The sequence below is a fragment of the Phenylobacterium sp. genome, from assembly GCF_035569475.1.
GTDB lineage: Bacteria > Pseudomonadota > Alphaproteobacteria > Caulobacterales > Caulobacteraceae > Phenylobacterium.
Genome location: NZ_DATMNA010000095.1, coordinates 1 through 54,348 on the forward strand (window position 1 = coordinate 1; position 54,348 = coordinate 54,348).

57 protein-coding genes and 1 tRNA gene (1 of these 58 only partly in view) are annotated in these 54,348 nt (G+C 70.3%); 30 read left to right on the forward strand and 28 right to left on the reverse strand.

What is annotated here, in order from left to right; genetic code table 11:
* The 7 genes from VNW53_RS15265 to VNW53_RS15295 all read left to right on the forward strand — a co-directional run.
* Positions 1-877, forward strand: an 877-nt coding sequence (locus VNW53_RS15265) for an acyl-CoA dehydrogenase family protein (protein ID WP_325556627.1), incomplete at its 5' end; no start/stop codon positions are given.
* Between the two features lie 150 nt (positions 878-1,027).
* Complete coding sequence (locus tag VNW53_RS15270) at positions 1,028-2,536, forward strand: tannase/feruloyl esterase family alpha/beta hydrolase (RefSeq protein WP_325556629.1); 1,509 nt, start codon at positions 1,028-1,030, stop codon at positions 2,534-2,536.
* 2 nt (positions 2,537-2,538) lie between these two features.
* On the forward strand, positions 2,539-3,999 hold the full coding sequence (locus VNW53_RS15275) for a tannase/feruloyl esterase family alpha/beta hydrolase (protein ID WP_325556630.1): 1,461 nt from the start codon (positions 2,539-2,541) through the stop codon (positions 3,997-3,999).
* Between the two features lie 63 nt (positions 4,000-4,062).
* Complete coding sequence (locus VNW53_RS15280; RefSeq protein ID WP_325556631.1) at positions 4,063-4,587, forward strand: GNAT family N-acetyltransferase; 525 nt, start codon at positions 4,063-4,065, stop codon at positions 4,585-4,587.
* Positions 4,588-4,707: 120 nt separating this feature from the next.
* Positions 4,708-5,457, forward strand: coding sequence for a TSUP family transporter (locus VNW53_RS15285; RefSeq protein WP_325556633.1), 750 nt, complete (start codon positions 4,708-4,710; stop codon positions 5,455-5,457).
* Positions 5,458-5,600: 143 nt separating this feature from the next.
* A complete protein-coding gene (locus VNW53_RS15290) occupies positions 5,601-6,185 on the forward strand; it encodes a GNAT family protein (RefSeq protein WP_325556635.1) in 585 nt (194 codons plus the stop codon).
* A gap of 95 nt (positions 6,186-6,280) precedes the next feature.
* Entirely contained in the window at positions 6,281-6,616 is a 336-nt protein-coding gene (locus VNW53_RS15295; protein WP_325556636.1) for a hypothetical protein, read from the forward strand.
* Positions 6,617-6,625: 9 nt separating this feature from the next.
* Here VNW53_RS15295 and VNW53_RS15300 read toward each other — a convergent pair whose 3' ends face one another.
* The 6 genes from VNW53_RS15300 to tadA form a co-directional block, all read right to left on the reverse strand.
* The gene (locus VNW53_RS15300; RefSeq protein WP_325556638.1) at positions 6,626-7,402 is read right to left on the reverse strand and encodes an ABC transporter permease; all 777 of its coding nucleotides are present in this window, start codon (positions 7,400-7,402) and stop codon (positions 6,626-6,628) included.
* Positions 7,399-8,316 (reverse strand): ABC transporter ATP-binding protein, encoded by a 918-nt coding sequence (locus VNW53_RS15305; RefSeq protein WP_325556639.1) that lies wholly within the window; start codon positions 8,314-8,316, stop codon positions 7,399-7,401. Before VNW53_RS15305 ends, VNW53_RS15300 begins: the two co-directional genes overlap by 4 nt.
* Positions 8,317-8,409: 93 nt before the next feature.
* On the reverse strand, positions 8,410-9,288 hold the full coding sequence (locus VNW53_RS15310) for an SDR family NAD(P)-dependent oxidoreductase (RefSeq protein WP_325556640.1): 879 nt from the start codon (positions 9,286-9,288) through the stop codon (positions 8,410-8,412).
* A gap of 73 nt (positions 9,289-9,361) precedes the next feature.
* Positions 9,362-9,775, reverse strand: coding sequence for a type II toxin-antitoxin system VapC family toxin (locus VNW53_RS15315; RefSeq protein WP_325556642.1), 414 nt, complete (start codon positions 9,773-9,775; stop codon positions 9,362-9,364).
* Between the two features lies 1 nt (position 9,776).
* The gene (locus tag VNW53_RS15320; protein WP_325556644.1) at positions 9,777-10,289 is read right to left on the reverse strand and encodes a DUF7662 domain-containing protein; all 513 of its coding nucleotides are present in this window, start codon (positions 10,287-10,289) and stop codon (positions 9,777-9,779) included.
* Positions 10,290-10,400: 111 nt separating this feature from the next.
* Complete coding sequence (tadA, locus tag VNW53_RS15325; protein WP_414693285.1) at positions 10,401-10,868, reverse strand: tRNA adenosine(34) deaminase TadA; 468 nt, start codon at positions 10,866-10,868, stop codon at positions 10,401-10,403.
* Positions 10,869-10,949: 81 nt separating this feature from the next.
* Here tadA and VNW53_RS15330 point away from each other — a divergent pair, with 81 nt between their 5' ends.
* The 4 genes from VNW53_RS15330 to VNW53_RS15345 all read left to right on the forward strand — a co-directional run bounded on the left by VNW53_RS15330 (position 10,950) and on the right by VNW53_RS15345 (position 15,066).
* Positions 10,950-11,954 (forward strand): pseudouridine synthase, encoded by a 1,005-nt coding sequence (locus VNW53_RS15330; RefSeq protein ID WP_325556715.1) that lies wholly within the window; start codon positions 10,950-10,952, stop codon positions 11,952-11,954.
* Positions 11,955-11,957: 3 nt separating this feature from the next.
* Positions 11,958-12,533, forward strand: a complete 576-nt coding sequence (gene rsmD, locus VNW53_RS15335) for a 16S rRNA (guanine(966)-N(2))-methyltransferase RsmD (RefSeq protein WP_325556645.1) — start codon at positions 11,958-11,960, stop codon at positions 12,531-12,533.
* 107 nt (positions 12,534-12,640) lie between these two features.
* Complete coding sequence (locus VNW53_RS15340) at positions 12,641-14,242, forward strand: ATP-binding protein (RefSeq protein WP_325556646.1); 1,602 nt, start codon at positions 12,641-12,643, stop codon at positions 14,240-14,242.
* A 53-nt stretch (positions 14,243-14,295) separates the two neighbouring features.
* Positions 14,296-15,066 carry a MerR family transcriptional regulator gene (locus VNW53_RS15345; protein ID WP_325556648.1) on the forward strand — a complete coding sequence of 257 codons (771 nt, stop codon included), beginning with the start codon at positions 14,296-14,298 and terminating at the stop codon, positions 15,064-15,066.
* 165 nt (positions 15,067-15,231) lie between these two features.
* Here VNW53_RS15345 and mutL read toward each other — a convergent pair whose 3' ends face one another.
* Positions 15,232-17,079, reverse strand: a complete 1,848-nt coding sequence (gene mutL / locus VNW53_RS15350; protein WP_325556649.1) for a DNA mismatch repair endonuclease MutL — start codon at positions 17,077-17,079, stop codon at positions 15,232-15,234.
* A gap of 61 nt (positions 17,080-17,140) precedes the next feature.
* On the opposite strand from mutL, the gene VNW53_RS15355 reads away from it, so the two are divergent.
* Positions 17,141-18,106, forward strand: coding sequence for a TraB/GumN family protein (locus tag VNW53_RS15355; RefSeq protein WP_325556650.1), 966 nt, complete (start codon positions 17,141-17,143; stop codon positions 18,104-18,106).
* Here the strand turns inward: VNW53_RS15355 and VNW53_RS15360 are convergent.
* On the reverse strand, positions 18,103-18,516 hold the full coding sequence (locus VNW53_RS15360) for a hypothetical protein (RefSeq protein ID WP_325556651.1): 414 nt from the start codon (positions 18,514-18,516) through the stop codon (positions 18,103-18,105). The genes VNW53_RS15355 and VNW53_RS15360 overlap by 4 nt on opposite strands.
* A gap of 150 nt (positions 18,517-18,666) precedes the next feature.
* On the opposite strand from VNW53_RS15360, the gene VNW53_RS15365 reads away from it, so the two are divergent.
* Both VNW53_RS15365 and VNW53_RS15370 read left to right on the forward strand, forming a co-directional pair.
* Entirely contained in the window at positions 18,667-19,083 is a 417-nt protein-coding gene (locus tag VNW53_RS15365) for a hypothetical protein (RefSeq protein ID WP_325556652.1), read from the forward strand.
* A 2-nt stretch (positions 19,084-19,085) separates the two neighbouring features.
* On the forward strand, positions 19,086-19,313 hold the full coding sequence (locus VNW53_RS15370) for a helix-turn-helix transcriptional regulator (protein ID WP_325556654.1): 228 nt from the start codon (positions 19,086-19,088) through the stop codon (positions 19,311-19,313).
* A gap of 168 nt (positions 19,314-19,481) precedes the next feature.
* Here VNW53_RS15370 and VNW53_RS15375 read toward each other — a convergent pair whose 3' ends face one another.
* From VNW53_RS15375 to ileS, 3 genes are all read right to left on the reverse strand, one after another.
* On the reverse strand, positions 19,482-20,036 hold the full coding sequence (locus tag VNW53_RS15375) for a DUF3035 domain-containing protein (RefSeq protein ID WP_325556656.1): 555 nt from the start codon (positions 20,034-20,036) through the stop codon (positions 19,482-19,484).
* A gap of 79 nt (positions 20,037-20,115) precedes the next feature.
* A complete protein-coding gene (gene lspA / locus VNW53_RS15380; protein WP_325556658.1) occupies positions 20,116-20,640 on the reverse strand; it encodes a signal peptidase II in 525 nt (174 codons plus the stop codon).
* 1 nt (position 20,641) lies between these two features.
* Positions 20,642-23,557: an isoleucine--tRNA ligase gene (gene ileS / locus VNW53_RS15385; protein WP_325556660.1), complete on the reverse strand. Its 2,916-nt coding sequence runs from the start codon at positions 23,555-23,557 to the stop codon at positions 20,642-20,644.
* A 279-nt stretch (positions 23,558-23,836) separates the two neighbouring features.
* Here ileS and VNW53_RS15390 point away from each other — a divergent pair, with 279 nt between their 5' ends.
* Complete coding sequence (locus tag VNW53_RS15390) at positions 23,837-24,670, forward strand: cyanophycinase (RefSeq protein WP_325556662.1); 834 nt, start codon at positions 23,837-23,839, stop codon at positions 24,668-24,670.
* Positions 24,671-24,897: 227 nt separating this feature from the next.
* On the opposite strand, the gene VNW53_RS15395 is transcribed toward VNW53_RS15390, so the two are convergent.
* From VNW53_RS15395 to VNW53_RS15415, 5 genes are all read right to left on the reverse strand, one after another.
* Positions 24,898-25,848, reverse strand: a complete 951-nt coding sequence (locus VNW53_RS15395) for a bifunctional riboflavin kinase/FAD synthetase (protein WP_325556663.1) — start codon at positions 25,846-25,848, stop codon at positions 24,898-24,900.
* On the reverse strand, positions 25,848-26,282 hold the full coding sequence (locus VNW53_RS15400) for a MaoC family dehydratase (protein ID WP_325556665.1): 435 nt from the start codon (positions 26,280-26,282) through the stop codon (positions 25,848-25,850). The genes VNW53_RS15395 and VNW53_RS15400 overlap by 1 nt, the downstream gene beginning before the upstream one ends.
* Before the next feature lie 58 nt (positions 26,283-26,340).
* Positions 26,341-27,204 carry a TIGR01459 family HAD-type hydrolase gene (locus VNW53_RS15405; protein WP_325556666.1) on the reverse strand — a complete coding sequence of 288 codons (864 nt, stop codon included), beginning with the start codon at positions 27,202-27,204 and terminating at the stop codon, positions 26,341-26,343.
* 85 nt (positions 27,205-27,289) lie between these two features.
* Positions 27,290-28,162 (reverse strand): undecaprenyl-diphosphatase UppP, encoded by an 873-nt coding sequence (gene uppP, locus VNW53_RS15410; protein WP_325556667.1) that lies wholly within the window; start codon positions 28,160-28,162, stop codon positions 27,290-27,292.
* A gap of 16 nt (positions 28,163-28,178) precedes the next feature.
* Positions 28,179-29,432 carry an EAL domain-containing protein gene (locus VNW53_RS15415; protein WP_325556668.1) on the reverse strand — a complete coding sequence of 418 codons (1,254 nt, stop codon included), beginning with the start codon at positions 29,430-29,432 and terminating at the stop codon, positions 28,179-28,181.
* A 188-nt stretch (positions 29,433-29,620) separates the two neighbouring features.
* Between VNW53_RS15415 and VNW53_RS15420 the strand changes: the two genes are divergently transcribed.
* The 4 genes from VNW53_RS15420 (at position 29,621) to VNW53_RS15435 (ending at position 34,268) form a co-directional block, all read left to right on the forward strand.
* On the forward strand, positions 29,621-30,355 hold the full coding sequence (locus tag VNW53_RS15420) for a hypothetical protein (RefSeq protein WP_325556669.1): 735 nt from the start codon (positions 29,621-29,623) through the stop codon (positions 30,353-30,355).
* 91 nt (positions 30,356-30,446) lie between these two features.
* Positions 30,447-31,964 carry an NAD(P)/FAD-dependent oxidoreductase gene (locus VNW53_RS15425; RefSeq protein WP_325556670.1) on the forward strand — a complete coding sequence of 506 codons (1,518 nt, stop codon included), beginning with the start codon at positions 30,447-30,449 and terminating at the stop codon, positions 31,962-31,964.
* A gap of 331 nt (positions 31,965-32,295) precedes the next feature.
* Positions 32,296-32,721 carry a hypothetical protein gene (locus tag VNW53_RS15430; RefSeq protein WP_325556671.1) on the forward strand — a complete coding sequence of 142 codons (426 nt, stop codon included), beginning with the start codon at positions 32,296-32,298 and terminating at the stop codon, positions 32,719-32,721.
* 584 nt (positions 32,722-33,305) lie between these two features.
* Positions 33,306-34,268: a hypothetical protein gene (locus tag VNW53_RS15435; RefSeq protein WP_325556673.1), complete on the forward strand. Its 963-nt coding sequence runs from the start codon at positions 33,306-33,308 to the stop codon at positions 34,266-34,268.
* 330 nt (positions 34,269-34,598) lie between these two features.
* Here VNW53_RS15435 and VNW53_RS15440 read toward each other — a convergent pair whose 3' ends face one another.
* Together VNW53_RS15440 and ykgO are read right to left on the reverse strand one after the other, a co-directional pair.
* Entirely contained in the window at positions 34,599-35,225 is a 627-nt protein-coding gene (locus VNW53_RS15440; protein WP_325556674.1) for an HAD family phosphatase, read from the reverse strand.
* Between the two features lie 10 nt (positions 35,226-35,235).
* A complete protein-coding gene (gene ykgO, locus VNW53_RS15445) occupies positions 35,236-35,361 on the reverse strand; it encodes a type B 50S ribosomal protein L36 (RefSeq protein ID WP_293379178.1) in 126 nt (41 codons plus the stop codon).
* 154 nt (positions 35,362-35,515) lie between these two features.
* Here ykgO and VNW53_RS15450 point away from each other — a divergent pair, with 154 nt between their 5' ends.
* Positions 35,516-36,877 carry a lytic murein transglycosylase gene (locus tag VNW53_RS15450; RefSeq protein WP_325556675.1) on the forward strand — a complete coding sequence of 454 codons (1,362 nt, stop codon included), beginning with the start codon at positions 35,516-35,518 and terminating at the stop codon, positions 36,875-36,877.
* An 11-nt stretch (positions 36,878-36,888) separates the two neighbouring features.
* Here the strand turns inward: VNW53_RS15450 and VNW53_RS15455 are convergent, their stop codons facing one another.
* On the reverse strand, positions 36,889-38,214 hold the full coding sequence (locus VNW53_RS15455; protein ID WP_325556676.1) for an MFS transporter: 1,326 nt from the start codon (positions 38,212-38,214) through the stop codon (positions 36,889-36,891).
* A 100-nt stretch (positions 38,215-38,314) separates the two neighbouring features.
* Between VNW53_RS15455 and motA the strand changes: the two genes are divergently transcribed.
* From motA to VNW53_RS15475, 4 genes are all read left to right on the forward strand, one after another.
* Positions 38,315-39,190, forward strand: coding sequence for a flagellar motor stator protein MotA (gene motA / locus VNW53_RS15460; protein ID WP_325556677.1), 876 nt, complete (start codon positions 38,315-38,317; stop codon positions 39,188-39,190).
* 161 nt (positions 39,191-39,351) lie between these two features.
* Positions 39,352-39,627, forward strand: coding sequence for a hypothetical protein (locus VNW53_RS15465; protein ID WP_325556678.1), 276 nt, complete (start codon positions 39,352-39,354; stop codon positions 39,625-39,627).
* A gap of 78 nt (positions 39,628-39,705) precedes the next feature.
* Positions 39,706-41,502, forward strand: coding sequence for a tRNA (5-methylaminomethyl-2-thiouridine)(34)-methyltransferase MnmD (mnmD, locus tag VNW53_RS15470; RefSeq protein WP_325556679.1), 1,797 nt, complete (start codon positions 39,706-39,708; stop codon positions 41,500-41,502).
* A 61-nt stretch (positions 41,503-41,563) separates the two neighbouring features.
* Positions 41,564-41,947 (forward strand): DUF6491 family protein, encoded by a 384-nt coding sequence (locus VNW53_RS15475; RefSeq protein ID WP_325556680.1) that lies wholly within the window; start codon positions 41,564-41,566, stop codon positions 41,945-41,947.
* Between the two features lie 7 nt (positions 41,948-41,954).
* Here VNW53_RS15475 and VNW53_RS15480 read toward each other — a convergent pair whose 3' ends face one another.
* The 3 genes from VNW53_RS15480 to cpdR all read right to left on the reverse strand — a co-directional run bounded on the left by VNW53_RS15480 (position 41,955) and on the right by cpdR (position 43,305).
* Entirely contained in the window at positions 41,955-42,701 is a 747-nt protein-coding gene (locus VNW53_RS15480; RefSeq protein ID WP_325556681.1) for a sterol desaturase family protein, read from the reverse strand.
* A 99-nt stretch (positions 42,702-42,800) separates the two neighbouring features.
* Positions 42,801-42,875: transfer RNA gene (locus VNW53_RS15485), tRNA-Val, on the reverse strand.
* A 73-nt stretch (positions 42,876-42,948) separates the two neighbouring features.
* Positions 42,949-43,305: a cell cycle two-component system response regulator CpdR gene (gene cpdR, locus VNW53_RS15490; RefSeq protein WP_325556682.1), complete on the reverse strand. Its 357-nt coding sequence runs from the start codon at positions 43,303-43,305 to the stop codon at positions 42,949-42,951.
* Between the two features lie 121 nt (positions 43,306-43,426).
* On the opposite strand from cpdR, the gene VNW53_RS15495 reads away from it, so the two are divergent.
* The 3 genes from VNW53_RS15495 (at position 43,427) to trhA (ending at position 47,361) form a co-directional block, all read left to right on the forward strand.
* Positions 43,427-44,329 carry an N-formylglutamate amidohydrolase gene (locus VNW53_RS15495; RefSeq protein ID WP_325556683.1) on the forward strand — a complete coding sequence of 301 codons (903 nt, stop codon included), beginning with the start codon at positions 43,427-43,429 and terminating at the stop codon, positions 44,327-44,329.
* Between the two features lie 383 nt (positions 44,330-44,712).
* The gene (gene typA, locus VNW53_RS15500; protein ID WP_325556684.1) at positions 44,713-46,545 is read left to right on the forward strand and encodes a translational GTPase TypA; all 1,833 of its coding nucleotides are present in this window, start codon (positions 44,713-44,715) and stop codon (positions 46,543-46,545) included.
* Positions 46,546-46,689: 144 nt separating this feature from the next.
* Positions 46,690-47,361: a PAQR family membrane homeostasis protein TrhA gene (gene trhA / locus VNW53_RS15505; protein WP_325556685.1), complete on the forward strand. Its 672-nt coding sequence runs from the start codon at positions 46,690-46,692 to the stop codon at positions 47,359-47,361.
* 2 nt (positions 47,362-47,363) lie between these two features.
* Here the strand turns inward: trhA and VNW53_RS15510 are convergent, their stop codons facing one another.
* Positions 47,364-47,825, reverse strand: a complete 462-nt coding sequence (locus VNW53_RS15510) for a GNAT family N-acetyltransferase (RefSeq protein WP_325556686.1) — start codon at positions 47,823-47,825, stop codon at positions 47,364-47,366.
* A gap of 61 nt (positions 47,826-47,886) precedes the next feature.
* Between VNW53_RS15510 and VNW53_RS15515 the strand changes: the two genes are divergently transcribed.
* Positions 47,887-49,053: an aminotransferase gene (locus VNW53_RS15515; RefSeq protein WP_325556687.1), complete on the forward strand. Its 1,167-nt coding sequence runs from the start codon at positions 47,887-47,889 to the stop codon at positions 49,051-49,053.
* 35 nt (positions 49,054-49,088) lie between these two features.
* Positions 49,089-49,466, forward strand: a complete 378-nt coding sequence (locus tag VNW53_RS15520; RefSeq protein ID WP_325556689.1) for a VOC family protein — start codon at positions 49,089-49,091, stop codon at positions 49,464-49,466.
* Positions 49,467-49,589: 123 nt separating this feature from the next.
* On the opposite strand, the gene VNW53_RS15525 is transcribed toward VNW53_RS15520, so the two are convergent.
* Entirely contained in the window at positions 49,590-50,375 is a 786-nt protein-coding gene (locus VNW53_RS15525; RefSeq protein ID WP_325556716.1) for an SDR family oxidoreductase, read from the reverse strand.
* A 75-nt stretch (positions 50,376-50,450) separates the two neighbouring features.
* Positions 50,451-50,969, reverse strand: a complete 519-nt coding sequence (locus tag VNW53_RS15530; RefSeq protein ID WP_325556690.1) for a GNAT family N-acetyltransferase — start codon at positions 50,967-50,969, stop codon at positions 50,451-50,453.
* A gap of 103 nt (positions 50,970-51,072) precedes the next feature.
* On the opposite strand from VNW53_RS15530, the gene VNW53_RS15535 reads away from it, so the two are divergent.
* Complete coding sequence (locus VNW53_RS15535; protein WP_325556692.1) at positions 51,073-52,548, forward strand: M20 family peptidase; 1,476 nt, start codon at positions 51,073-51,075, stop codon at positions 52,546-52,548.
* A gap of 42 nt (positions 52,549-52,590) precedes the next feature.
* Here the strand turns inward: VNW53_RS15535 and VNW53_RS15540 are convergent, their stop codons facing one another.
* From VNW53_RS15540 to VNW53_RS15550, 3 genes are all read right to left on the reverse strand, one after another.
* A complete protein-coding gene (locus VNW53_RS15540; RefSeq protein WP_325556693.1) occupies positions 52,591-53,115 on the reverse strand; it encodes a DUF1993 domain-containing protein in 525 nt (174 codons plus the stop codon).
* Positions 53,116-53,176: 61 nt separating this feature from the next.
* Entirely contained in the window at positions 53,177-54,196 is a 1,020-nt protein-coding gene (locus VNW53_RS15545) for a GlxA family transcriptional regulator (RefSeq protein ID WP_325556694.1), read from the reverse strand.
* 43 nt (positions 54,197-54,239) lie between these two features.
* Positions 54,240-54,348 carry the final stretch of a DUF4242 domain-containing protein gene (locus tag VNW53_RS15550; protein ID WP_325556695.1) on the reverse strand. The gene runs 164 nt beyond the window's last position, so the window shows 109 of its 273 coding nt (coding positions 165-273); its start codon lies off the right edge, out of view; the stop codon is at positions 54,240-54,242.

Below are 54,348 nucleotides of genomic sequence, written 5' to 3' on the forward strand. Positions count from 1 at the left end.
GCTGCTGCGCGGCGAAATCCGCTCGGCCTTCGCCATGACCGAGCCGGCGCATCCCTCCTCGGACGCCAAGAACATCAACATGCGCGCGACCCTGGTGGGCGATGAGTATGTTATCAACGGCGAGAAATACTACATCTCCGGCGCCGGCGACCCGCGCTGCAAGATCATGATCACCATGGTCCAGACCAGCCCCGACGGCCCGCCGCACCTGCGCCAATCGCAGATCCTGGTGCCCACCGACGCGCCCGGCGTGAAGATCGTCGGCCCCATGTGCGTGTTCGGCGATCCCGACGCGCCGCACGGCCATATGCACATCATCTTCGACAACGTCCGCGTGCCGAAGGAGAACATGTTGCTGGGCGAGGGCCGCGGCTTCGAGATCAGCCAGCTTCGTCTGGGCCCGGGCCGCATCCACCACTGCATGCGCGCCATCGGCTCGGCGGAGAAGGCGCTGGACCTGATGGTCACCCGCGGCCTGACCCGCGAGGCCTTCGGCAAGCCGATCATCCAGCTCGGCGGCAATATCGAGATCGTCAGCCGCGCGCGCATCGAGATCGAGGCCATGCGCCTGATGGTGCTGAAGGCCGCCAAGGCGATGGACGTCCTGGGCAACCAGGAAGCCCGCGTCTGGATCCACATGGTCAAGGCCATGGTGCCGGAGCGCGTCTGCCAGATCATCGACCAGGCGATCCAGATGCACGGCGCGACCGGCGTCAGCCAAAAGACCCCGCTGGCCCGCATGTACACCTCGACCCGCACCCTGCGGATCGCCGATGGCCCGGACGAGGTCCATCACATGGTGGTCGGCCGCAACGAGCTGCGCCAATACCGCGAAATGCCCCAGGACCCGTCCTCCGCGGCGGTGTTCCGGAACTAGCTGAAAGCCTGTCGCCGCCGCCTTCTCTCCCGTTGGCGGCCCTCACCCTACCCTCTCCCCTCGCGCTACGCGTCGGGGGAGAGGAGGTGGCGCCCGCAGTCAGTCGTGCCTACACTCGGGCCAAACATAGGCTTGGGAGGGCTGCTTAAGATGAAACCCGCGACCTTGGGGCTATCGGTGTTCGCGCTGACGCTCGCAGGCTTGGCCGCGCCGGCGATGGCGCATGCCGAGACCGCCTGTGCGGACCTGGCCAGGACCGCCCTGCCCCACGCGACCGTGACCAAGGCGGTGGAGGAAACCGTCGGCGACAAGCCGGTGTGCAAACTGTCGGTGACGGCCAGGCCCACCGCCGACAGCGACATCCGCCTGGAGCTCTGGATCCCCCAGGGCGGCGCCTGGAACGGCAAGTACCTGCAGCTCGGCAACGGCGGCTTCGCGGGCTCGATTCCCGTCATCCAGTTCGGCCGGCTGGTGCGGGCCGGCTATGCGGTGTCGGGCACCGACGACGGCCACCAGGATCCGGTCGCCACCAACGCCTCCTGGGCGCTGGGCCACCCTGAGAAGGTCATCGACTTCGGCTGGCGCGCGCTAAAGGAGACCACCGACCTCTCCAAGGCGCTGATCGTCGCCAACAAGGGCGGCCGGATCGCCAAGTCCTACTTCTTCGGCTGCTCGGACGGCGGCCGCGAGGCGTTGATGGAGGCGCAGCGCTATCCCACCGATTTCGACGGCATCGTCGCCGGCGCGCCCGCCAACTACATGAGCCAACTGTTCGGGCTGTCGGCGATCCAGCAGCAGACCATGGCCAGGCCCGGCGGCTATCTGGCCGCGCCGCAGCGCGAGCTGCTGCAGAAGACCGTGCTCGCCGAATGCGGCGGCGAGGCCTTCATCCGCGACCCGATGAGCTGCCACTTCGATCCGGGCAAGCTCGCCTGCAAGGCCGGCCAGACCCCAAATGCTGACGGGGGCGGCTGCCTCACCGCACCGCAGGTGGCCTCGGCCAGGGCCTTCTACGACGGGCGCAGGGACCGGTCGGGCAAGGTCGTCTTCCCCGGCTACAGCCCCGGCGCCGAGGCGTTGAACGGCAGTTGGAACGCCTGGATCACCGGCCCGACCTCGGAGACCAACCAGAGGGCCGCGGGGCCGTCCTTCTCGTCCAACGCCTTCAAGTACTTCGGCTTTTCGGATCCCAACTTCGACTATCTGAAGATGGACATGGGCGCCCAGTTCGAGGGTGCGCGCAAGAAGATGGCCGCGGTGCTGGACGCGCCCGACCCCAACCTCGCGGCCTTCAAGAAGCATGGCGGCAAGCTGATCCAGTACCACGGCTGGAACGACCCTGCGATCCCGCCCCGGTCGTCGGTCGTCTATTACGAGGACGTCCGCAAGACGATGGGCGACACCTCGGATTTCTACCGGATGTACCTGGTGCCGGGCATGCTCCACTGCGGCGGCGGGGTCGGCCCGTCCAACGTCGACTGGGTGGGCGCGCTCGACGCCTGGGTCACCGCCGGCAAGGCGCCCGCGGACCTCACCGCCGTCGCCGGCCAGGGCCAGGCCCCCGGCGGGCCGCCCAGCCAGGTGCTCTGCCCCTATCCGGGCGTCGCCAGGAAGACCGGCGAAACCTGGGCCTGCGCCACTCCCAAGACGAAGGGCTGACCATGAAGCTGTATCTGTTCGCCGCGGGCGCCGCCCTGGCGCTGGCCGCGCCGCTGGCCGCGCACGCCGAGACCTCCTGCGCCGACCTGGCCCGCGCGAGCCTGCCGCACGCCGAGGTGACCGCCGCCAAGACGGTGGCGATCAAGGCCGGCCAGGCCTGCGACCTCTCCGTCACCAGCCGCCCGACCGCCGACAGTGAGATCAAGATCGAGGTGATGATCCCGGTGGGCTCGGCCTGGAACGGCAAGTTCGTCCAGGTCGGCAACGGCGGCCTGGCGGGGTCGATCCCCGCCGCCCAGGTCCGGCAGCGCGCCGAGGAGGGCTATGCGGCGGCCGGCACCGACGACGGCCACGGCGGCAATGGCCGCACGGCCACCTGGGCCCTGGGCCACCCGGAGAAGATCAAGGACTTCGCCACCCGCTCGCTGAAGGAGACCACCGAAGCCGCCAAACTTCTGGTCAAGGCCCAGAAGGGCGAGGCGCCCAAGCGCAGCTATTTCGTCGGCTGCTCGGCCGGCGGGCGCGAGGCCCTGATGGAGGCCCAGCGCTTCCCCGACGACTTCGACGGCATCGTCGCCGGCGCCACGGCCAACTACAACACCCTCTCCACCGGCGGGCGCGCCTACATGCAGCAGGCGCTCGCCAAGCCCGGCGGCTACCTCGGCCTGCCGCAATTGCAGCTCCTGCAGGACGCCGCGCTGAAGCAGTGCGCCGACGGCGGGCCCTTCATCCGCGACCCGATGGCCTGCCACTTCGATCCGGCGGCGCTGAAGTGCAAGCCGGGTCAGGCGGAGGGTTGCCTGACGGCCCCGCAGATCGCGTCGGCCAAGGCGATCTACGGCGGACGCGTGGTCGGGGGCAAGTCGACCTTCCCCGGCTATATGCCGGGCGCCGAGGCGATGCGGGGCGGCTGGCAGGCCTGGAACACCGGGACCTCGCAGGCGGCCTGGACGGAATCCGCCGGCCACGCGATCTCGTCGCAGTTCCTGAAGTACTTCGTCTACGACGACCCGTCGTTCGACTTCCTGAAGATGGACCTGGGCCCCAGGTACGACCGCGACCGGAAGAAGACCGCCGCGATCCTCGACGCGACGAACGCCGACCTGACACCCTTCAAGAGCCATGGCGGCAAGCTGATCCAGTACCATGGCTGGAACGACCCCGCGATCCCGCCGCTGGGCAGCATCAAGTACCACGACGCGGTGAACGCCAGAATGGGCGACACCACGGGCTTCTACCGGCTCTACATGATCCCCGGCATGCTGCACTGCCAGGGCGGCGCGGGGCCCGGAACCGTCGACTGGCTGTCCATCCTCGACCGCTGGGTGGAGGCCAAGGCCGCGCCGAACGAGGTGACCGCCACCGGCGCCGGCGGGGCCAGCCAGCTTCTCTGCCCCTATCCGGGCGTGGCCCGGAAGGCCGGCGACGGCTGGGCCTGTTCGATGGGCAAGACGAAGGGCTGAGCGGCAAGCTCTGCTTTTGGGCTGGCGAAGCGGCGTTCGCGGGGGTAAGCGAACGCCGTTCAGATGACCAAGGCCTTCCGCATACGCAGCCTGTCCCCCGAGGAGGCGCAGGCCGCGGCGCCCGCCCTCGCCGCGGTCCTGGCCGACTGCGTCTGGGGCGGCGCCTCGGTCAGCTTCATGGCCGACCTGACCCTGGACGAGGCCGAGGCGTTCTGGCGCCGGCAGGCGACCGCCGGCGACGGCCGCGCCATCCTGGCCGCCGAGGATGACGAGGGCGTCTTCGGCGTCGTTCAAGTCATTCCCGCCTGGCCGCCCAACCAGCCGCACCGGTCCGATATCTCCAAGCTTCTGGTCCATCGGCGCGGCCGCCGGCGCGGCGCGGCCGAGGCCTTGATGCGCGCCGCCGAGGACGCGGCGCGGGCCATGGGACGGCCCTTGATGACCCTCGACACGGTGACCGGCGGAGCCGCCGATCGCCTCTATGGCAAGCTCGGCTGGACCCGGGTGGGCGTGATCCCCGACTTCGCCCTGATGCCCGATGGCGCGCTCTCCGCGACCACGGTCTTCTACAAGGCGCTCCGTCCGTGAGGACGTCGAGCCCCAGCCGGACGGCCGGCCCCTCCTGGCGCACGTCGCGCCGCGGATCCGCGGACGAAGGGGCCTGTGCCCCCTTCGCGAGGCGGGTCGCAACTCCGAAGGAAGACATCCATGGCCCTCTCGATCGGCGCGTTCGTCGTCGCCATGTCGTTCCTGACGGCGGCGATCTCCGGCGTCTTCGGCATGGCCGGCGGCCTGATGCTCAAAGGCGCGCTCGCCCTGGTGTTGCCGGTCTCGGCCACCTTTGTGGTCCACGGCCTCCTGCAACTGGTGGCCAACGGCTGGCGCGCGATCCTGCATCGCCGGCATGTGAGCTGGCGGATCGTGGCCGTCTATGCGCTGGGAGCCTTCACCGCCGGGGGCCTGATCGGCCTGGTGGCCTATGAGCCGACGCGGGCCACGCTCTACCTGCTGATGGGCCTGACGCCCGCCCTGGTCTGGCTGCCGCAGGGCTGGGTGAAGGTCGACGCCTCGCGGCCCAGCCAGGCCTATGTCTGCGGCCTTTCGGTCACCGGCATGAACCTGAGCGCCGGCGTCGCAGGCCCCCTGCTCGACGTCTTCTTCGTGCGCACCGCGCTCACCCGCCACCAGATCGTCGCCACCAAGGCCGCGACCCAGGTGTTCAGCCACCTGATGAAGATCGTGGTCTACGGCGCCCCACTGATCGCGACCGGCGGCAAGGGCATTCCGCCCTGGTGGGTCTTCGCGCTCGCCGTCCCGCTGTCGATGCTGGGCACGGCGGCCGGCGGGCTTCTGTTGAACCGGTTGAGCGATGTGGACTTCAAGCGCTACCTGCGCCTGATCCTGACGGTGATCGGTGCGGTCTATCTGGCGCAGGCCGCGCGCCTCTACCTCGGCTAGGAGCCAAAAAAAGAGCCGGGCCTTTTGGGCCCGGCTTTTGAAGTCTAGGGAGGAAACGCCCAGGAATGGGCATGGCTGAAGTATGTGCTCAATCCGGCGTTGCAAGGCGCCCGACGAACTTTTTTGGCGACGGACCACGAAAAATGCAGTTGCTGCCGATTGTGCTGGAAGATCGCCACGTCCGGCTGGAGCCGATGACCGACGCGCATCGCGAGGACCTGAGGGCGGCCTGCAACGCCGACCCCGCCACCTGGAAGGAGCTCTATCCCTACTCCATGGAAGGCAAGCATTTCGACCCGCGGTGGGCGCAGATGGTCAACGACGTGGCGGCCGGCCGGACCATCGCCTTCGCCGTGGTCGTCGGCGGCCGTTGCCAGGGGATCACCTGCTATTCCGCGATCGACGCGGCCAACGGGGTCGTCGAGGTGGGCGGCACCTACTACCACCCCGACCAGCGGGGCGGGCCGGTGAACCCGGCCGCCAAACGCCTGATGCTGGAGCACGCTTTCGACAGTGGCGCCCGGCGGCTGGTCCTCCGGGTCGACGCCATCAACGCGCGATCCCGCGCCGCGGTGTTGAAGCTGGGCGCGACCCAGGAAGGGATCCTGCGCCAGGACCGCGTGGTCTGGACCGGGCGTGTGCGCGACACGGTGGTGTTCTCGGTGCTGGCCGATGAGTGGCCGACGGTGCGCGAGGGGTTGGACGCGCGGCTGGCGAGGTTCGGCTAGGGCGGCGTCCGCGCGACCAAGGTTGCGCCGGGCGGCCCTGCTCAAGTCCGCTCGCAGGTTCCGGTCTGCCGCCGTATGGGTTAAGGCCCTGCGGCATGAGCTTTCGGATCCCCATGGCCGCTGCGGCTGCGACAGCGCTCTGCCTGGGCGTGGTCGGCCCCGTCCTGGCTCAGGCGCCCGACGACCCGCTTCCGGCCGGCGCCGGCAAGGACGTCGTCGTGCGCGTCTGTACGGCGTGCCATGAGGCGACGCAGTTCGCCTACGCGCGCCACACGCCCGACGAATGGGACGACGAGGTCACCAAGATGCAAGGCGCGGGCGCCGAGATGACCGCGGAAGAGCAGGCCGCCATCACAGCCTATCTGGCCAAATACCTCGCGAAACCCGCGCCCGCCGCGCCCGGCGACGCGAAGGGGCCGGCGGGGCGTTAGGGGCGCCGGCTACCCCCGCCGCGCCAGCTTCCGCGACGCCAGCAGGATCAGCACCCCGCTCATCGCCGCCAGCACGCCGGCGTGGCCGACCAGCGAGCCTTCCGTCGGCATGCCCGCCGCGGCGTGGGCGAGCTGGGCCAGGTGATAGGTCGGCCAGATGGTCCGAATGTCGTGCAGGAAGCCGCTTAGGGGGAAGAACAGCCCCGACAGGAAGGCCATGCCCAGGTAGGCGATGTTGGCGATGGCGCCGGCGCTGGAGGCCGGCGCCCAGGCGCCGATGAACAGGCCGATGGCGCAGGCCGGGATCACCCCCAGCGACATCACCGCCGCCACGGTGATCAGCTTGGCCGGGGCCAGGGTCACGTGCCCCATGGTCAGGCCGGCCGTCACCAGCATGGCCATCACCACGATGGCGAAGACGTAGGCCATCATCAGCTTGGCCGCGAGGTAGGAGCCGGTGGGCATGGGAAGGGCGCGCTTGAAGGTGAGCAGGCCCATGTTCCGCTCCACCGCCACCAGGATGCCGAAGCCGAACAGGCCCGGCCCCATGACGCCATAGACGGTCCAGCCCACGAACATCATGTCCGCAAAGCCCGGCGGGCGGTGGCCGCCGCCGTTCAGCACCACGCCGAAGAAGCTGTAGAACAGGATCGGCATGGCCAGGATCGGCACCGAAAAGGCCGGCGTCCGCAGCAGCCGCAGCGATTCGTACTTGGCGTCGCTGAGATAGGCGCCCAACAGGCGCGCGACGGACATCTTGGGACCGGAGTCGAGGATCGCGGTCATTCGACGGGCTCCTGGGTGAGTTCGGCGAAGGCTTCGGAAAGGCCGGCGCGGCGCACCTCCAGGTCCTTCAGCGTCGGGTCGGCGGCCAACAGCTTGCGCACCACCGCCTCGGCGTCGGCGGTGGTGATCGAGAGCTGGCCGTTTTCGCTTAGAGTTGCGGCGTTGACCTCGGGCCAGGCCTGCGCCTGGGCGAGGCCGAGCGAGGTGACGCAGTCGATCCGTTTCCGCGCCACCAGGGCCCGCATCTCGTCAACGGTGCCCTGGGCGACCTCGCGGCCCTTGGCCATGACGACGACACGGTCGGCCAGCGCCTCGGCTTCCTCGATGTAGTGGGTGGTGAGCACCACCGAGGCGCCGCCCGCCACCAGGCGGCGCACCGCCGCCCACATGGTCGCGCGCGCATTGATGTCGAGCCCCGTCGTGGGCTCGTCGAGGAACAGCAGCCGTGGGCGGCCGCAGACGGCCAGTGCGAACTGGGCCTGCCGCTTCTGGCCGCCGGAGAGCTTGATGTAGGGGCGCGCGGCGATCTTCTCGACGCCGGCCAGGGCGATCGTCTCGGCCAGGCTCAGCGGCGCGGGATAGTAGGCGGAGGTCTGGCCGATCAGGTCGCGCACAGTGAGCGCGTCCGGCAACGCGACCTCCTGCATCATCACGCCGACGTTGCGGCGGGCGACCAGATCGTGCGGCGAACGGCCGAACAGGGCCGCCTCGCCCGCGTCGGGAATCTGCAGGCCCAGCATCACGGCGATGGCGGTGGTCTTGCCCGCGCCGTTGGGGCCCAGAACCGCCAGCAGCTCGCCGGGCCGCACCTCCAGGTCCAGGCCGTCCAGGGCGATCGTGTCGCCGTAGCGCTTCCGGACGCCGGTGAGCCGCGCCAACGCATCCCCGATGGTCTGTCCGCCGTCTTTCGCCATGGACCGCCCCCGCTTTCATACCTAGTCGCCACGGCGGGCGGCGTTGGATGCAGAGCGCCTTGCCGCCCCGCTCCGGGGAGGGCGGGCGGCGGCCTATGCCGTCTGCGCCGTCCGCTCCTCGGCGTGGGGGAAGAACACGTCCGCGGCGTGCTCGGCCACCTCCTGGGCGGTGTAGGGGCGGCCTGGATTGAAGCCTCCGGTCTGCAGCATCTTGATCTCGCGCACGCCGCGGCTGGAGACCCCGAGGATCTTGCCCGAGTGGTCGGCCGCCAGGTCCGAGACCATGAACAGCACGCCCGGGGCCACGTTCTCCGGCAGGCTCATGGGATCGGGCTCCTTGCCCTGACGCCCCGGCAGGTCGGACGTCATGCGGGTGTAGGCGCCGGGCGCCAGGCCCATGACCCGGATGTTGTACTTGCGTCCCTCGATCGACATCACCCGGACCATTCCGTAGATGCCGGCCTTGGCCGCCCCGTAGTTGGTCTGGCCGAAATTGCCGTAGAGGCCGGAGGTCGACGAGGTCAGCACCATCGACCCGCCTCCGTGGTCCTTCATGTACTTCCAGACCGGCAGCGCGGTGCAGTAGGTCCCTTTCAGGTGCACCTTGATGACCTTGTCCCAGTCCTCCTCGGAGGTGTTGGCGAAGGTCTTGTCGCGCAGGATGCCCGCGTTGCAGACCAGGATGTCGACCTTGCCGAAGCTGTCGAGCGCCGTCTTCAGGATGTTCTCGCCGCCTTGCAGGGTGGAGACGTCGTCGCCGTTGGCCACCGCCTTGCCGCCGGCCGCCTTGATCTCGGCCACCACCTTCTCGGAGGCGGCGCTGGTTCCGGTCCCGGAGCCGTCGCGCGAACCGCCCAGATCGTTGACCACCACCGCGGCGCCTTCCTTGGCGAACAGCTTGGCGTAGGCCTCGCCCAGGCCGCCGCCGGCCCCCGTGATGATCGCCACCTTCCCGTCGAGCAGACCCGCCATAACCGAACCTCCCAATGTGTTTTGGTTTTATGGACGGCATCTTCCGACCGGGCCCAAGCGGTTGGCAAGGGGATCAATTCCCGTCGAGCGTCCGCACGAGCTTGGCCAGACCGGCGCTCCTTGCCCGAAGCGCCAGTTTAATATCCGCCGTCAGCACCCAACTGTCCGTGGCTTCCGCCAGCGCCAGATAGGCCGCGTCGTAGGCCGAGAAGCCATGGTCGGCCGCCAGCGTGAACGCCGCATCGGCAAGGGTCCGCGCCGGCGCAACGTCCGCCAAAAGCTCGGGCAGATTTCGGACCATCGCCTCGGCCTGATCTCTAGCAAGCCAGCCCCGACGCAGCGACTTCAGCGCGACGCTGGCGACCTCCAGGAAGATCAGGTCTGGCGCGGTCCAATCGCTACGCTGCGCGATCGCGGCGCGCGCCAGATCAGAGCCAGCCTCCTCGACAAGACACTTTACAGCGACCGAAGCATCGAGAACGCCCAAGTCAGCGCTCGTCGCGGTCTTGTCGGATCATAGCTGTACTGTCGTGGCCGGCCGGCATGTCGCCCACCGAAAGGGTCTCCAACATCCGACGCCGGCGGCCTGCCGCCGAAGCCTCCAGAATGGCCACGATCGCCCCACTCCGGTCCAGGCCAGCCTCTTCCGCCCAATCATCGATCATTCGAAGGGCGGAGATCGAGAGGCGGGAGATGGACAGGAGGATCGCGTCCCCGGTCGACGCTCCAGGCGCGGCATCAACCGTAAAAGGCCGCGATTCTTCGCGGACAAAGGTCACGCGCTCGCCGCCGACATCGACCCGGCTGGTCTTCCAACCCGCCTCGCGCCACGCACGCGCGCCGACGTGGGTGCCGACGTTATTGGACCACCAGGCGGGATATTGGCGGGCGGACGGGGGCAATTCAAAACCGAGCACCTCCTCGACCTCCGGGAAGCTCATGGGTGTCTCGGTTCCTGGGCGCGATTTGAGGAAGTCCTTCAACGGATCGTACTTGCTCATCGGCTGATCTCCGGTCGCCACTCCATCGGTTATGTAACATATAATATGTGAACTTCAAGTGTGATAATACATATATATATCGCCGGTTGGCGCTACGCACCGCGGCGTGGCCTAGCCGCGCCGCGCCCGGAAGAAGGCCTTCAGCATCGCCGAGCTCTCGTCGGCCAGGACGCCGCCCTCGACCTGCGGGCGCCAGTGGCAGGTGGGCTGGTCGAAGAACCGGGGGCCGTTGACCACCGCGCCGCCCTTCTCGTCCTGCGCGCCGAACACCAACCGGCCGATGCGCGCGTGACTGATCGCGCCGGCGCACATGGCGCAGGGCTCCAGCGTGACCACCAGGGTCAGGTCCGTCAGGCGGTAGTTGCCGAGCCTGGCCGCCGCCGCGCGGATGGCCACGATCTCGGCGTGGGCCGTGGGATCGTGGGCGCCGATCGGCTGGTTGGCGCCCACCGCGATCACCTCGCCGGAGGCCGGGTCGACGACCACCGCGCCCACCGGGGTCTCGCCGGCCTCGGCGGCGGCTTGCGCGGCGTCGAGCGCGATGCGCATGGTGCGATGGTCATGATCCACGATCCGCACCGAACCGGCGCCCGCCCCTCCGGTCAAGCCCGCGCGCCCGATGGGTCGCCTCAGGAAAACCCCGGCGACCGGGTGGCGAAGATGCTGGCCCGCGCCGGTGTGGCCTCGCGCCGCGAGGTGGAGCGGCTGATCGAGGCGGGGCGCGTGGCGCTGAACGGCCAGGTGCTGACCACGCCCGCCGTCAAGGTCGAGCCCGGTGATATCCTGACGGTGGACGGCGCGGTGGTGACCGAGGCCGAGCCCGCACGCCTCTTCCGCTACCACAAGCCCATCGACCTGGTGACCAGCCACAAGGACCCGCAGGGGCGGCCGACGGTCTTCGAGGCCCTTCCGCCCGGCCTGCCGCGGCTGATCTCCGTGGGCCGCCTGGATATCAATTCCGAGGGCCTGCTGCTGCTCACCAACGACGGGGGCCTCGCCCGCGCCCTGGAGATGCCGCAGACCGGGATCGTGCGCCGCTACCGCGCCCGGGCGCGGGGCCGCGTGACCCAGGAGCGGCTCGACACCCTGAAGAAGGGCATCACCGTCGAGGGCGTCCACTACGGGGCCATCGAGGCCACCCTGGACAAGGCCAAGGAGGGGCCGCAGGGCGCGAACCTCTGGATCACCGTCGTCCTGGCCGAGGGCAAGAACCGCGAGGTTCGCCGGGTGCTGGAGGCGCTGGGCCTGAAGGTGAACCGGCTGATCCGCCTTTCCTACGGCCCCTTCGCGCTCGGGACCCTCTTGCCCGGCGAGGTCGAGGAGGTGGGCCCGCGCGTGATCCGCGAGCAGATGGCCGAACACATCGCCCCGCAGAACCTGCCCAAGGGCGACCGGCCGCTGTGGAAGAAGCCGGCCGCGGCAGCCGCCGGCCCGCGGCGCGGCGCCGTGGAGATCGGCCGCCCGGGGCAGGCGGGCCGGCCGGGCAAGCCGCACCGTCCTGCGCGGGGCGCCGCGGCGGGCGGCGAGGCGCCGAAGAAGAAGGAATACAAGGCCGGCTGGGCCAAGCCCAAGCCCAAGGCGGCGATCGCCAAGACCGCGGGCCCGAAGCGCCGCTCCGGCGCCGCCCGCAGGACGCCGCGGCCCGGTGGGCCCAAGCGCGGCTGATCCATGCGCATCGTCTCCGGCAGCTTCCGCGGCAAGACCCTGGCCGCGCCCAGGGGCGACTCGACGCGCCCGACCTCCGACCGCGCCCGCCAGGCGATCTTCAACATCCTGGAGCACGCCGCCTGGTCGAAGGGGGTGCGCGGCGCCCGCGTGATCGACCTGTTCGCCGGTTCCGGCGCCCTGGGCTTCGAGGCCCTGTCGCGCGGCGCGGCCTTCTGCCTGTTCGTGGAGACCGACGAGGCCGCGCGCGGCGCGATCCGCGAGAACGTCGACGGCCTGAGCCTGTTCGGCGTGACCCGCGTCCACCGCCGGGACGCCACCGACCTGGGCGTGCGCCCGGGCGCCGATGGCCCGGCTTTCGACCTCGCGTTCCTCGACCCGCCCTACGCCAGGGGCCTGGGCGAGATCGCGCTGGCGAAGCTGGCGGACGGCGGCTGGCTGGCGCCCGGCGCGACCGTCGTCTTCGAGCGCGGGGCCGGCGAACCGGACTTCAAGGTCGACGGCTTCGAGGCGCTGGACGTGCGCGACTACGGCGCGGCGCGGGTGCATTTCCTGCGGGCGCCGGAAACCTCTGGCTAACCCTGTCACGAAGAGTTCGCACGACCTTAACTACCTGGGCCGTGAGCCCTAACGCCTCGTTAGAGAGCCTCCTGCGATGACCCCGCGTACTCGTGGGGGAGTCACCGATGACGCTGCTGCTCGATATCGCGCCGTTCTCGCCGCCGGCGACGCCGCGCAACACCGGGCGCGACATCTATCGCCAGTTCGAGGACGACCCCGACCTGATGGTCATCGCCGTGGTGGACGACGACGGCCGGCCGGTCGGGCTGGTGGAGCGCAACGCCTTCCTCGTGCGGATGGCGGCGCAATACGGCTACGAGCTCTGGTCGCGGCGGCCGATCTCCCACTGGATGAAGACCGACCCGCTGATCGCCGACGGGGACATGACCGTCGAGGAATTCTGCGGCCGGGTGCTGGAGGAGCGCCCTTCGGAGCTGCTGCAGGGGTTCATCGTCACCTGTGCGGGCCGCTACGCCGGGGTCGGAACGGCGCTGTCCCTGCTGCAGGTGACCGCCGCGGCCACCGCCACCCACGCCCAGGAGATGAAACGCCTGGCCGAGCACGCCCAGGACGCCCTGGCCGCCAAGGGCCGCTTCCTGGCGGTGATGAGCCACGAGATCCGCACGCCCCTGAACGGCGTCCTGGCGGTGGCCGAGATCATCCGGCGCAAGTCCCGGCAGGCCGACCTGGCCCCGCTGGTCGACACCATCGTCCAGTCGGGCGGCACGCTGCTGCGCCTGCTCAACGACGCGCTGGACCTGTCGCGCGCCGAGGCCTCCGGGCTGGAGCTGCACGAGGAGCCGGTGCTGGCGTCCAAGGTGGTCGACGACGTGATGTCGCTGTGGTCGTCGCAGGCCGAGCTGAAGGGCGTGAGCCTGACCGCCGTCTATTCCGGCCCGGCCGACCTGTGGGTCCTGGCCGACCGGGTGCGCATCCAGCAGGTGATCAACAACCTGGTCTCCAACGCCATGAAGTTCGCCGCCGACGGCGCGGTGGAGGTCCGCCTGGGCGTGCGGCGCGACGGCGATTATGTGACCCTCACCGGCGAGGTCGCCGACACCGGTCCGGGCGTCCCGGCCGACCGGCTGGAGTCGATCTTCGACCCGTTCCGGCAGACTGAGGACGGAGTGCGCCTCGGCGGCGCGGGCCTGGGCCTGGCCGTCTGCCGCCAGATCATGGCCCGCATGGACGGCCGGATCGAGGCCATGGCCAACCCGGGCGGCGGCGCCCTCTTCCGCTTCGAGGCGCCGCTGCATTGGCTGCCGGAGCCGCAGGCCGCCGCGCCCGCGATCAGCCCGGTGGAGGCCGCCGGCGGCGCCCTGCATGTGCTGGTGGTCGACGACAACGCCACCAACCGCATGGTGGCCCAGACCCTGGTGGAGATGTTCGGCTGCACCTGCGAGTGCCTGGAGGACGGCGCCGCGGCGGTGGCCGCGACCGCCACCGGCCGCTTCGGCCTGGTGCTGATGGACATCAAGATGCCCGGCATGGACGGGGTGGAGGCGACCCAGCGGATTCGCTCCGGCCGCACCGAGGGCAGCTTGACCCCGATCCTGGCGCTGACGGCGAACGCCGATCCGGCCGACGCGGCCTTCTACCGGCAGTGCGGGATGAACGGCGTCGTCGAAAAGCCGATCAAGCCCGAGCGGCTGCTGGAGGCGATGAGCGCGGTGGTGGGCGCCGCCGTGGCGCCGCAGGCCGCCCAGGCCATTTCCGAGGTCGCTTGACCCTCACGTCCCGTGAGGCCTGATACCGCCGCCATCGACGAGGAAGATCGATTGTGGGCGGTCATACGGTCAAGCAGGTGGCGAGGTTGTCGGGCGTCTCGGTCCGCGCCCTGCATCACTACGACGAGATCGGGCTCCTGAAGCCCGCCAGCGTCGGCGCGAACGGCTACCGCTACTATGGCCGCGAGGAACTGTTGCGCCTGCAGCAGATCCTGTTCCACCGCGAACTCGGCTTCTCCCTGGAGGAGATCGGGCGGACGCTGGACGCCGAAGGCTTCGACAGGGTGGCGGCCCTCAAGGCGCACCGCGTCAAGCTGGAAGCCGAGGCCCGGCGCTATCGGCGCCTGATGCGCACGATCGACTCCACCCTCGCCGCCCTCGAAGGAGACGCGAAGATGGCAGACAAGGCGATGTACCGGGGCTTCGACCCCGAAAAGCAGGCCGGTTACGAGAAGGAGCTGGTCGAGACGCACGGCCCGGCCATGCAGGGCCATATCGACCGGGCCAAGGCCGGGATGGCGGGCTGGAAACAGGCCGACTTCGACGCCATGCAGGCCGAGGCGGAGGCGATCGAGGCGGGCATGGCCAAGGCCCTGGTCGACGGCCTGCCGGCGGACTCCGCCGCGGTGACGGCCCTGATGCGCCGCCAGCATGCCTGGATCGTGAAGAGCTGGAACCGCGACGCTCCGGCGGTGGCCTTCGTCGGGCTCGGCCAGATGTACGTCGACGATCCCCGGTTTCGCGAACGCTACGACGGCCGCCAGGCGGGCCTCGCGGAATACATGGCCGCAGCGATGAAGAGCTTCGCGGAACGCGGGCTCTGACCCACTCCTCCCCCGAAGGGAACACTTCGGGGGAGGGGAACCGCGAAGCGGTGGAGGGGGCGCAAGGCCACGAGCTCAGAGTCTGCGGCTTTGCGCCCCCTCCGTCTCGTCGCGTGCCGCGCCGATCCACCTCCCCCGTTGTCTTCGCGACGTGGGAGGAGCGATTTAGCGCCGCCCGAACAGGCGCTCGATGTCGGCGAGCTTGAGTTCGACGTAGGTGGGCCGGCCGTGGTTGCACTGGCCGGAATGGGGCGTGGCTTCCATCTGGCGGAGCAGGGCGTTCATCTCCGGCGCGGTGAGCCGGCGGCCGGCCCGGACCGAGCCGTGGCAGGCCATGGTCGAGCAGACGTCCGCCAGCCGCTCCTTGAGCGCCAGGGCCGCCCCGTTCTCCGCCAGGTCGTCGGCGATGTCGCGCACCAGGCCCGGGACGTCGGTCTCGCCCAGCAGGGCCGGGACCTCGCGCACCAGCACCGCGCCGGGGCCGAAGGGTTCCAGCACGAGGCCGAGCGCCGCCAGTTCCTCGGCCTTGGCGGCGACGCGATCGGCCTCGGCGGGATCGAGCTCGACCACCTCGGGCAGCAGCAGCACCTGGCGGGCCACGCCGCCGTCGGCCATCTCGGTCTTCATCCGCTCGTAGACCAGCCGTTCGTGGGCGGCGTGCTGGTCGACGATCACCACCCCGTCGCGGGTCTGGGCGACGATGTAGGTCTCATGCACCTGGGCCCGGGCCGCCCCCAGCGGAAAGTCGACCGGATCGAACACCGGGGCCGGGCCGGCCTCCTCGGCGACGCCCGGCTCCCATTGGGGCTCGGCGCGGGCAGAGACCTCGGTCAGGCCCGGGATCGACTGGACGGCGGCGGCCATGGCGCCGGCGGCCTGCGGCTGCCAGCCCCCCTGGCGCCAGGCGGAATAGCCCGCCGCCGGGGGCGGCGGCGCATAGCCGCCGGGCCGGAAGCCGCCCAGCGCCGCACTGGCGACGGTTGTCGAGGCGCGGTGCCCGGCGGCGGCGAGCGCATGGCGCAGGCCGCCGATGATCAGGCCGCGCACCAGGCCGGGATCGCGGAACCGCACCTCGGCCTTGGCAGGATGGACGTTCACGTCGACGTAGGCCGTGTCCAGCTCTACGTAGAGCGCCGCCAGCGGATGGCGGTCGCGGGCCAGGAAGTCGGCGTAGGCGGCGCGCAACGCCCCCTGCAGCAGTCGGTCGCGCACGGGGCGGCCGTTGACGAACAGGTACTGGTGGGCGGCGTTGCCGCGGTTGTAGGTGGGCAGGCCGGCAAAGCCCGACAGGCGCACGCCCTCCCGCTCGTGGTCCAGCGCTAGGGCATTGTCGGAGAACTCGCGGCCCATGATCGCCGACAGGCGCGCCAGGCGCCCCTCCGGCCCCTTGGCCTCGGCCGGCAGGCGGATCGTGCGGCGGCCGTCCAGGTCGAGGGCGAAGCTGACGGCCTCGTGCGCCATGGCCTGGCGCTTGATCTCCTCGGCGATGGCCATGGCCTCGGAGCGCTCCGACTTCATGAACTTCAGTCGCGCCGGCGTGGCGTAGAACAGGTCGCGCACCTCGACCCGCGCCCCGTGCGGATCGGGGAAGGCGGCGGGCGAGACCGGGCCCACGGCGCCGGCCTCCACCAGGATCGCATGCGCCTCGGCCTGGCCACGGGCGCGGCTGGAAATCGCCAGCCGCGCCACCGAGCCGATCGACGGCAGCGCCTCGCCGCGGAAGCCCAGGGTCGCGATATGCAACAGGTCGTAGTCGCCGGCGTCGTCGGGGACGAGCTTGGACGTGGCGTGGCGCTCGATGGCCAGCGGCAGTTCGGCGGCCGTCAGGCCCTGCCCGTCATCGGCCACCAGAATGCGGGTCAGGCCGCCGCCATCGGCCTGGACCTCGACCCGCGCGGCGCCGGCGTCGAGGGCGTTTTCCACCAGCTCCTTGACCGCGCTCGCCGGGCGCTCCACCACCTCGCCGGCGGCGATGCGGTTGACGGTTTCAGGCGGCAGGCGACGGATCGGCATGACGAGGCTTTCGACAGGTCCCCAATATAGGGCGATTCCGCCGCGCCGGGCGCGGGCGCGATTGGGCCTGGGCGGCGTGCTGGCCGCGCTCGTCCTGGCCGCCGCGCCCGCCTGGGCCCAGGCGCCGCAAACGCCCTCGCGCCCCGACCCCACCGATCCCGATGCGGTGCTGGTCGAGGAGCTGGTGGTCACCGCGCGCCTGCCGGGGCCCGCCTGGTGGACGGTCTCCAACGGCGCCACGACCGTCTATGTCCTGGGCGCCCCGTCGCTGGCGCCCAAGCGGATGGCCTGGGACCGCGGCGTCTTCGAGCGGCGGCTGGCCGGCGCCAACCTGGTGATCCTGCCCTTCCAGGACGTGAAGGTGAGCTTCACCGGGGTGATCGGTGCGGCGTTCAACTTCATGCGCCTGCGCGGCGGCGGGCCTTTCGAGGCGACCCTGGACCCCGAGCGGCGCGCCCGCTTCGCCGCCGTCCGCGCACGCCTGGGCGCGCCGCCGGACCGCTACGCGACCCGCAACCCGCTGGCCGCCGGACTGATCCTGGCCACCGACTATCGGGACAAGACCGGCCTCACCACCACCGACCCCACCAAGCTGATCAAGCTTCTGGCGCAGCGCGCGCGCCTGCCGATCTCGCAGAGGAGCTACGACCTGGGCCCGCTGATGGGGGCGATCATCCGCACGCCCCAGGCCGCGGGCCTGGCCTGCTTCGACGAGGTGCTGGCCCAGGCGGAAGCCGGGCCGGGAATCACCCTCGCCGCCGCCCGCGCCTGGGCCCAGGGCGACGTGCGCGGCGCGCTGGGCAACGAGCGCACCTATGAGCGCTGCATCGCCCTGGTGCCCGGCGCCCAGGCCTTCGACGCCAAGGTCAAGGCCGACCAGGTCGCGGCCATCGAACAGGCGCTGAGGAAGCCGGGCCACGCCATCGCCGTGGTGCCTCTCCGGCCCCTGTTGGCGCAGGGCGGCGTACTCGACCAGTTGCGCGCCAAGGGCTTCACCGTCACCACGCCGGGCGAAGAGGCGGACTAGCGAGGGCCGAAGGTGGCGGCGACGAAGTTGTCGTAGCTGTCGAGCACCTTGGGGTCCTCCTTGACGATCTGCACCACCTGCCGCGGGATCAGCTTCAGGTGATCCTGCATGTGGTCGGCGCCGACGCCCTTGGCGACGCCGAAATCGCGGAAGATGGCGAAGGACTTCTGTTCGTAGGCGCTCACGTCGACCTTGCCGGGGCCCTGGGCGAAGGCCGCGCGGGTGATCTCGTAGAAGGCATGGAAGTGCGGGTCGGCGATCCAGGAAGCCTCGTCGTTCCCCTGCATGTGGGCGGTGGTTCCCTCCGGGGCGGCGGCGCTGCCGGGATGCTGCGCCAGGGCGGGGCCCGCGAGCGCAAGCGCAGTAAGGCCGGCGGCGATGGCGAGGCTGGGAAGGCGGCGATGGGTCATTTGGGATGTCCTCCAGGTTGAGGCATGCGTCGCCGGTCCGCGAAGCGGTTGGCGCCGCGCCGCGGGACTGCTAGGTCATGCCAAGAAACTCTGACATGATGTAAAAGATATTATACATCTCGTCCAGGATCTTTTGCACGAGGCTCGACGATGTCCTTCCGCGAGAAGTCCGCCTGGATCACCCTGGTGACGGTGCTGCTGTGCTTCGGGGCCTATTTCGGCGCGATCGTCACCGGGCGGGTGAGCGGCGAGGGCTTCCCGGCCATGCACCTGCTGCTCGCCTGCGTGGCGGTCCTGGTCGTGCTGCAGATCGCCCTCAACGCCATCGCGGCGGCCACAACGCCGCGGGACGGCCGCGCGCCGGCCGACGAGCGCGAGACCCTGATCCAGTATCGGGCGCGGAGCCTGGGCTTCTATGTCCTGATGGGCTTTTCGCTGACGCTGTTCCTGCCCGTGCATTTCGGGCACAGCGCGATCCAGATCGCCAACTTCGCCCTGCTGGGCGTCGTGCTCACCACCCTGGCCGTGGCCGGGGCGGAGATCGTCATGTTCCGGCGCGGGGTCTGAGCGTGGCCTCAGGCCTTCCCATCGCCAACCAGATCCGCCGCCTGCGCTTCGAGCACGGCGAGATGACCCAGTCGGACCTGGCCGAGAAGATCGGCATGACCCGCCAGACCGTCGCGGCCATCGAGGCGGGCAAGTACTCGCCCTCGCTGGAGGCGGCGTTCCGCATCGCCCACGTCTTCGGCGTGGGCCTGGACGAGGTGTTCCAGTGGATTTCGATCCCTCCTCTTTAGGGGAGGGTGGACGAGGCGAAGCCTCGGACGGGTGGGGGTCTGTGGGCCAGATTGAGAGTCCGCCGCTTGAACGCGACTTCCCCACCCTGGCCGCGGAGCCTGTCCTCGGGCCGGCATTCGCCGGACCCGGGGGCGGCCTGTCCCTCCCCTAAAGAGGAGGGATGCTTCTTACAGCCCCGGCAGCTTCAGCTTCTTCTCGCCTTCGCGGGCGATGATCACCGTCTTGCCGCCGGTCAGCTTGGAGATGCGTTCGGCCTCGGCGGCCGGGTCGATCGGCGCCGCGCCGTCGCCGACCGGTTGGGGCGTCGTCGCCGGGGCCTTGTCGGCGCGCCAGAACATCACCTTGTCGGCGAAGCTCTTTTCCTTGTGCGCCACGTCGCCGAACTCGTCGTCGACCACATAGCGGATGAGCGGATCGGCCTTGTCGGCGCCGGCCTTGGCCACCAGCATCTTCTCGCCCTCGGAGCGGGCCTCGCCCTCGCGGGCGCCCAGCAGCGCGGTGCGCGCGGCGCTTTCCGGCTGCAGCTCCTGCGGCCGCGGCTTGCCGGGCGCCGGCGGACGCAGGGCGAAGTCGGGCGGCACCACCAGGGGCGCCTTGGTGACGACCCGGAACTCGTCGGGGGTGACCTTGTTCATGCCGAGCGCATTGCGCGTCGACACGCAGCCCGCCAGTCCGGTCGCCGCGATCAGGGCCGTCGCAACGATCACTCGGTTGACGCTCATGAAATACCCACTCCTAGAGCCGCCCCCGGCCTCGAAGGGAGAGTGGATAGCGCAAACGCAGTGTTCCGCCAACGGCGCATCAGGCCGCATCCCCGCCGGACCCCATCGGCGCGCGTGCGGCGCGCTCGCGGCTGTCCTGGCGCAGCATGTCGATCAGCAGCAGGCAGATGCCCACGCTGATCGCCGAGTCGGCCACGTTGAAGATCCAGGGGAAGTAGAGGCGGGTGGCGTCGATGAAGTCGGCGACCTGGCCCAGGCGCACCCGGTCGATGGCGTTGCCGACGGCCCCGCCCATCACCAGGCCCACGGCCACGGCGAACAGCGGGCGCTCGGTCCTGCGCACCCAGCCCGCCAGGAAGATCGCGACCACGACGGAGAACAGGGTGAGCAACCATCGCGCCAGGTCATGGCTCGACTGCAGGAAGCCGAAGCTGACCCCCGGGTTCCAGATATGCGTGAGCGCGATCGGGCCCAGGAACGGCACGCTCTGCCCCTCGGCCAGATGCAGGATGTCGAGGATCCAGTACTTCACCGCCTGGTCGGCGACGACGACGGCGCCGGCCATCAGGAAAGCGATCCAACCGAGCTTGGAGATCTGCCGCATGTCAGGCCCCGCCGTGGGTTGCGTCCCACGCGGCCACGGCGTCGGCGTCGCGCAGGGAAAGGTCCGGGTAGCGCGGGTCGGAGCCCACTTCCGGCAGGATACGCCAGGATCGGGCGCATTTGCGGCCCTCTGCGCGCAGGGGTTCCACGGCCACGCCGGGAACCTCCGGCAGGCGGAAGGCGCCCGCAGGCCCCTCGCCCGCGACCAGGGTGGCCTGGCTGGTGCGGAACACCTCGGCGGCATCCAGGCCCTGGAAGGCGGCCAACAGGTCGGCGTCGGCGATATGGACCTTCGGCGCGGCCTCGAGCGCGGCGCCGAGGCGCTTCTCGCGCCGCTCGACCTCCAGGGCGCCGGTGACCGCCGAGGTCACCGCCTGCACCCGGGCCCAGCGCGCCGCCTCGGCCTCGTTCTTCCAGTCGGCCGGCGTGTCCGGCAGGGTGCGCAGGCAGTTGGAGCCGGCGTCCGGATACCGCGTGGTCCAGGCCTCCTCCATGGTGAAGGGGATCAGCGGGCTCAGCCACGCCGTCAGCCGCGAGAACGCCGCCTGCATCACCGTGCGCGCCGCGCGCCGGCGCAACGAGTCCGGGCGGTCGCAATACAAGGCGTCGCGGCGGATGTCGAAGAACAGGGCCGAGAGCTCGGTCTGGCAGAATTCGGTGATCGGCCGGATCACGTCCTGGAACAGGTAGCCCTCGTAGGCCGCGCGGACCCGGCCATCCAGCTCCCACAGCCGATGCAGGATGAACCGCTCCAGCGGCGGCATCTCCTCCAGTTCCACCGCCTCGTCAGGAGAATAGTCGGCCAGCGCGCCCAGCAGGTACCGGATGGTGTTGCGCAGCTTCCGGTAGGCGTCCGACGTGGTCTGCAGGACGGTCTTCCCGATACGGGAATCGTCCGAATAGTCGATCATCGCCGCCCAGAGCCGGATGATTTCCGCCCCGGACTCGCGAATGACCTGATCCGGGTCGACCACGTTGCCCTTGGACTTCGACATCTTCTCGCCGTTCTCGTCCATGGTGAAGCCATGGGTGAGGATCGCGTCGTAGGGCGCGCGGCCGCGGGTGCCGGAGCTTTCCAGCAGCGACGACTGGAACCAGCCGCGGTGCTGGTCGGAGCCTTCCAGGTAGAGGTCGGCCGGCCAGTGGGTGTGCGGGCGGTTCTCGAGCGTGAAGGCGTGGGTCGAGCCTGAGTCGAACCAGACGTCGAGGATGTCCTCGACCTTCTCGAACCGCTCGGGATCGTGCGGCCCCAGGAAGTCGGACACCGGCCGGGTGAACCAGGCGTCGGCCCCCTCCGCGCGGATCAGCTCGACGATGCGGGCGTTGACGGCGGGGTCGTGCAGCGGCTGGCCGGTCTCCTTGTCGACGAACATGGCGAGCGGCGAGCCCCAGGCGCGCTGGCGGCTGATCAGCCAGTCGGGGCGGCTCTCGACCATGGCGCGGATGCGGTTCCTGCCGGCGGCCGGATAGAAGGCGGTGGCGTCGATGGATTCCAGGGCGGTCTCGCGCAGGGTGCGCCCGCCGTGGGCGGCGTCCTCCAGCGGCTCGTCCATGCGGATGAACCACTGCGGGGTGTTGCGGAAGATCACCGGCGCCTTGGACCGCCATGAATGCGGATAGGAATGCTCCACCCGGCCGCGCGCCAGGAGGCCGCCGGCCTCGATCAGCTTTTCCATCACCGCGCCGTTGGCCGGGCCGAACTTGCCGGCCTTCTTGCCCTCGGTCTCCAGCACCTTCAGCCCCGCGAACAGCGGCACGGTCGGATAGTAGGCGCCGTCCGGATCGACGGTCTCGGGGATCTCGCGGTGGCCGTGGGCCAGCCAGACGGCGTAGTCGTCTGCGCCGTGGCCCGGCGCGGTGTGGACGAAGCCCGTGCCCGCATCGTCGGTCACGTGGTCGCCGGCCAGCATCGGGACCTGGAAGCCGTAGCCGCCGTCGAGCGCCGCCAGGGGATGGCTCAGCACCATGCCCTCCGGCTCGACCTTCTCTATCCTGCGGAACTTCGCGACCTTGGCGGCGGCCATGACCTCGGCGGCCAGCTTCTCGGCGACGATCAGCCGGTCGCCGGCCTTGGCCCAGGGTTCGAACTCCAGGCCCTCTTCCATGGCGTCCACCTGGAAGACCGCATAGGCGATGTCGGGATTGTAGCTGACCGCGCGGTTGGCCGGGATCGTCCAGGGCGTGGTGGTCCAGATCACGACCGAGGCGTTGGCCGCGGCGTTGGAGCCCTCGACCACCGGGAACTTCACCCAGATCGTGGGGGAAACGTGGTTGTGGTACTCGACCTCGGCGTCGGCCAGCGCCGTGCGCTCCACCGGGCTCCACATCACCGGCTTGGAGCCGCGGTAGAGCTGGCCGGACATCACGAACTTATGGAACTCGGCGACGATGGCCGCCTCGCTCGGATAGTCCATGGTCGCGTAGCGGTGTTCCCAGTCGCCGATCACCCCCAGGCGTTTGAAGCCGTCCATCTGGACGCCGATCCACCTGGCGGCGTAGTCGCGGCAGCGGGTGCGGAACTCGGCCTTGGAGACCTCGTCCTTGCGGCGGCCCTGGGCGCGCAGCTCCTCCTCGATCTTCCACTCGATCGGCAGGCCGTGGCAGTCCCAGCCGGGCACGTAGTCGACGTCGTAGCCCAGCAGGAACCGCGAGCGGACCACGAAATCCTTCAGCGTCTTCTGCAGGGCGTGGCCGATATGGATCGCGCCGTTGGCGTAGGGCGGGCCGTCGTGCAGCACATAGAGGGGCGCGCCGGCGTGCTGGCGGGCCTTCCTCATGGCGTTGTAGAGGTCGGCCTTGGCCCAGGCCTCCAGGATCTGCGGCTCCTTCTGCGGCAGGCCCGCGCGCATGGGGAAGGGCGTTTCGGGGAGGAAGACGGTTTCGCGATAGTCGCGCGAGGGCGTGGCGTCGTCGGCCATGGAACTTTCCAACGGGGTCCGGAGGGAATTGAGCTGCGGGGAAATCCCGGCGCGCGCGCAGACGGGGCTCGTCCGGCGGCGTCACGCCGGGCGGATAATTCGCACGCTCTTCCGGACCGAAGTCATGGGGCGAGGCTCTAACAGACGGGAGCGCCGAACCCAAGAGGCCGCGGCCGCCGCCGCGCGTTCTCCCGAGGCGTCTTCGCTCGCGAAGGAAATATCGGAACGACAAAGCGCGGCTAGGCTCCAATCTAGACGTAACGCTTTCGGGGACATTCCATGCGCTTCAATCTTCGTATCCTTGGCCCGGCCGCCACGGCCCTGCTGCTGGCCGCCTCCGTGGCCCAGGCCGCGCCGGTGGTGCGCGGGCCCGAGCACGGGACCCTGATCATCGCCGGCGGCGGCGCCCTGGGGCCTGAGATCGTCGGCCGGTTCATCACGCTCGCCGGCGGGCCGTCCGCGGAGATCGTGGTGATCCCCACCGCCGGCGGGGCGGCCAAGTACGGCCCGGACTGCGATTGCCTGAACATCTTCAGGAAGCTCGGCGCCACCCACCTCACCGTCCTGCACACCACCGACCGCAAGGAGGCCGACAGCGAGGCCTTCGTCGCGCCGCTGAAGCGGGCCAAGGCGGTGTGGTTCGTGGGCGGCCGGCAATGGCATCTGGTCGATTCGTACCTGGGCACCCGCACCGAGGCGGAGATCAAGAACCTCCTGGCGCGCGGCGGCGTGGCGGGCGGCACCTCGGCGGGCGCCTCGATCCAGGCCTCCTACATGGTGCGCGGCGCCAAGTCGGGGAACGACGTGATGATAGCCCCCGGCTACGAGCAGGGCTTCGGCCTGATCACCGGCGCGGCGGTCGACCAGCACGTCACGGCCCGCCACCGCGAGGGCGACCTGGACCTGGTGGTGGCCAAGCATCCCGACGTACTCGGCATCGGCATCGACCAGTCCACCGCCATCGAGGTGAAGCGCGACGACTTCAAGGTGCTGGGCGTCGGCCACGTCTTCATCCACGACGGGACCGAGCAGCCGAACGGCGGGCACTACTACCTGCTGGGCGCAGGGGACGGCTTCGACCTTAGGACGCTCACCGGCACGGCGAAGCGGTAGGGGCGGCCTCCCCTTGCCCCCGAGACGAAGTCCGGAGGGAGAGGATGTGGAGAGGGGCGGCGCGGAGAGGCGTGATCCGCCGTTGGTTCGGCCATGACCCATGAACGGCGCCGCTGCTGATCCTCGCTTCACCAACGGGAGAGACGGACAGATCCCAGCCGCCCCTCTCCCTACCCTCTCCCCTCGCGCTGCGCGTCGGGGGAGAGGAGATTCGCGGTGACTGGGCCCTACTCCAGCTCCGGCAGCAGCAGCGCCCGCGCGGCCTTGGCGTCCTTCATGACCTGTTCGGTCATGATCTCGACGCTGTCGAACTTGGCCTCGGGGCGCAGGAAGGCGACGAGGTCGGTCTCGATGACCTGGTCGTAGATGTCTTCGTCGAAGTCGAAGAGCCAGACCTCGAGTAGGGGCGCGCGGGTCCCCTCGATGGTGGGGTTGATGCCGATGTTGGCGACGCCGGGGACCTCGCGCCCGTCGGGCAGGCGGGTGCGGGTGGCGTAGACCCCGAACCTGGGGATCACATAGTGGCCGAGCGCCACATTGGCGGTCGGGAAGCCGAGCTTGCGGCCGAGCTGGCGGCCGCGCTGCACCGCGCCCTCGATGGCGAAGGGACGACCGAGGATGGCGGCGGCGTCGGCCGGGCGGCCGCCACGCAAAGCCTCGCGCACCGCGGTGGAGGAGTACTTCTCGCCGCCGCCGTCGGCCACCGCCTCGGCCACCGAAACGCCGAAGCCCATCTCCTCTCCATAGGCCTGCATGGTGGCCGGACTGCCCGTGCGTCCCCAGCCGAAGGTGATGTCGAAGCCCACCGCCACGTGGCGCGCGCCCAGGCCCTTGTGCAGCACCTCCGCGGCGAACTCCCGATCGGTCAGGTGGGCGAACTCGGGGCTGAACGGCAGGACGTAGAGCACGTCGACGCCCAGCGCCTCCAGGGCGCGGGCCTGCTGGTCGGGCTTCATCAGGTGGAAGGCCGGCTCCTCGGGTCGGAAATAGACCCGCGGGTGCGGATCGAACGTGATCACGCCCAGCGGGCAGCCCAGCTCGCCGGCGGCCTTGGCGGCCAGCGCGATCACCTGCTGGTGGCCGCGGTGGACGCCGTCGAAGCTGCCCATGGCGACGGCCGCCCCGCGGTCGCCTTGCGGCAGGTCCTTCCAGCCCTTGATGACCCGAAGCCGCCGCATCAGCGGGCGGGCTTCGTGTCGCGGCGCGGGACCATGATCAGGGCTTCGCCGTCGACCACGGTCTTGCCGTTCACCAGGCAGGCGGTCTCGAAGGTGGCGTGGCCCTTGGCGGCGTCCAGCGCCTTGACGGTCACGCGGGCCACGACCGGATCGCCGATCCTGACCGGGCGGCGGAAGCGCAACGACTGCGACAGGTAGATCGCGCCCGGCCCCGGCAGGTCGTTGCCCAGCACCGCCGAGATATAGGCCGCGCTCAACATGCCGTGGGCGATGCGCCCGCCGAAGGCGGTGGTCTTGGCGTAGGCGTCGTCCATGTGCACCGGATTGACGTCGCCGGAGACCGCGGCGAAGGCCTCTATGTCGGCGGCGCCGACGGTGTGCGCCCGCTCGGCGCTCTGCCCCACGCTGAGTTCGTCGAAATAGAGCCCTTGCACCCGTAACTCCTTCGGCCTTGCGGTCTCACTTAGCGGCGAACGGACCCGCTCGCTAGGCTCACCAGACCAGGTCGGCGACGGCGTAGGTCGCGCTGAGGCCGTCCTGGCGTAGGAGGTCGGCGACGGCGGCCGCGTTGAGGCCGTCCGGCCCGATGGTTTCGGCCCCATGGATGCCGCTGGCGACGAACAGCACGTCGAGGCCGCGGGCGTTGGCGCCGCGGACGTCGGTGGGCAGGCCGTCGCCGATGCAGAGCACACGCGCCGGATCGACCGGCCGGCCCAGGGCCTCCGCCGCCTTGGCCAGCGATAGCTCATAGATCGCCGCATAGGGCTTGCCGGCCATGGCCACGCGCCCGCCCAGGCTCTCGTACAGTTGGGCGAGCGCCCCGCCACAGTAGATGAGCCGGTCACCCCGCTGGACAACTAGGTCCGGGTTCGCACAGACCATTTCGAGATCGCGGCCGACCGCTTCGAGGAAGCGGTCGCGGTAGTCGCCGGGCTCGTCGTTCTCGTCGTCGTAGGGGCCGGTGACCGAGACGAACTTCGCGCCCGCCAGGTCGGAGGTTTCCAGGCCCAGGCCCTCGTAGAGCGGCGCGTCGCGGTCGACGCCGATCAGCCAGGCGGGACCGGGCGCGCGCTCGGCGAGCAGGACGCGGGTGGCGTCGCCGGAGGTGACGATGTGGCTCCAGGCCTCGCGGGGCACGCCCAGGGCGTCGAGCTGTTCGATCACCGGCGCGTGCGGGCGCGCGGCATTGGAGATCAGGACCACCGGCCCGCGTTCGGCGCGGAACCGCGCCAGCGCCGCGCAGGCGGCGGGGAAGCTCTCGCGGCCGTTGTGGATCACGCCCCAGACGTCGCAGAGCAGGGCGTCGTAGCGGGGGGCGAGCTGGGAGAGGCTGGGGACGGACTGGGGAGCGGTCATCGCGGGCGGGTAGCGGCCCGGCCCTTCGCGGTCAATGGCCGGACAGATCCCGAAGCCCCTCGATCCAATCGGAGCGGCAAGGACCCTAGCTGATCCAACCGGCCGCGGCGGCGCCCAGCAGCAGGACGCCCAGCGCGATCCGGTAGATCACGAAGGGCCAGGTGGAGAACCGTTCCAGGAACCGCATCAGGCCCCAGATCGCCGCCAGGGCGGAGATGGCGCCGACCACGATCCCGACCCCCAGGACGCTCCAGCCGTGGGCGTCCAGGTGCGCCTTGTGCAGCTCCCACAGCTCCTTGAGGCCGGCGAGCGCGATGGCCGGAACGCCGAGCAGGAACGAGAACCGCGCCGCGTCCTCACGCTTGAGGCCGAGGCCGAGCGCCGCGGTCAGGGTCGAGCCGGACCGCGACACCCCGGGGATCAGGGCGCCGATCTGCGCCAGGCCGACCAGGATGGCGTCCCGCCCCGTCGCCTGGTCCATGGTCCGCTTGTGGCGCGCCCAGATCTCGGCGGCGGCCAGCAGCACGCCCATAACGAGGCAGGCCACGCCGATGGCCGGGATGGTGCGCAGGGGCGAGTTGCAGGCGTTGAGCACCGGGGCCAGGAGAAGGCCGGCGACCCCGATGGGGAGGGTCGCGACGGCGATCCACAGCACCAGCCGCAGGTCGCGATCGCCGAACCGGCCGCGCGCCAGGGCGCCCAGCGAGCCGCGGGCCAGGCCGCTCACGTCCGCCCAGAAATAGCTGACCACCGCCAGCAGGGCGGCGAGCTGCATGGCGGCGGAAAAGGCCGCGCCCGGGTCCGGCCAGCCGAGCAGGGCCGGAACGATCCGCATGTGGGCGGTGGAGGAGATGGGCAGCAGCTCGGTGATCCCCTGGATCACCCCCAGGAACGCCACCTTGGCGTAGCCAAGGGCGACGAACCCGGTGTCGAGGCCACCGCTGCAAGCTTCCGCCATCTTTCCTTGCCTAATTCTAGCCGAACGCCTGCCGCCGCACGAACTGCGGCCGGATCAGGTTGGGCGGCGGGCCGGCTTCGCTGAGCACGGCTTCCTTGATGGCGCGGGGCTCGCCGAACAGGTGGCCCTGGCCGTAGTCGAGGTTGAGGTCCAGCAGGTCGACGACCTGCCGCTCGGCCTCGATCTTCTCGGCGATCACCTCGACGCCGTAGCGGCGCGTGAGTTGCGTGAAGTCCTCGGCCGCCAGGTCGGGCAGGGAGCGCAGGATCAGGCGGCCGTCGACCTCGGTCATCTCGTCGAGCAGGAGCTGGGCGCCGACCTTGATGAACTTCACGTCCGAGCGGGCCAGGTCCTGCCAGTCGAGGTCGAGGTCGGTGACCTTGTCCAGGCTGAAGCGGAAGCCGAGGTCGGCGAGCTTGCCCATGTTGCGCGCCTCCACCGAGCCGCGGGCGTCGAACGCCGCCTGGCCGAGTTCGAAGATCAGCGCGCCCGCCAGGTCGCGGTTGGCGGTGAGCAGGTCCAGGAACTGCGGGAAGAAGCTCTCGTCGCCCAGGCTGGCCATGGAGACGTTGCAGAAGATGCCGATCTTGCGGTCCTGCTTGGCGAGGCGCCGGACGATCTGCACGCAGCGGAACAAGAGCAGGTTGTCGATGGCGGTGACCAGGCCGCCGGGCTCGGCGACGCTCAGGTACTCGGCCGGCATCATCACCCGGCCGCCCTCGTCGCGCAGGCGCGAGAAGCTTTCGTAGAACCGGGTGCGCCGCTGCGGCAGGGCCACGATGGGCTGCAGGTAGAGGTCGACGCGGTTCTCGGTCAGGGCCTCGCGGACGGTTTCCAGCAGGGCCGGCGCCTGGCGCGCGTCGCCGCCCAGGCGGGTCGGGAAGGCCGGCGCGTCGCCCTGCTCGTCCAGCCGGCGCTGCATGCGCTCGACCAGGGTCTCCAGCATGTGCACCTCGTCCAGCAGGTCGTCGGAGCGCTGGGCGTCGTCGGCGACGGCCTCGAAGATCTCGGTGACGCGGGCGTCGAGCGCCTCGACCTGGGTGAGCAGGATGCGGTGGGCCTCGCGGATGGTGGCCACGTCGCCCTTGATCTGGCCGGTCTCGAGCGCGCGCTCGATCAGGCCGTGGAAGGCGAAGCAGAGGCCAAGCGCCCCCACCAGGGCCGCCACGCCCGCGCCCCAGCCGCCGCCGTTCCGCCACAGGGTCAGCGAGACGATCAGCGACAGGCACAGGTAGGTCGCGCAGAGAAGGCCGAGGGTCAGCCGACGCATGGTCCCGCCATCCGAATCACTTCGGTGAGTATCCGACGCGGCGCAACGGCAAGTCGAAGGAATTAACGCGGGTGCGGCGAAGCCGCCGACGCCAATTTTCGCGCGCCTGTCGGCGTTGCGTATCTCCGTTCGTCCTATGACCGTTGGCCCGCCCTTCGGGCCGGGCGATTCCAGGTCGGGAGGACACGATGATCGGGATTGGGAGAGAAGCGGCAAGGCGGCTTGCCCTGGCGATAGTGCTGTCGCTGGGCGCCGCGGCCCCGGTCTGGGCCCAGGGCGGCGCGGCGCCCTACGCAACCATGGCGCCCCTGGGGGAATACCTGATGGCCGACCGCGGCGCCGAGATCGCCCTGGCCCGCAGCGCCGCGCCGCCGGCGATCTCGGACGACGCCACGATCATGGTGCTCGGACGCGGCGGCTACGAGGTCGCGGCGAAGGGCAAGAACGGTTTCGTCTGCCTGGTGGAACGCGCGTGGACGGCGCCCTTCGACTTCCCGGAGTTCTGGAATCCGAAGATGCGCGGCCCGGTCTGCTACAATCCGGCGGCTGTCCGATCCATCCTGCCGGATACGGTCAAGCGGACGTCCCTCGCCCTGGCTGGCCGGTCCAAGCCCGCGATGCTGAAGGCCATCAAGGCCGCGGTCGCCCGCAAGGCGCTGCCGACGCCGCAGATCGGCGCGATGTCCTACATGATGTCGCATCAGCAGTATCTGAACGACGGGGCCGGATCGTGGGCGCCGCACCTGATGTTCTATGTCCCGAGAACGGGCGCGGCGGCCTGGGGCGCGAACCTGCCCGCCTCGCCGATCATGCTGGACACCGACCACACCGAGATGCCGGAATCGGAGAGCATCTTCATGATGACGGCGACCAAGTGGTCGGACGGGACGCCCTTCGTCCAGGGCGAGGATCACAACCACTGAGCGGGCGCAGGCGCGGGCCGGCGAAGGAAACTGGAGTCGCGGCCCGAAATATGTGATCGGTGTTCACTCAACGCACACGGTGAGCGCTCAGATGGCGGACGGAACGGCGGCGGGCAAGCTGGGCGGCGAGGCGGTCGAGCATTTCGACGTGCTGATCGTGGGGGCGGGGCTGTCGGGGATCGGCGCCGGCTGGCACCTGCAGGACAAGGCGCCGGACCGCAGCTATGTGATCCTGGAGGGCCGCGAGGCGATCGGCGGCACCTGGGACCTGTTCCGCTATCCGGGCGTCCGCTCCGACAGCGACATGTACACCCTGGGCTATTCCTTCAAGCCGTGGACCGAGGCCAAGGCCATCGCCGACGGCCCCTCGATCCTGAAATACGTGCGCGAGACCGCCCGCGACTTCGGCATCGACCGGCGCATCCGCTACAGCCATCAGGTCACGGGCGCGGCCTGGTCGAGCGAGGACGCGCGGTGGACGATCACCGCCGAGGTGAAGGACGGCCAGACGGTCAGGCTGACCGCCGGCTTCCTGCTGCTCTGCGGCGGCTACTACAAGTACGAGGCCGGCTACACGCCGGACTTCCCCGGCCGCGCGCGGTTCAGGGGCGCCTTCGTCCATCCGCAGCACTGGCCGGAAGGGCTCGACTACGCCGGCAAGCGGGTGGTGGTGATCGGGTCCGGCGCCACGGCGGTGACCCTGGTCCCGGCGATGGCCGAGACGGCCAAGCACGTCACCATGCTGCAGCGCTCGCCCACCTATGTGGTCTCCCGGCCCGCCGAGGACGAGATGGCCAACCGGCTGCGAAAGTGGCTGCCGGGGATGCTGGCCTACCAGCTGATCCGCTGGCGCAATGTGCTGTTCGGCATGTGGTTCTTCCGCCTCGCCCGCAACAAGCCGGCCGCGGTGAAGAAGAACATCATCGACATGGTCCGCGCCCAGCTCGGCCCCGACTACGACGTCGATCGCCACTTCACGCCCAGCTACAACCCCTGGGACCAGCGGCTGTGCCTGGTCCCCGACGCCGACCTGTTCGAGGCGATCAAGGCCGACCGGGCGAGCGTGGTCACCGACCGGATCGAGACCTTCACCGAGACCGGCATCAAGCTTGCGTCCGGCGCCGACCTGCCCGCCGACATCATCGTCAGCGCCACGGGCCTGCGGCTGCAGGTGCTGAACGGCCTGGCGCTCAGCGTCGACGGCCGCGCCGTCGATCCGAGCCAGACGCTCGCCTACAAGGGCATGATGTACGAGGATATCCCGAACCTGGCGACCGTGTTCGGCTACACCAACGCCTCGTGGACCCTGAAGGCGGACCTGACCTGCGAATATATCTGCCGGGTGCTGAACCACATGAAGGCGACCGGCCAGCGCCAGGTCACGCCGCGCAACGACGATCCCAACATCGAGCGCCAGCCGTGGCTGGATTTCTCGTCCGGCTACGTCCAGCGGGCGATGGCCTCGTTCCCCAAGCAGGGGTCCAAGGCGCCCTGGCGGCTGCACCAGAACTACGCCATGGACCTGATGAGCTTGCGGTACGCCAGGCTGGCGGACGGGACGCTGGAGTTCAGCAATCCGGCGAAGGCGCGAGCGAAGGTGGCGGCTTAGGGCTCGCTTCGCGACGGGGGGTGGCGGTCCGTTTTGGGGCATCAGGGCGAGGACCGGGTTCGCCCGCTGTCCGACGTTGGGCGACGTCGGAACCTGGAGTCCGCGACGCGCCAGGAGCGGACATTCGGCAACGCCCTCCAGGGTGACATTCTGGTCACCACTTCGTTGTGCAAAGAAACACCGCGCCTGGGCGCCCGTGCCGCCTACGCAGGATGAGAATCTGGGCTACTCAATACACGCGTGAATGCGCCGCGGTGCCGCTTCTGGTGGTTGACTCGCCAAGTACTCGCATTGCGCTAAGCTGCGCCTTGGGTTCGTGGGCGGAGCGTTTGTGCAAGACGAGGTCGAAACCAACATTGAGGAGGCGATCACCACCCTCCTCAATCCTTCCAAGATCGATCAGCTGCTTGGTTGCGCTGTGGCTCACGACGCCCCTTGTGAGGGTGACGGGCCACGCACGGGGCTACTCCACGTACGCTTCCAGGAAGACGAGCCTCAAGTGGCTGCACTGGGAGAGTTTTTGTGGGGGCAGTGCATGTACTACGCGCTGCCTCGGAAGCGTCGCCTGGAGTTGACGGCCGCGATCCAGGAGGATTTCGCGGTCACAGCGCGAATTCACCAAGCTGTGCGGGACGCCTTCATTACCTTCAACAAGTCGTATCCATCACGCGCTAGCGAGCTGGGGGAAAACGAGGAAGCGATCGCCAAGAACGATCGACATCAACGATGTCATTCGAAAAGAGTTCGATTTGATTGAGGATGTGATCCGCTTCCAATACGTTCAGTTGGGGAAGGCATACGTGGACGTGCTTAGCCACGCGTTGCGTCACTGCGGGCGTGACGAGCGGGTAAAAGAAATCTTTGACTTCCCACTAGCCCTGGAATTGGGGGTCTCCACGCGCTCAGGCTGGTCCTTTATGGAACTAGGCCTGTCGCGGATCGCGGCCGCTGCGCTTGAGCCCCATTTTCCGAATTCTGAACTTGGCGTGGCGGAAGCAAGGGCGTGGCTTCGCGATTTGGACGTCGCTCCGCTACGGTTAAGTCAGGTCATCATGGACGAAATTCAAAGCCTAGGCCTCGTGAGGGCGGCCGCCTAGAGGAGGCTCGCTGCAGAGCTTCCCATGTCAGCAAGCCTCAGCTGGTGCAAAGGTTGCGCAACGCTTCGCGTACGGCCGGAGCGCCGACGTTCCAAAGGTCAGCAAAGAGTCATGGGCGGTCATTGCAGGGCCGCCGAGCAAACGTGGGCCGGCCCAAACCGGACTCGCGAAATGTCCGCCGCCCGGCACCCAAATTGTTCTCTTTTTGTTCTCCTTCTCGCCCCTCCTCTGCTATCCTCCCGCCATGCCGAGCCGCTACCGCCATGACGCCCCTCGCCTGAAGGCGGAGATCGTGGCGCGCGTGGACGCGGGCGAGTTTGTGCGGGCGATCTGCGCCTCGCCCGGCATGCCCGCCGAAACGACGGTCTGGAACTGGGCCAAAGGCGATCCCCTGTTCTCCGAGGCGCTGGCGGCGGCGCGGCGGCGGGGGACGTGGCGGCGGCTGTGGGGGTTCGACGAGGCCAAGGCGGCGGCGTTCCTGGCGCGGGCGCGGGCCGGGGAGCGGATCCACGACCTGCTGCGTGCGCCGGGCATGCCGTCGCGCGGGACCTATGACCGGTGGCGGACCGCCCAGGCGCCGTTCGCGGAGGCGGCGTTCGCGCTGCTGCAGCGGCGGAACGCGCAACTTCGCGAGAGGGGCCTGGCGGGGCGCCGGGCGTTCGACCAGGCGCTGGCCGACCGGATCATCGTGCGACTGAACACGGGGATGCGGCTGGAGGACATCCTGCTGGCCGATCCCGAACTGCCCTGCTGGGAGACAATGATGCGCTGGCGGCGCGAGCGGCCGGAATTCGACCGGGTGCTGCGGAGGATCATGGCGGCGCGGCGGCGGGCGGTGAAACCCGTGCCCGAGCCGGTGGTCGAGGAGGTGACGGAGCACATCCTTCTGGGCGGCACGTTCCTGAGCTTCACCCGCCTGCCCGGCGCGCCATCCTATGGGACGCTGCGGCGCTGGATGCGCGATCCGAACTTCGCCGCGGCGGTGGCGAGGGCCTGCGAAGATCGCGAGGACTGGTACTACGACCAGATCCTGATGGCCTCCGAACGGGATGCGCCGGGGTCGATCCGGGAGAAGGCGCGCGCCGTCGGGCGGCTGAAACGGCAGTTGGCGCGGCTGAGGCGCCGGCCGCGGATACCGCTGGGGGTCCAGCCCCGCCCCCATCATCCGCCGGGGCGGATGAAAGCTGATCCGGGGACCGGACGATGACGAGCGGACGGGGCGCCTGGACGGGAGGTCGGGAGCCGCGGACAAGCCGGGGCCGGCCTGGCGTCAGCACGGCTCTGCGCCACCTATGCGAGAGCGCCCGCATCACAGCGCGAATCTCACCGAACATTGTAATGCGCAATGGGGGCTGCGGGCCAATAGTGGTGCGGACGGCCACCCCCCCGAGGCCGTCACCTGGGGGCTAGACGCCTCCGACCCCCGGCCAGCAACCACCTCGCCGGGGGTCATCTGTTGATGGGGGCGCCGGCGCCGGACGGATTGCGGACGTTCGAGCCGGCCGCGCGATCCCGGTTTTCGCCCGGATCGCCGGGGTCAGAGCAGCCCCGCGGCCTCCAGGGCGGGCCGCAGGGCCGCCGGGTCGGTGAAGTGGTGGGTGTGGAAGCCCAGGGCCTCAGCCGCCGCGATATTGGTCGCGCTGTCGTCGACGAAGAGGGCGTCGGCGGGCGCGAAGCCGAAGCGGTCGCAGGTCAGCCGGTAGATCGCCGCGTCGGGTTTCATCACCCCCTCGCGCCCGGAGACGATGCGGCCGTCCAGGCGGTCGAAGGCGGGGCTCATGGCGAAGGTCGCGTCTTCGGTCTCGTGGCTCATGTTGGTGAGCGCGTATTGCCGCACGCCGCGGGCCCGCAGCGCCTCGATCGCGGCTTCGGTCTCGGGGATCGGGCCCGAGAACATCTCCGGCCAGCGGTGCTTCCAGGCCCAGATGGCGGCTTCGTGCCGGGGATGGCGGGCGCTCAGCGCCGCGCAATTGGCCTCGAAGGTGACGCCGCAGTCCGTCGGGCCGTGCCAGGCCATGGTGCAGACGTCGTTCAGGAACCGGTCGCGCTCGGCCGGATCGGGGAAGATCTTGGAATAGAGGGTGCGCGGATCCCAGCGCACGATGACGTTGCCGACGTCCCAGATGACAACCCTGGGCCAGACGACCGCGTGCGGCGCCTGCATCGGCGGAGCGTCAGCCCTGCTTGGCTTTGAAGCGCGGGTTGGTCTTGTTGATGATGTAGACCCGGCCCTTGCGGCGCACGAGCTTGCAGTCGCGGTGACGCGTCTTGAGCGACTTGAGCGAGCTTCTGACCTTCATCGGACTTCTCGGGGACCTATCTCGGGCGCGGACGTTGGCGTCCGGGGGGGTTTCACAAGAGCGCGCGGATATACGGAAAGGGGTGGTGCAAGTCAATGTCGCACGGGACGGGTTCCGATTGAGCCGGCTTGCGACGCTCGATAGACTCCCAACGATGCGCGCCAGCCACCTAACGCTCGTCGCCCTGGCCCTGCTGGCCGCCTGCGCGAGCCCGGCCGCCAGGCCCCCGCCGCCCGCGCCGGGCCCGGTCGCGCCGCCGCCGGCGCCGGCCACGCCGCCCCCTGCCGCGCACGGGGCGCCGGCGGTCACACCGGTGACCCCGCCCGCGGTTTCCGGCGACATGGTCTTCGACGCCTGGGCGGCGGAATTCTACGGCAAGGCGGTGAAGGCGGGCATCCCGCGCGACGTGCTGGACCGCGAGATGGCGGGCCTGACCCCCGATCCGCGGGTGACCCAGCGCGACAGCCGCCAGCCGGAGTTCTCCCAGCCGATCTCCACCTACATCAAGGGCGCGGTCACCGAGGGGCCGATCGTCAAGGGCGAGCGCGAGCGGGCCGAGGTGCCCCAGCTTCCCGACATCGAGCAGCGCTATGGCGTGCCGCGCGAGATCCTGATCGCCATCTGGGCGCGGGAGAGCGCCTTCGGGGCCATCCAGGGCGATTTCGACGTGGTCCGCTCCATGGCCTCCCTGGCCGCCCAGGGCCGCCGGCGCGACTGGGCGGAGGGCGAGCTGATCGCCGCGCTCCGGATCATCGCCACCGGACAGGCCAGCCGTAGCCAGCTCAAGGGTTCCTGGGCGGGCGCCATGGGCCAGACCCAGTTCATCCCCTCGGCCTATCTCTCCACCGCCGTGGACGGCGACGGCGACGGGCGGCGCGATATCTGGAACTCTGCGGCCGATTCCCTGGCCTCGGCGGCGAACCTGCTGGCCAAGGGCGGCTGGGCCCGCGGCCAGAGCTGGGCGCGGGAGGTCACCGCGCCCGACGGCTTCGACTTCAGCATGACCGAAGGCCCGAAGCTGACGCCCGACGCCTGGGCCACGCTGGGCGTCCTGCGCGCCGACGGCCTGCCGTGGACCGACGCGGACCGCGCCGTCGAGGCCCAGTTGATCGCGCCCGCCGGGGCGACCGGGCCGCTCTTCCTGCTGTTCCCCAACCACTTCGTGATCCGCAAGTACAACAACTCGGTGGCCTACGCCCTGGCGGTGGGGCTGCTGGCCGACCGGATCGCCGGCGGATCGCCGCTGGTGAAGCCCTGGCCGGCGGAGACGCCGCTGTCCCTGGCCGACCGGATGACCGCCCAGCGCGCGCTGGCGGCGCTGGGCTTCGACGCCGGGACGCCGGACGGGATCGTGGGCGCGGGCACCCGCACGGCGCTGCGCGCCTGGCAGAAGGCCCGCGGCCTGACGGCGGACGGCTATCTGTCGCCGGCCATGGTGCTGCGCCTGAAGGCGGAAACCGGCGCCGCCGAGGCTCCCGCGGCGCCGGCCCAGACGGCTCAGGCGCCCCCGACCTAGCCAGGGGCGGTCTAGACTCCGCCTTCGTCGCTGCGCTCGATGGTGGCCATGGTGGTCTCCTCGCGGGTGACGGCGGCCGGGTCGGCGTTGCGCAGGGCCCGGCTGGCGAAGGCGTAGACCAGCAGGCCCAGCATCAGCACCATGTTCAGCAAGAAGGGCGCGGCGTGGTTCGCCCGGTAGAGGGCCATGAAGGCCGGGGCGAAGACCGCGTTGATGCCGTTCACCGCCGCGATGGCGCCGGCCACCCGCGCCTGGTCCTTCCAGCCGACCGCCAGGGATGAGCCGGCCGTGAAGCCCGGCCGCGCGAAACCGAAGCCGAGGCTCGCCAGGGCGTAGCCGGCCACCACCGTGTGGTAGTCCGGCGCGATCGCCACCAGGAGGTTGCCCACCGCCCCGCAGACCACGCCCCATCGCAGCAACTGCTTGGGCGTCATCTCGAACATGCGGATCAGGCCCCATTGGGCGAGCAGGCCCGCGAGCGCGCCGAAGGCCATGGCGGTGGCGATGGATTCCTTGGCCGCCAGGGGCGAGACGCCGAGCTTGTCGATGACCAGGAAGCCGATGGTCTGCTGCTGGGCCGTCTGGCAGGTCGCGACCACGAAGCCGTAGAGCGCGAAGGGCATGACGCGCGGGTCGCGCCACATGGGCCGCGCCTTCTCCACCGTCTGCTCGGCGGCCGCCTCCGCGGCCTCTTCCGGCGTCTCGGCGCGGCGGGGGCTTTCCGGCAGGAAGCGCCAGACCACGAACAGCATGGCCGCGGCGATGGCGGCGAAGGTGAAGAGCGGCCCGGCCAGGCCCACCACCGGATAGATGAAATAGGGCGCCAGCCACGGCCCGAACACCGTGCCCAGGCCAAAGGCGCCGGCCAGGCTGGCCATGGCCTGGGTGCGCTGCTCGCGCGGCGTGTGGTCGGCCACATAGGCCTGGTTGGCCGGATTGGACGCGGCCCCGAACAGGCCGAACAGCGAGCGGCCCAACAGCAGCAGGCCGAAGATCACCATGGGCGCGGCCATCTGGCGCAGGCCGGCGCTGACCACCGCCCCGCAGACGGTCATGGAGATCATGAAGCCCGACAGGCCCACCATCATCAGGGGCTTGCGGCCGTAGCGGTCCGAGGCCCGCGCCCAGAACGGCGAGGAGCAGGCCCACAGGATCGCCGACAGCGAGAAGATCGCCACCACCATCTCGTCGGGAATGGCCAGGGAGCGGCCGATCAGCGGCAGGACCGAGATCAGGCCGGTGTTGCCGATGGCCGTCGCCACCGACGAACAGAAGATGATCGCGAAGGCCCGCTTGGGCAGGGTGCTCTGGGCGGGACTCGCGACGGCGTCGGCCATGGACCGGGCTTAAGCATGGGTGCGCCGCAGCGCAAACCCAGCCGCTCACCGCCCATTAAGCAATAACAGCGATGTTCGAGCCTGAGTCGCGGGAGACCCTATGTTTCAGATTATCGGCATCGTGCTGCTGTTCGGCCTGGTGTTTGGCAGCTTCGTCATGACCGGCGGCAACATCGGCGTCATCCTGGGCGCCCTGCCTTCGGAGCTGATGACCATCGGCGGCGCCGGAACGGCCGCGGTGCTGATCTCCAACTCGGTGCCGGTGCTGAAGCGGATCGCCGGTGGCTTCGGCAAGGTCTTCAAGGGGCCGACCTGGAAGGCCTCGGACTACCGCGACCTCCTGAGCCTGCTGTTCCTGCTCACCAAGACCATGAAGTCCAAGGGCGTCATCGCGCTCGAAAGCCACATCGAGACGCCCAAGGAGAGCTCGATCTTCTCGCGCTATCCGCGGATCATGAAGGACCACTTCGCCATCGACTTCATCTGCGACACCCTGCGGATGATGACCATGAACCTGGAAGACCCGCACCAGGTCGAGGACGCGATGGAGGCCCAGCTCGAGAAGCATCACCACGAGGCGCTGACCGCGCCCCACGCGCTGACCAACCTCGCCGACGCCCTGCCCGCCCTGGGCATCGTGGCCGCCGTGCTGGGGGTCATCAAGACCATGGGCGCCATCACCGAGCCGCCCGCCGTGCTGGGCGAGATGATCGGCTCGGCCCTGGTCGGCACCTTCCTGGGCGTGTTCCTGGCCTACGGCCTGGTCGGCCCGATGGCCAACCGCATGGCCGCGGTGATCGACGAGGACGGCTCGTTCTACAAGATCATCCAGTCGGTGCTGGTGGCCCACCTGCACGGCAACGCCGCCCAGATCTCCGTCGAGATCGGCCGCGGCAACGTCCCCAGCGGCAACCAGCCGAGCTTCCTGGAGCTGGAAGAGGCGCTCTCCGCCATCCCGGCCGAAGGCGCGGCCTAGGGCCGCTTTCGGCGCAGGCCCGCCAAGACCGCAGCCTGCACCGATTTGCGATCACGAAAACGTGAGGTTGGCTGTCGCCAGGTCCGCGAACCGGCGCATAGTCGGCCCGGCCTCCTCCTGAGGGAGGCCACACCGACACATCGCCTTCGAGGACGAGGCCCATGAACACACCCCTGCTCAGCAAGCTCCTGGTCGCCGGCGCGGCTGTCGCGGCCCTCTCGGCCGCCGCCTGCGCGCCCAAGGCCGACAAGGCCGCCGCCACCGCCACCCCGGCCGCCGGCTCTTCCGCCGCCACCGCGGCCGAAGCGGCCCAGACCGCAGCGGCCGCCGCCGCCGACGCCGCCGCCGACGCCAACAAGGCCGACGGCGCCGCCACGCCGCCTTCCGCCACGCCGCCGGCCGCCGACGCCACGGCTGCCACGCCGCCCAAGAAGTAGCGCCCGCCGGGCGCCCGGCCGAACGCGGGCCGTCCATGGGGCGGCCCTTTTTCGTGGCCGCGCTATATCGTGCCCGCCATGGCCGATACCCCCGCGAACAGCCCGCTCGACTGGAGCGACGACGGCCAGCCGCGCTCGCGGCTCTACGACGACGTCTACTTCTCCGCCGAGGACGGCCTGGCCGAGGCCCGCGCCGTGTTCCTGGAGGGCTGCGGCCTGCCGCAAGCCTGGGCGGGGCGCGGGCGGTTCGTGGTCGGCGAGCTGGGGTTCGGGACCGGGTTGAACGTCCTGGCCCTGATCGAGCTCTGGAGCCGCACGCGGCCGGCGGGCGGGCGCCTGCACATCTTTTCCGTAGAGGCGCACCCGATCGGCGCCGGCGAGGCGAGGCGCGCGCTGGCGCACTGGCCGGAGCTGGGTGACCTGGCCGCCCGGCTGACCGCCGGGTGGCCTGGCCGGGCGCGCGGGCCGCATCGGCTGGAGTTCGAAGACCTCGGCGTGATCCTCGACGTGGTGGTCGCCGACGTCGCCGAGGCCCTGGCGGGCTGGTCCGGCGCTGTGGACGCCTGGTTCCTCGACGGCTTCGCCCCGGCCCGCAATCCCGCCATGTGGTCCGACGAGGTGCTGGCCCTGGTCGCCGCCCGCTCGGCGCCCGGCGCCGTGGCGGCCACCTTCACGGTCGCGGGCCAGGTGCGCCGCGGGCTGGCGGCCGCCGGCTTCGAGGTCGCCAGGGCGCCCGGCTTCGGGCGCAAGCGCGAGCGGCTGACCGCGGCCCTGCCGGGCCCGGCGCCCGCAGCCGCTGCGACTCGACAGGTGGCCATCGTCGGCGCGGGCGTCGGCGGCGCGGCGGCCGCGCGCGCCGTGCGGGCCCTGGGCGGCGAGGCCCTGGTCTTCGATTCGGAAGGGCGCGGCGCGGGCGCCTCTGGCAATCCGGCGGCCCTGGTGACGCCCCGCCTGGACGCCGGCCTCGCCGAGCCCGCCCGGCTGTTCGCCCAGGCGTTCCGCCGCGCCACGGCGCTCTATGCGGACGTCCCCGGGCTGATCGTCGCCCGCGGCGCCCTGCAGTTCGCGGTCGGGTCGCAGGACGCCGGGCGCTTCGCCAAGATCGCCCGGTCCGACCTGTTCGAGCCCGGCGCCCTTGAGATGCTGACGCCGGCCCAGGCCTCCGCCCGCGTCGGCGAAAGCGCGCCGCAGGCGCTGGAGCTTCACGACGGGCTGGTGATCGAGCCCTCCGTCCTGCTGGCGGCCTGGGCGCCGCAGGCCGACAAGGCCGCCGTCGCCCGGATCGAGCCCGACGGCGCGGGCTGGCGGTTGCTGGACGCGAAGGGCGCGGTGCTGGCCGTCGCCGACGCGGTGATCGTGGCCGCGGGGCTGGCCACCGGCGACCTGGCGCCCGGCCTGCCGCTCAGCGCGGTGCGCGGCCAGGCGAGCTTCGCCGCCCTCGCCGCGCCGCCGCCGGCCGCGGCCTTCGGCGGCTATGCGATCCCGACGCGCCAGGGCGTGCTGTTCGGCGCCACCAACGACCGCGACGACACCGCCCGCGATGTGCGGCCGCAGGATCATCGGCGCAACCTGGCCGCCCTGGCCGAGGGCCTGCCGGAACTCGCCGGGCGGCTCGCGGGCGCGACGCTGGAGGGCCGCGCCTCGATCCGCGTCTCGACGCCGGACTACCTCCCGGTCGCGGGCGCCGCTCCGGGGGGACCCGCCGGGCTCTTCGTGCTGACGGGCTTCGGGGCGCGGGGCTTCACGCTGGCCCCCCTGCTGGCCGAGCATGTGGCGGCTCTGGCGATGCAGGCGCCCTCGCCGCTCCCGGTCCCGCTGGCGGCCTTCGTCGAACCGGGGCGCTTCGCCCGCCGGCAGGCGCGGCGCGGTTCCTAGCCGTCCCAGCTTGGCCTATAGAATGGCGCAGGGGGACGGCCCTACTGCGAGGATCCGAGAGATGAAGACCGCCACCGCCCTGGCCGCCGCCGCCCTGCTGAGCCTCAGCGCCGCCGCCGCGCACGCCGCCGACAAGCCCGCCGCCAAGAACGAATGCTTCTGGGCGCGCAACGTCACCAGCTTCGCCGCGCCGGACGACCACACGGTCTACGTCCGGGTGAACATGCGCGACGTCTACAAGTTCGACCTGCTGGTCTCCTGCCCGGACATCGACTGGAACCAGCGGCTGGCGCTCAAGTCCACCAGCGACAGCATCTGCAGCGGCATGGACGCCGAGATCATCACCCGTGCGCAGGGGCTCGGCCGGCAGCGCTGCCCGATCAGCCACATGCGCAAGCTGACCCCGGAAGAGATCGCCGCCCTGCCAAAGGGGGCCAAGCCCTAAGGGGCCGTCAGGCCGGGCGGGCCTCCGGCTCGGAAGGGGCGCCCGGTTCGTCCGTCATGGGCCAGACGAGGGCGTGGATCAGGGTTTCCGGCCTGCGGTCGAGGCCGGTCGGGGGGAACATCGCGCCCGGCCGGTAGCTGCCGAGGATCACGTCGAAGATCGGGAACAGGCCGGCGAAGTTCGCCCCGTGGTGCGCCGGATCGCTGGAGTGGTGGATGCGGTGATAGGCCGGCGAGTTCAGCAGCCAGCTCAGCCGCCCGAAGCTCACGCGCAGGTTCGCGTGGCTGAAGTAGTGATAGAAGCTGAGCAGCGCATAGATGGTCAGCGTCGCGGCCGACGGCCGGAACAGGATCGCCGCGGCCGGCCAGATGGTCAGCGCCTTGATCACGCTGTCGCCCCACCAGTGCCGCTCCGCCGTGGTGGCGTTCATGCAGGGGTCCGAGTGGTGGAGCGAGTGCATCCGCCACAGGAACGGGACCGCGTGCTGGGTGCGGTGGAACATGCACTCGCCGAAGTCGATCGCCAGGATGTAGGCCACCGTCGCGGCCGCCGGCGGCCAGGCCGCGCTGGTCACCGCGGGAAGGCCCGCCCGGCGGGCGGCCTCGACGACGCCCGCCGAGACCAGAGGGGCGAGCAGGACCGCCGGGATCATCCGGGCGATCATGATCCCCAAATTGAGCAGGCGCTGCCCCGGATCCCGGCGCGCCGGGAAGCGGCCCTCCAGGAGGGTCAGGGCCAGAAGGACGAGGATCACGAGGGGCGCCTGCAGCACCGGCCTACGCCCCCGCGCCGGCGGCGGCCCGGCTCGTCGTCCGCGATGGCGTACGGCCTTGACCAGATGTCTGAAGGGGGATGGTGGACGCGACAGGGATCGAACCTGTGACCCCCTCGATGTCAACGAGGTGCTCTCCCGCTGAGCTACGCGTCCGTATCCGGTGGTCTCGGGAACGCGCGGATATACCGGCGGGGCCTCCGCTGCGCAAGGCGCCCATCGCCCGGGCCTAGGCGGCGATCATCCGTTCCACCTCGGAGACGATCTCGCGCAGGTGGATCGGCTTGGACAGCACCTTGGCGCCGGCCGGGGCCTGGCTGCCGGCGGCCAGCGCCACGGCGGCGAAGCCGGTGATGAACATGATCCGCAGGTCCGGGTGCAGGGCGGCGGCCTGGCGCGCCACCTCGATGCCGTCCATGCCGGGCATGACGATGTCGGTCAGCAGCAGGTCCCACTCCTGGTCCAGGATGGCCGCCGCCTCGTCGCCGTCGGCGCAGGCCACGACCTCATAGCCGGCCCGTTCCAGCGCGCGCGCCAGGAAGCCGCGGAGGCTGTCGTCGTCTTCGGCCAGGAGGATGCGGGGCATTGGGACTCTTGCGGCGGCGGGCTTGAAGGGATCGTCAGGAAACACCCAACATAGCTTCGGATCGGTAAAGGCGCGATGAAGCCTTTGACCCGACCCGAGGCTCAGCGTTCTATGTCGGGTAATGAACGCCTGGGAGCCCATCGCCGTCGAGGACACGCCCGCGGCCGGGGCGTTTGGCCTGCGCAGGGCCGCCGCCGACGGCCAGGCGCCGCCCACGCCGCTGGTCTTCGCCTCGCCCCACTCGGGCCGCGACTACCCTGACGACATGATGGCGGCCACCACCCTGGACGCCCAGGCGATCCGCCGGTCGGAGGACGCCTTCGTCGACGACCTGGTGGCCGGCGGGCCGGGCCTGGGCGCGGCGACCCTGACCGCCCGCTTCGCGCGCGCCTACATCGACCTCAACCGCGAGGCCTTCGAGCTCGACCCCGGCATGTTCGAGGACGAGTTGCCCGAGTTCGCCCGCGCCCGCACCGCCCGGGTCGCCGCGGGCCTGGGCGCCATCGCCCGGGTGGTCTCCGAGGGCCAGGAGATCTACGCCCGGAAGCTCACCTTCTCCGAGGCCCGCGCCCGCATCGAGGGCGCGCACCGGCCCTATCACGCGGCCCTGGAGCGGCTGATCGGCGAGGCGCACCGGGCCCACGGCTTCGCGATCCTGATCGACTGGCACTCCATGCCGGCCGCCGCGGCGCGGTCCGGCGGGCGCGACCGGCCCTGCGACTTCGTGCTGGGCGACCGCTTCGGCGCGGCCTGCGCGGGCCTGCTCACCGCCCGCGTGGAGCGCGAGCTGGAGGCGCTGGGCTACCGGGTGGCGCGCAACACGCCCTACGCCGGCGGCTACACCACCGAGCACTACGGCCGCCCGGGGCGCCGCACCCACGCCCTGCAGATCGAGATCAACCGGGGCCTCTACCTGGACGAGGCGACGCTCACGCCCACGGCCGGCTTCGAGCGGCTGAAGGGGCACCTGGAGCGCCTGACCGGCGCGCTGGCGGCGGCGGACTGGAGCTCGCTGAGAGCATAACCTCCCTCGTCGCGACGCGCTGGCGGCGGAGGCCGGGCCAAAAAAAAGCCGCGCCCGAAGGCGCGGCAGTTCATAGGGAGGAAACGCCCAGGAAGGGCAGAGGCGGCAAGGCCGCCTCACGAATTGAATGTACGGTGCGATGCACAACGACGCAAGCGGCTGCGACAAAAAACCTGCGTTTTCATGAGGGTGACGTAGAAAAGCCTAGGCTTTTCCAGGCCTTGCGGACGCTGGCGGAAACCCCATTTAGTTTGCACCGCACAACAGCCTGACCATTGGCGGCCTGCCGCAGGGTCGCAGGATCCAACTCCAAGCTGGCGGTTGCGCCTTCTCTCCCCTACAAGCGCGCCTTCCTCGCCCCCGAGACACCTCCTTAGAATCCCATGTCGCTCCGCAACATCGCCATCATCGCCCACGTCGACCACGGCAAGACCACGCTCGTCGATCAGCTCCTCGCCCAGTCGGGCGTCTTCCGAGCCAACGAGGCCCATGCCGAGCGGGCCATGGACTCCAACGACCAGGAGCGGGAGCGCGGCATCACCATCCTGGCCAAGTGCACCAGCGTGCTCTGGCACGGCGAGGCCGGCGACACGCGGATCAACATCATCGACACCCCCGGCCACGCCGACTTCGGCGGCGAGGTGGAGCGGATCCTGGGCATGGTGGACGGCTGCGTCCTGCTGGTCGACGCCGAGGAAGGCGTCATGCCGCAAACCAAGTTCGTGCTCGGCAAGGCGCTGAAGATGGGCCTGCGCCCCATCGTCTGCCTGAACAAGGTCGACCGCCCGCACGCCGACCCGGACCGGGTGCTGAACGACGCCTTCGACCTGTTCGCGGCCATGGGCGCCACCGACGACCAGCTCGACTTCCCGCACCTCTACGCCTCGGGCAAGCAGGGCTGGGCGACGCTGGACATGGCGAAGCCGTCGGAGACCCTGGCGCCGCTGTTCGACCTGATCGTGCGCCACGTGCCCGAGCCCAAGGCCATCGCCCAGAAGGACGGACCCTTCCAGATCCTCTCGGTGCTGATCGAGAACGACCCCTTCCTGGGCCGCCTGCTGACCGGCCGCATCGAGAGCGGCAAGGCGACGCCGGGCCTGGCCATCCACGCCCTGGGCATCGACGGCAAGGAAGTCGAGCGCGGCCGGATCACCAAGGTTCTGGCCTTCCGCGGCCTGAAGCGCCAGCCGATCGACGACGCCGAGGCCGGCGACATCGTGGCCATCGCGGGCCTCTCCAAGGCGACGGTGGCCGACACCCTGTGCGCCATGGACGTGACCGAGGCCCTGCCGGCCCAGCCCATCGACCCGCCGACTATCTCCATGACCGTCAGCGTCAACGACAGCCCGCTCGCCGGTCGCGAGGGCGACAAGGTGCAGAGCCGGGTGATCCGCGACCGCCTGCTGAAGGAAGCCCAGTCCAACGTCGCCATCCGGGTGACCGAGACCGCCGACAAGGACGCCTATGAGGTCGCGGGCCGAGGCGAACTGCAGCTCGGCGTGCTGATCGAGAGCATGCGCCGCGAGGGCTTCGAGGTCTCCATCAGCCGCCCGCGCGTGGTCTTCCAGTACGATCCGGAGACCAATGAGCGCCTCGAGCCCATCGAGGACGTGATGATCGACGTGGACGAGGAATTCACCGGTATCGTCATCGAGAAGCTGTCGGCCCGCAAGGCCGAGCTGAAGGACATGGGCCCCTCGGGCGCCGGCAAGACCCGTATCAGCCTGATGAGCCCGTCGCGCTCGCTGATCGGCTACCAGGGCGAATTCCTGACCGACACCCGCGGCTCCGGCGTGCTGAACCGGGTGTTCAGCCACTACGAGCCCTACAAGGGGCCCATCGACGCCGGCCGCAAGGGCGTGCTGGTCTCCAACTCCGACGGCGAGACGGCGGCCTATGCCCTGTGGAACCTGGAAGACCGCGGCACCATGTTCGTGGGCGGCGGCGAGAAGACCTACCAGGGCATGATCATCGGCGAGAACTCGCGGTCCGACGACCTCGACGTCAACCCGATGAAGGCCAAGCAGCTCACCAACGTGCGGGCTTCCGGCAAGGACGAGGCCGTGCGCCTGACCCCGCCGCGCCGCCCGACCCTCGAACAGGCCATCGCCTATATCGAGGAGGACGAACTGGTGGAGGTGACGCCCAAGTCCATCCGCCTGCGCAAGAAGGTCCTCAACCCCTCCTTCCGCAAGAAGCGGGTGAAGGAAGACTAGCCGCGGGCCGCGGCGGCCTGGTTCACATTCCGCCGTCATCCTCCGATCGCCTCTCCGGCGAACCGGAGGATCACGAAGCTTGGGTGCGAATCGGCTGGACGGTCGCCCGCGCCCCATGAGACCGATAGGGCACGGAGTTCAGTCATGACCCTCGCCGGCCCCGCCAAACCGCCCCGCCACTATCCGACCCCGGCCGCCAAATGCGCCGACCTCGTGGTGCATGTCGTGGGCCTGACCCTGGCCCTGGTGGGCGGGATCGTGCTCCTGGCCCTGGCCGTGCGGGCCGGCTCGATCACCCAGGTGGTGGGCGTCTCGATCTACGCGGCCGGCGTCCTGGCCATGCTGGCCTTTTCCACCGCCTACAATTTCGCCAAGGCCAGGTATCGCCCGGTGCTGCGCAGGCTGGACCACGCCGGCATCTTCCTGATGATCGCCGGCTCCTACACCCCCTTCACCATCCACAACCTCACCGGCGGCTGGGCCTGGGGCATGACTGCGGCCATCTGGTCCCTCGCGACCTTCGGCGCGCTGGGCAAGATCTTCTGGATCGGCATGGACCGCCGGATTGGCGTCGGCGTCTACCTGGCCCTGGGCTGGCTGGTGGTGGTGGCGCTCAAACCCATGATCGACAGCGTCTATTGGGTCGCCCTGCTGCTGCTGCTGGCCGGCGGGGTGCTCTATTCGACGGGCGTGATCTTCTATGTGAACAAGCGCCTGAAGTTCGCCCGGGCCATCTGGCACGGCCATGTCGTGGCCGCCGCCGCGACCCATTGGGCGGCGGTGCTGGTGGGCGTGGTCCTCGTCAGCCACACCTAGGCTCAGGCGGCGTAGACGCGCTCCATCCAGGTGTCGCCGCGGGCGTAGTCGTTGCGCGGCGGCGGCCCGACCTCGGTGAAGCCCATGGCCCGGTAGAGCCCCAGCGCCGGCCCCAGGCTGGAGTTGGTCTCCAGGTAGAGCCTGGGCGCGCCCAGTTCGGCGCCGGCGTCGATGCACCGCTGCATCAGCATCCGCCCCAGGCCCGAGCCGCGCAGGGTCTCGGCGACGGTCATCTTGGCGACCTCATAGCCGCCGTCCTCCATGGGGATCAGGGCCGCGCAGCCCACCGCCTCGCCCTCGTGCAGGGCGATGAAGATCCGCCCGCCGGCCTCGACGATCCTGCCTTGCGGGTCGCCCAGCACCTCGCGGTCCTTGGGCTCGATGGCGAAGTACCTGGAGATCCAGGCCTCGTTCAGGGTCTTGAACGCTTCGGCGTGGCAGGGCTCGAACTCGACGATCTCCATGGACGCAGGCGCTCCGGTCAGGTCATGAAGGCGCGACAGCCGCCCCCAGCCCGATGATCTAATGCCCAACCCGATCTTCTCAAGCCTGCCGATGACCGTCTTCGAGGAGATGTCGGGCCTGGCGCGCACCCTGGGCGCCGTCAACCTGGGCCAGGGCTTCCCGGACGACCCCGGTCCGGAGGCGATCCGCGCCAAGGCGGCGGACGCCACCCTCAACGGCTACAACCAGTATCCGCCGATGGCCGGCCTGCCGGAGCTGCGCGCGGCGGCGGCCGGCCACTACGCCCGCAGCCAGGGCCTGGACCTCGACCCGGCGACCGAGATCACCGTCACCTCCGGCGCGACGGAGGCTCTGGCGGCGGCCTTCTTCGGCCTGATCGAGCCCGGCGACGAGGTGATCGTCTTCCAGCCGCTCTACGACGCCTACCTGCCGCTGATCCGCCGAGCCGGCGGGGTTCCGAAGCTGGTCAGCCTGCCGCCGCCCCGCTGGCGGTTCGACCGGGCGACGCTGGAGGCGGCCTTCACCGAGACGACCAGATATGTCGTTCTGAACAACCCCAACAACCCGGCCGGCGTGGTGCTGCCCGACGAGGACCTCGCCCTGCTGGCCGAGCTCTGCGTGAAGCACGACGTCATCGCCATCTGCGACGAGGTCTGGGAGCAGGTGGTGTTCGGCAATGCGAAGCACCGGCCGCTGATCGCCTTCCCCGGGATGCGCGAGCGGTGCGTGAAGATCGGCTCGGCGGGCAAGATGTTCGGCCTGACCGGCTGGAAGGTGGGCTTCCTCTGCGCCGCGGCGGAGCTGACCCACAGCCTCGCCCGCGCCCACCAGTTCCTGACCTTCACCACCCCGCCCAACCTGCAGGCCGCCGTCGCCTGGGGGCTGGACAACAGCGACGACTGGTTCCGGCGAATGCCGCGCGATCTCGAACGCTCCCGCGACCGGCTGAGCGAGGGGCTGCAGCGGGAGGGCTTCGCGGTCCTGCCGACGCAGGGGACCTACTTCCTCAACATCGACCTCGCCGCCTCCGGCGTGGCCCTGGGCGACCGCGAGTTCTGCCTGCGCGCGGTGAAGGAGGCCGGCGTCGCCGCCATCCCGGTCTCGGCGCTCTATGAGGAGGAGCCGGTGAGCCACATCGTGCGCCTGTGCTTCTCCAAGCGCGACGAGACCCTGGACGCGGGGATCGAACGGCTGGCCAGGGCCCGGGAGCTTGTCAGCAGGGCCTGACTGGGCTCAGCATGAGCCCCTCCGGGAGGACCGCCATGCCTGCCACCCTGCGCCACTTCGCGATCAACGCCCGCGACGTGCCCCGCGCCAAGGCCTTCTACGAGGGCGTCTTCGGCTGGACCTTCACGCCCTGGGGCCCGCCGGGCTTCTACCAGACCCGCAGCGCCGGCAAGGGGTTCGTGGGCGCCCTGCAGGGCCGCCGCGACATCGCAGGCCACGTCATGCCGGGCGTCGAGGTCAGCTACGGGGTCGACGACATCCAGGCGACCATGGCCGCCGTCGAGGCCCATGGCGGCGCGGTGATCATGCCGCCCTTCCGCATCGAGGGCGTGGGCGAGCTGATCTTCTTCCAGGACACCGAGGGCAACATCGGCGGCGCCATGCAGTACGAGGCGGTGCAATGGCCGGAATGAGCGTCCTGGGCTCGCCGGCGCTGCCGGCGATCAAGATGATCATGAAAGCGTAAGCGCTGCCTCCCCCATCGCGGCGGCGATGGCGGGAGGGGGACCGCCCGCCGCTGCGCGGGGGAGGTAAGTTCAGCAGGTGCTCCCGCCGTCCACCACGAACGTCTGCCCCGTGGTCCACGCGCCCGCACGCGACGCCAGGTAGACCGCCGCCCCGGCCAGGTCGTCGGGCTCGCCCAGGCGGCGGAGCGGGGTGCCGGAACTGGCGCGCTTCTCGCCTTCCGGGGTGTCCCACAGCGCCTTGGCGAAGTCGGTCTTCACCAGGCCCGGCGCGATGCAGTTGACGCGGATATTGTCGGGGCCCAGCTCCTTGGCGAGATTCCTGGCCAGTTGCATGTCGGCCGCCTTGGAGATGCAGTAGGCGCCGATCACCTCCGAGCCGCGCAGGCCGCCGATCGACGAGACGATGATGATCGCGCCGTCCTTCCGCTCGCGCATCTCCGGCGCGACCATCTGGATCATCCAGTTGTTGGCGATGATGTTGTTCGACAGGATCTTCGAGAAGGCGTCGTCGGAGATGTCGAGCTGCGAGCCATAGAACGGGTTCGAGGCGGCGTTGCAGACCAGGATGTCGATCTTGCCGAAGGCCTTGCGCGTCTCGTCCATCAGCCGCTGAAGGTCGTCCTTCGACGAGATGTTGGCCGGGATGGCGATGGCGTGGCCGGCGCTGCGGGCGTTGATCGCCGCGGCGACCTCTTCACAGGGGCCGGCCTTGCGCGAGGAGATCACCACCTTGGCGCCGTGGGCGGCCATCTGCTCGGCGATGGCCTTGCCGATACCGCGCGAGGAGCCGGTGATCACCGCCACCTTGCCCGTCAGGTCGAACAGCTTGCCGGTCAGCACATTGGGCTTGTCCATCACGTCGCTCATGGCGAGGCTCCCTAAAACGCTCGTTTGATTTGCCGGCCATTTGCGATGCCGGCCGCTTCTAGGTCAAGCGGGCTGGGCGGCCAGCACATGCTCCATCCGCACCACCCGCATCGGCCCGGCCTCGGGGTGGCGCACGTCGATCTCGTCGACCTTCCGAAAGCCGAGCCGCTCGTAGAAGGGCGCGAGCGGCAGGTCGCAATCGAGCCGCAGCAGGCTGCGGTCCTGCGCCCGGGCCAGGCCCGCCGCATGGCCCATCAGCGCCGCGGGCACGCCCGCGCCCGCATGGGCGCGGCGAACGGCGAGCTTGTGCAGGTAGAGCGCCTCGCCCGGCGGACGCTCCGGCCAGAAGTGCGGATCCTCGGGCTCGACGATCACCACGCCCGCGATCTCGCCGCCGATCCGGGCGGTCAGCACCTCGCCGCGGGCGATGAAAGGGGCGGCGAAGGCTTCCCCCAGCAGCGCCGGGTCCCAGAGTTGCGCGCGCCAGGTGGTGATCCAGCGCGCCGCCTCCTGCAGGACCTGGGCGACCGCCGGCGCCTCGTCCGGCGCGGCCAGTCCAATGTCATAGGTCGCGGACGCCATCGGAACTCCAGCAGCAAGGCCGGCGAAACCTAGCGGCCGTGCGCGGCGGCGACAATCGCCGCCGCCCGCTCTAAGCTCCGCCTCAAAAGCGGGGGAAATTTGCATGCGTCTCGTCGGCCGGATCGCCCTGGCGCTGTTCATCGCGATCGTCGCCGTGATCGGCATCGCGCTCGTCCGCACCCTGATGTACCGCCCGCCCGGCGAGGTCAGCACCGCCGAGGTGCGCGTGGTCCCGCCCGTGCCGTTCGACGTGGCCGCCGCCGCCCAGCACCTGTCGCAGGCGGTGCAGATCCAGACGGTGAGCCACCAGGACCTGGCCGACGACCAGCCCGCCGAATGGACCCGGCTGCACGACTTCCTCACGGCCACCTATCCGGCGGCGCACGCGGCCATGACCCGCGAGATCGTGGGCAAGAACACGCTGGTCTACACCTGGAAGGGGACCGACCCGTCGCTCGCCCCCATCGTGCTGATGGCCCACCAGGACGTGGTGCCGGTGACGCCGGGCTCGGAGACCCTTTGGAAGCACCCGCCGTTCTCCGGCGCCATCGCCGAGGGCGCGGTCTGGGGCCGGGGCTCGGTGGACGACAAGGGCTCGCTCATCACCCTGTTCGAGGGCGTCGAGGCCCTGGCCAAGGCCGGCTTCAAGCCGAAGCGCACGGTGATGATCGTCTCCGGCGAGGACGAGGAGACCCGCGGGACCGGCGCCCAGGCCGCCGCGGCCCTCTTGAAGTCGCGCGGGATCAAGGCGCAGTTCGTGCTCGACGAGGGGCTGGCGGAGATCACCGACAATCCGGTGACCGGCGGCAAGCTGTCGCTGATCGGCACGGCGGAGAAGGGCTATGCGACGCTGAAGGTGACGGCCAAGGCGCAGGGCGGCCACTCCTCGGCCCCGCCGGCCGACGGCGGCGGGGTGGTGGCCCTGTCGCACGCGGTGACCGCGATCAACGACCACGGCTTCCCGATGGACTTCCGCGGGCCCGGCGCGGCCATGCTGCAGTCCGTCGCCCCGAAGGCCGCCTTCCCGGTGCGCATGGCGGTGGCCAACACCTGGCTCTTCAAGCCCATGCTGATCAAGCAGATGGGCGCCACGGCGTCCGGCGCGGCGATGCTGCACACCACCATCGCGCCGACCATGCTGAGGGGCAGCCCCAAGGAGAATGTCCTGCCGCAGGACGCGGCGGCCTGGATCAACTACCGCATCGCGCCCGGCGACACCTCGGCCACCGTCATGGCCCGCGCCAAGGCCGCGGTCGGCGCCCTGCCGGTGTCGCTGGCCTGGATCAATCCGCCGTCCGAGCCCTCGCCGGTCTCGTCCACCGCCTCGGACGGCTGGAAGATGGTCTCCGCCGTGGCCGGCCGGGTCACCGGCGCGCCGGTCGCGCCGAGCCTAGTCACCGCCGGCACCGACAGCCGCTACCTCCAGGGCGTGGCCAGCGACGTCTATCGCTTCCAGCCCATGGCCTTCGGCCTGAAGGACATCGAGATGATCCACGGGACCAACGAGCACCTGACGCTGGAGAACCTGCGCCAGTGCGTGGACTTCTACGCCCGCCTGATCGCCACCGCGGCCGGCTGAGCCTCCTCTCCCCCGACGCGCAGCGCGAGGGGAGAGGCGTGGTCAGGCCGCCTTCACCCGCAGCCGGCCCTCGTAGTCCCGTTTGCCGATCGGCACGCCCTTCATCCGCAGGATGTCGTAGGCGGTGACGGCGTGGAAATAGAAGTTCGGCAGCGAGAAGGAGAGGATGAAGGTCTCGGCCGTGAAGCGCAGCCTCCGGGGGCCGATCTGGAGGTCCAGGTCCTTGCCCGCCCAACTGTTGACCTCGTCGGGGGTGAACGCCCTAAGCGCGGCTTCCGCCTCGGCGATGCTCGCCTGAAGGTCGGCGAAGGGAATGGCTCCGCGCAGGCCGGGCGGGTCGAAAACGCCCGTCTTCACGGCCTCCAGCGCCGATACGGAATGGTGCGGCACGACCTCGGCGTGGAAATGGAAGGGCGCCATGTCCGCGATGAGGCGCGCGCCCATGAAATCGTCCGGGTCGGCGCCGGTCTCAGCGCAGTGCCCGGCCGCGCGATCGAGGAAGCCCCGGACGGCGCTCATCGTCTGCAGGTAGGTCGGGACGCTGAGATCGTAGAGTGAAGTCGCCATGGTCGGTCCCCCGGGGCTCAAGTCCCGGGCTTCTTGCCACAGGAAAACGGCCCTCGGGAACTCAGTTCATCCGCGGCGCCTCGACCTCGGCCTGGCCGCGCACATTCAGCGGCGCGAAGTTGGCGCGGTACTCCGTGGGCGTCATCTTGACGATGCGCTTGAACAGATGCCGGAAGAAGGCGACGTCGTCGTAGCCCACGTCGCAACTGATCGTCTGCACCGGCTTGGCGTCGCGCTCCAGCATGGCCTTGGCCGCCTGGATGCGCAGCGCCTGGATATAGCCGGCCGGGAGCTTGCCGGTGGCCGCCTTGAAATGCCGCACGAAGGTCCGCTCGCCCAGGCCGGCGCGCTCCGCCAGGGTGTGGGTGGAGATGTCGGCCTGGAAGTTGGCCTGCAAGAAAGCCTCGACGTCGCGGATCCGCTCGTCGCCGTGGGCCTGGGCGACCGCCTGCATGGCGTAGCCGGTCTGGTGGATGCGCGGCATGGGCAGCAGCATGGACTTGGCGCACTGCACCGCCACCTCATGGCCGCAGAGCTTCTCGACCAGGTAGAGGCTGACGTCGATGGAGGCGAAGACGCCGCCGGAGCAGAGCACCCGGCTGTCCTCGGTGACGAACAGGTCCGGCCGCCAGTTCACCTGCGGGTAGCGGGCGGCGAACTTGTCGCTCAGCGCCCAGTGGGTGGTGGCCATGCGGCCGTCGAGCAGGCCGGCCTCGGCCAGGTAGGCCGCGCCCATGCAGACGCCCACCACCAGCGCGCCACGCGCGTGCTGGTCCCGCAGCCAGGGCAGCAGCGCGCTGTTCTCCACGAAGGCCAGGTCGAGGTCGAGCTTGGAGGTCGAGACGATGGCGATGTCGGTGCGCTCGACGTCCGCCAGGCCCGCATGTGGCGTCATGCCGAGCCCATAGGCGCTGTGGACGGCGTCCCCGTCGAGCGACACGATCCGCACGCGGAAGGCGGGCTCGGCGGGGCGGTCGTGCAGGTCGTTCCAGAGCTTGCCGGCGAAGTGGAAGATCTCCACCGGCATGACTGCCGTGGAGCAGAACCCCTCCTCCAGCAGCACCACCGTCACGTCCAGCATGGCGCACTCTCCGTAACGCCGTTCGTTGTACTCCGGTTTTCGGTCAGGCCCGAGTCATGGGGTCGATCGTGGTCCCCACCTCGGTGATCTTGTCGGCCGGGAAGCCGCTGAGCTTGGCGTGCTCATGAATCACCGCCTCGTCGTCGGCGATG

Excerpts from the sequence above, each read along its gene's own strand:
- VNW53_RS15360 (WP_325556651.1), bottom strand. The coding sequence starts at position 18,516 with ATGACCCATCGCCGCCTTCCCAGCCTCGCCATCGCCGCCGGCCTTACT.
- VNW53_RS15405 (WP_325556666.1), bottom strand. The coding sequence starts at position 27,204 with ATGACCGCTCCCCAGTCCGTCCCCAGCCTCTCCCAGCTCGCCCCCCGC.
- VNW53_RS15295 (WP_325556636.1), top strand. The coding sequence starts at position 6,281 with ATGAGCTTTCGGATCCCCATGGCCGCTGCGGCTGCGACAGCGCTCTGC.
- motA (WP_325556677.1), top strand. The coding sequence starts at position 38,315 with ATGTTTCAGATTATCGGCATCGTGCTGCTGTTCGGCCTGGTGTTTGGC.
- VNW53_RS15455 (WP_325556676.1), bottom strand. The coding sequence starts at position 38,214 with ATGGCCGACGCCGTCGCGAGTCCCGCCCAGAGCACCCTGCCCAAGCGG.
- VNW53_RS15540 (WP_325556693.1), bottom strand. The coding sequence starts at position 53,115 with ATGGCGACTTCACTCTACGATCTCAGCGTCCCGACCTACCTGCAGACG.
- trhA (WP_325556685.1), top strand. The coding sequence starts at position 46,690 with ATGACCCTCGCCGGCCCCGCCAAACCGCCCCGCCACTATCCGACCCCG.
- mutL (WP_325556649.1), bottom strand. The coding sequence starts at position 17,079 with ATGCCGATCCGTCGCCTGCCGCCTGAAACCGTCAACCGCATCGCCGCC.
- VNW53_RS15440 (WP_325556674.1), bottom strand. The coding sequence starts at position 35,225 with ATGCAGGCGCCGCACGCGGTCGTCTGGCCCAGGGTTGTCATCTGGGAC.
- VNW53_RS15270 (WP_325556629.1), top strand. The coding sequence starts at position 1,028 with ATGAAACCCGCGACCTTGGGGCTATCGGTGTTCGCGCTGACGCTCGCA.
- VNW53_RS15285 (WP_325556633.1), top strand. The coding sequence starts at position 4,708 with ATGGCCCTCTCGATCGGCGCGTTCGTCGTCGCCATGTCGTTCCTGACG.
- VNW53_RS15290 (WP_325556635.1), top strand. The coding sequence starts at position 5,601 with ATGCAGTTGCTGCCGATTGTGCTGGAAGATCGCCACGTCCGGCTGGAG.
- VNW53_RS15465 (WP_325556678.1), top strand. The coding sequence starts at position 39,352 with ATGAACACACCCCTGCTCAGCAAGCTCCTGGTCGCCGGCGCGGCTGTC.
- VNW53_RS15510 (WP_325556686.1), bottom strand. The coding sequence starts at position 47,825 with ATGGAGATCGTCGAGTTCGAGCCCTGCCACGCCGAAGCGTTCAAGACC.
- VNW53_RS15375 (WP_325556656.1), bottom strand. The coding sequence starts at position 20,036 with ATGAGCGTCAACCGAGTGATCGTTGCGACGGCCCTGATCGCGGCGACC.
- VNW53_RS15310 (WP_325556640.1), bottom strand. The coding sequence starts at position 9,288 with ATGGCGGGTCTGCTCGACGGGAAGGTGGCGATCATCACGGGGGCCGGC.
- VNW53_RS15340 (WP_325556646.1), top strand. The coding sequence starts at position 12,641 with ATGACGCTGCTGCTCGATATCGCGCCGTTCTCGCCGCCGGCGACGCCG.
- VNW53_RS15395 (WP_325556663.1), bottom strand. The coding sequence starts at position 25,848 with ATGCGGCGGCTTCGGGTCATCAAGGGCTGGAAGGACCTGCCGCAAGGC.
- VNW53_RS15320 (WP_325556644.1), bottom strand. The coding sequence starts at position 10,289 with ATGAGCAAGTACGATCCGTTGAAGGACTTCCTCAAATCGCGCCCAGGA.
- typA (WP_325556684.1), top strand. The coding sequence starts at position 44,713 with ATGTCGCTCCGCAACATCGCCATCATCGCCCACGTCGACCACGGCAAG.
- VNW53_RS15495 (WP_325556683.1), top strand. The coding sequence starts at position 43,427 with ATGAACGCCTGGGAGCCCATCGCCGTCGAGGACACGCCCGCGGCCGGG.
- VNW53_RS15415 (WP_325556668.1), bottom strand. The coding sequence starts at position 29,432 with ATGCGTCGGCTGACCCTCGGCCTTCTCTGCGCGACCTACCTGTGCCTG.
- VNW53_RS15420 (WP_325556669.1), top strand. The coding sequence starts at position 29,621 with ATGATCGGGATTGGGAGAGAAGCGGCAAGGCGGCTTGCCCTGGCGATA.
- VNW53_RS15280 (WP_325556631.1), top strand. The coding sequence starts at position 4,063 with ATGACCAAGGCCTTCCGCATACGCAGCCTGTCCCCCGAGGAGGCGCAG.
- VNW53_RS15425 (WP_325556670.1), top strand. The coding sequence starts at position 30,447 with ATGGCGGACGGAACGGCGGCGGGCAAGCTGGGCGGCGAGGCGGTCGAG.
- VNW53_RS15300 (WP_325556638.1), bottom strand. The coding sequence starts at position 7,402 with ATGACCGCGATCCTCGACTCCGGTCCCAAGATGTCCGTCGCGCGCCTG.
- VNW53_RS15450 (WP_325556675.1), top strand. The coding sequence starts at position 35,516 with ATGCGCGCCAGCCACCTAACGCTCGTCGCCCTGGCCCTGCTGGCCGCC.
- VNW53_RS15515 (WP_325556687.1), top strand. The coding sequence starts at position 47,887 with ATGCCCAACCCGATCTTCTCAAGCCTGCCGATGACCGTCTTCGAGGAG.
- VNW53_RS15545 (WP_325556694.1), bottom strand. The coding sequence starts at position 54,196 with ATGCTGGACGTGACGGTGGTGCTGCTGGAGGAGGGGTTCTGCTCCACG.
- ileS (WP_325556660.1), bottom strand. The coding sequence starts at position 23,557 with ATGGCCGACGACGCCACGCCCTCGCGCGACTATCGCGAAACCGTCTTC.
- ykgO (WP_293379178.1), bottom strand. The coding sequence starts at position 35,361 with ATGAAGGTCAGAAGCTCGCTCAAGTCGCTCAAGACGCGTCACCGCGAC.
- rsmD (WP_325556645.1), top strand. The coding sequence starts at position 11,958 with ATGCGCATCGTCTCCGGCAGCTTCCGCGGCAAGACCCTGGCCGCGCCC.
- VNW53_RS15530 (WP_325556690.1), bottom strand. The coding sequence starts at position 50,969 with ATGGCGTCCGCGACCTATGACATTGGACTGGCCGCGCCGGACGAGGCG.
- VNW53_RS15535 (WP_325556692.1), top strand. The coding sequence starts at position 51,073 with ATGCGTCTCGTCGGCCGGATCGCCCTGGCGCTGTTCATCGCGATCGTC.
- VNW53_RS15390 (WP_325556662.1), top strand. The coding sequence starts at position 23,837 with ATGCGCTTCAATCTTCGTATCCTTGGCCCGGCCGCCACGGCCCTGCTG.
- VNW53_RS15475 (WP_325556680.1), top strand. The coding sequence starts at position 41,564 with ATGAAGACCGCCACCGCCCTGGCCGCCGCCGCCCTGCTGAGCCTCAGC.
- VNW53_RS15305 (WP_325556639.1), bottom strand. The coding sequence starts at position 8,316 with ATGGCGAAAGACGGCGGACAGACCATCGGGGATGCGTTGGCGCGGCTC.
- VNW53_RS15365 (WP_325556652.1), top strand. The coding sequence starts at position 18,667 with ATGTCCTTCCGCGAGAAGTCCGCCTGGATCACCCTGGTGACGGTGCTG.
- uppP (WP_325556667.1), bottom strand. The coding sequence starts at position 28,162 with ATGGCGGAAGCTTGCAGCGGTGGCCTCGACACCGGGTTCGTCGCCCTT.
- mnmD (WP_325556679.1), top strand. The coding sequence starts at position 39,706 with ATGGCCGATACCCCCGCGAACAGCCCGCTCGACTGGAGCGACGACGGC.
- VNW53_RS15330 (WP_325556715.1), top strand. The coding sequence starts at position 10,950 with ATGCTGGCCCGCGCCGGTGTGGCCTCGCGCCGCGAGGTGGAGCGGCTG.
- lspA (WP_325556658.1), bottom strand. The coding sequence starts at position 20,640 with ATGCGGCAGATCTCCAAGCTCGGTTGGATCGCTTTCCTGATGGCCGGC.
- VNW53_RS15520 (WP_325556689.1), top strand. The coding sequence starts at position 49,089 with ATGCCTGCCACCCTGCGCCACTTCGCGATCAACGCCCGCGACGTGCCC.
- VNW53_RS15275 (WP_325556630.1), top strand. The coding sequence starts at position 2,539 with ATGAAGCTGTATCTGTTCGCCGCGGGCGCCGCCCTGGCGCTGGCCGCG.
- VNW53_RS15435 (WP_325556673.1), top strand. The coding sequence starts at position 33,306 with ATGCCGAGCCGCTACCGCCATGACGCCCCTCGCCTGAAGGCGGAGATC.
- VNW53_RS15525 (WP_325556716.1), bottom strand. The coding sequence starts at position 50,375 with ATGGACAAGCCCAATGTGCTGACCGGCAAGCTGTTCGACCTGACGGGC.
- cpdR (WP_325556682.1), bottom strand. The coding sequence starts at position 43,305 with ATGCCCCGCATCCTCCTGGCCGAAGACGACGACAGCCTCCGCGGCTTC.